Here is a 57671-nt window from a genome sequence, read left to right on the forward strand (position 1 = left end):
TTTTTATATTTTTAATTACTTACTCTAGTCCCAATACAATTCCCTCTGCTATTATCTCAGCCATTTCTAATACAAATGAAAGTCTTATATTATGAAGAGAAACACTACTGCCGTTATCTAGCTTCTCTACTATTCCTATTATTGACAAATCACCTACTGAAGGAAGGTTTTTACCTACACCTTTGCCTGGATCTATAGGACCACTTCTTATTTGAATAGTACCTATATTATCTTCTTCTCCTAAACATGCATCTATAGCAATTATAAAAGCATTAGGATGCCTTGACTTAATGCTAGCTACTCTATTCCTTAAATTAAGTGCATGTAATGGTCTTTTTAACGTGCCATATACAGGAAAGCTAAAATCTCTTCTTATTAAAGTAGTTCCCACTAAGGGTCCCAAACAATCGCCTATACACTTGTCCGTTCCAATACCTACGATTATTATGTCATCATATCTAGGGTAGGAGTCAAAATATGTACTTAGATAATTGCCAATTGCCTTCACTGCTCCGTACCTTTCGTCAATATGAGTAGTTAACATTTTTAGATTTTTCATTATCCTTCCTCCTTATGCTTTAGTAGATAATAATACTTATTTAGAAGAAGGCTAGATTATTCTTAAAAGCTTGTATTATTTTTCATGAATAAACAGCAAAAAAAGACAAATAATAACTATTAAAAGGAGTGGTGGATAATGAAAAATAGAAGACTTTTGTATATATGGCTAGTTATTATACTTACTATTTTAACTGTGGGAGTAGTTTCTAGTATGAGGATAGATAATACAAACACAGAAATTTACGACAAGTTAGATACGAATATAAGATATGGAAGAGCGAGCTTGATATTGGTCGCATAAATTTGGTTCTCGTTGCGTTTGACCTACCTACAATTTTCTGAGAAAGACATTCAGAAAATTGGGTTAGGTCATTTTCCGCAGTCTCGAAACACAAATTTGCTTACTCCTTTCAGTCGTGCAAATTTGGTTCTCGTTGCGTTTGACCTACCTACAATTTTCTGAGAAAGACATTCAGAAAATTGGGTTAGGTCATAAAAAAGCGAGATGATTTGATCATCTCGCTTAAAATATGGTCGGGGTGGAGGGACTCGAACCCCCGGCCCCATGGTCCCAAACCACGTGCGCTACCAAACTGCGCTACACCCCGTAAAATTGCTACCTTCTTATTATAAGTGATAAGAATAATAAAAGCAATTCTATTTTTATGCCGTTAAAGTTAATTTAGAGCTTATTTTCAACAATAAGGTTACATAATCTCGAAATTTCAGTGACTAGTTAATTTTCTTTATGCTTTTCCGATTATACATGTATAATTAGTTTAAAGTTTAATGATATGGGTAAAACAATTATTGACATATAAATAAGCATATGATAATATTTTTCATGAAAACAATAGAACATTACTTACCTTATTAAGAGCGGTGGAGGGAATAGGCCCAGTGAAGCCCAGCAACCAGCAGTTTTTAGCTGCAAGGTGCTAAATCCTACAGAATGTAAGTTCTGAAAGATGAGGTCTAAGAAATAATTCCTCTTCTTTTTAGAAGAGTTTTTTTTATCTGAAAAAATGCAAACAATAAATTATGAATATACATGGAGGTTATGTGATGAGAAAGTGGCTATTTACTTCAGAATCTGTTACAGAGGGACATCCGGATAAAATTTGTGACCAAATATCAGACTCAATATTAGATGCTATCCTTGAAAAAGATCCTATGGCTAGAGTTGCTTGTGAAACTTCAGTTACTACGGGGCTTGTGCTAGTAGCAGGAGAAATCACTACTGAATGCTATGTGGACATACCAAAGGTGGTTAGAAAGACTATTGAAGATATTGGTTATACAAGGGCAAAATATGGCTTTGACTGTGATACATGTGCAGTGCTTACATCTATAGATGAGCAATCGCCAGACATTGCAATGGGAGTCAATGAGGCATTGGAGCATAGAGTTCAAAAGACTGATGAGTTTGATATTACTGGTGCAGGAGACCAAGGTATTATGTTCGGTTTTGCTTGTAATGAAACTCCAGAACTTATGCCTCTTCCAATATCATTAGCTCATAAACTAGCTATAAGACTAGCTGAGGTTAGAAAAAATGGAACTTTAGACTATTTAAGACCAGATGGAAAGACTCAAGTTACAGTAGAATATCATGATAATAAACCAGTAAGGGTAGATGCAATAGTAGTATCTACGCAGCATAGCCCAGAGGTTGAACTAAAGACTATAGAGAAGGATATAAAAGAACATGTAATATCAAAAATAGTTCCGCCAAATCTAATAGACTCAGACACTAAGTACTATATAAATCCTACAGGTAGATTTGTTACAGGTGGACCACAGGGAGATGCGGGACTTACAGGTAGAAAAATAATAGTAGATACATATGGTGGATATGCGAGACATGGTGGTGGAGCATTTTCAGGAAAGGACCCAACAAAGGTTGACCGTTCTGCTGCATATGCTGCTAGATATGTTGCTAAGAATGTGGTAGCAGCTGGACTTGCAGATAAATGTGAAGTTCAACTTGCCTATGCCATAGGTGTAGCTAAGCCTATTTCAATATTAGTAGATACATTTGGAACAAATAAAATTGAAGAAAGTAAAATAGAAGAGCTTATCAGCAAACACTTTGACTTAAGACCAGCAGCTATCATTAAAAATCTTGACTTAAGAAGACCTATATATAGACAAATAGCAGCCTATGGACACTTCGGAAGAGAGGATTTAGACCTTCCATGGGAAAAGACAGATAAGGCAGAGGTGCTAAGAAAAGAAGGATTAGGAGAATAAAAATAATTTTAAATGAAGGAGAAGTACAAAAGTCATTTATGGACTTTGTGCTTCTCCTTATTGTTTTTTTGATATTTCTTAATTCTCTATCCCTGCAAACACTAGTTAAGCAGTAATTATATGACTATTTTTATAGTTTTGATTTTCAACTTTCAATTCTCAATTTTTAATTGATTTATCCTGACTTTCCTGCAAGTCCCGATTTAACTCAATTAATCAAATCAGTTATCATTAAATTACCGGTAGAACACAGAAGTACTTCTAAAAAAAGAAAGGAGGTGGAACCATGGCAGTTAATGCTGTAATTAAAGAAACAAAGCTAAAGCTTCAACTTGATGGCGGACTTAATGAAAAAGGCACTCAAATAGTAAAGGCTAAAACATTTTCAAAGGTAAAGACAGATGCAGCTAATGAGAATATATTTTCAGCAGCAGAGTCATTAGCAGGCCTACAAGAAATGCCTCTTATAGGTATAAAAAGAATAGATGAAATTGACCTTCAAGAAGAATAGGAAGTAGACTGGGGACTTTCCCAGGGGTTTGGGTATGTCCCCTGACATAAAGCATAAGAGAGGAGGTGAAATCAATGGCAAATAGACGACTTGAAATGGTGTTTAAGAACCAAAAAGACAAAACAAGTAGATTATCTATAGATAATCCAAGAGAAGATATCACTGAATCAGATATTAGAACAGCTATGGAAAACATAGTATCAACTAATATATTTGAAACAGCAGACGGAGATTTAGTCTCTGTAGTATCAGCAAGAATAGTGAGCACAGACGTAGAAGAGTTTGAACTATAGTCAGAAACTAACAAGTAAAGTCGGGGGCATATTAGCAATAGTCCTCGACTTATTCATATCAAGAAACTATTTTGATATTCTAAATGAAATAAAGGATCTTAGGCAGTAGTTGAAAGGAGGTCTTATGATGGAAGAGGTTTACACTCAAATAGCCAACCTAGGCTTTCCCATAGCCGTATCAGTATACCTACTTGTACGAATAGAAGGAAAGCTAAATAAGCTAACTGAAAGTATAACTGAGCTTTCGAAGACCATAGCTAGTATGAAATAGGGCTATATTAGATGTAGGGCGATTACAAATCGCCCTATAAGAGTAACAGCTATGAAGCAAAAGTTAGTCTTGCAAATTGGAAGTTGCTATTTTATTTACCATAAAATAGCATGCATGCATTGACACCGAACGCACGTTCGATTATAATTAAAATATGATAGGATAAGTCTCAGGTTAGATGTAGAGGTTATCTATTAAACTAGCCTTTATAGCAAGAAAGGAGTTGAGGAAAATGAAAAATATAGAAGAGCTTGTATCAAAGGAAATCGTTGCATTTTTACCATTTTACATAGAAGGTAATTCTACAAAAGTAATCACTAATAAACAAAATGAAGAATACATATACAAAAGCATAAAAACATTCATAACACTATTATCCAAGTATTTCATGGTTGACTTGAACTCGTCTAGGCAATACTATGGAAAGATTATCGGTTCTACAAACATAGTCCCGTTACCATTTAACAAGGACAATATATTTGTACCACTAAAGGTAAGAAAAGCCATATCCAAAAATGATGGTTCTTTTGGATATTTTAATATAGGTTTCATAAAAGATATTATTGAGAAAAACAAGAAGGTATATGTTTTGCTAAAAAAGGGGGACTGTATAGAAGTACTTCAAGGGATAGAGACTGCAAAAAAGAATTTAAGGAATGGATATATTGTAAAACAAGCATATTTCAAAAGGGTCGGGGTTAATATCATGGAAGAACAGGAGATTTATGGGGAACTAAATAAGCCTGCGACCAAGGGAGATATTGTAGCCCTAAGAAACGAGCTACTAGACATTAAGATTAATCTGTTGAAGTCTTCTAGTTCTAGTGTATAATAATTGTAAGGACAGTTGAACAGTAGGGGAGCAATTCCCCATTCTCAATTTTTAATTTTTATAAATGATGCTGGAGGTAGCTATGGTAACCCTTCAAGGAACAATAGAAGAAATCATTTTTCATAACGAATCTAATGGCTACACTATTGCAATACTTGAAACTGATGATGATGTAGTCACTATTGTAGGATATATACCTATTATTAGTCTAGGAGAGACTCTTAGAGTGCAGGGAGAATGGACACATCATGCTAACTATGGTCAACAGTTTAAGATAGATACCTATTCTACAGTAGTGCCTGCTACATTAAATGGTATTATCAAATATCTTTCCTCTGGCCTAATCCCAGGTATTGGACCAAAAACTGCAGAGAAAATTGTGGAGAAATTTGGAGTAGATTCTTTAGATATACTACAATATAATCCTGATAAATTAAGTGAAATTCCAGGTTTAGGAGAGAAAAAGATTGAAAAAATAGCGGAAGCATTTATTGAACAAAGAGAGCTAAGAGATATTATGATATTTCTCCAAAACTACGGTATAGGACCTAATTATGGAATACGAATATATAAAAAGTACGGGGCAGAGGCCATTATTAAGATAAAAGAAAATCCATATAGATTGTCAGAGGATATAGTAGGTATCGGCTTTAAAATGGCAGATAAAATAGCACAAAGTATGGGTGTGGATTTTAGGTCACCTTATAGAATAAATGCAGGAATTAAATTTAAACTAATGGAATTTTCAGCAGAGGGTCATACATATGCACCCCATGAGCTTCTAATCATGCAGACAGCAGAGTTATTAAATGTAGATCAGGAGCTAGTAGTAGATGGAATAAAAAGCTTAGCCATCAATCAAGAAATACAGCTTGAAAGGTTAGATGGTGATGAAATATGCGTATATTATATGCCTTTTTACTATGCTGAGACCAATGTGTGTAAAAAAATAATTGAGCTATCTAGAGCTGAGGTAAAAAGCATTGATGTAGATGTAAACAAAGCCATAGAAGATATTGAGAAAGAAGATAATATAAAATTTGCAGAAAAGCAGAAGGAAGCCATAAGACAGGCTGTAGAAAATGGTCTTTTAGTAATTACAGGTGGTCCAGGTACTGGAAAGACTACTACTATAAATAGTATTATAAAGCTTTTTGAATCTAAAGGCTTCACAGTTACACTAGCAGCACCAACAGGAAGAGCGGCAAAGAGAATGAGTGAAGCTTCAGGAAAAGAGGCTAAAACCATTCATAGACTTTTAGAATATGGATTTGTAGATGACGAGCTAGGAATGGACTTTGCTAAGGACGAAGGTACTCCAATAGAAGCCGATGTAGTCATTATAGATGAGATGTCAATGGTAGATATACTTCTCATGAATAATCTCACGAAGGCAATATTACCAGGTACTAGGCTTATATTAGTAGGAGATATAGACCAGTTGCCTTCAGTAGGGGCCGGTAATGTTCTTAGGGATATCATAAATAGTAAAATTGTAAAGGTAGTAAAGCTAGATGAGATTTTTAGACAAGCAAGTGAAAGCATGATAGTAGTTAATGCCCATAGAATAAATAAAGGTGAAGCACCATATCTAAACGTAAAAGGCAAGGACTTCTTCTTTATGACTAGATTAAGTTCTGAAAGCATAGTAGATACTATAATAGAGTTAAGTAGGGAGAGATTACCTAGGTTTAATGGATATGATCCTGTTAGGGATATTCAGATACTTACTTCTATGAAGAAAGGAGATGTAGGAGTAAATTCTCTAAATGAAAAGCTTCAGCAGGCGTTGAACCCTAAGCATCATTTAAAAGCAGAAAAGAAGTCAGGAGATATGCTTTTTAGAGTAGGGGATAAGGTAATGCAGATAAAGAATAACTATAAAACTAAGTGGACTCTTGAAGAAAAGGATGGAAGTATTACTGAGGGCGAAGGAGTTTTTAATGGAGATTTTGGTTTTGTAACCAATATTGATGAAGAAGAAAGCGAGCTTACAGTATTATTTGACGACAACAAAGAAGTGATATATAGCTTTAATCAGCTTGATGAGCTAAGACTAGCCTATGCTACGACTATTCATAAAAGCCAAGGAAGTGAATTCCCTGTAGTCATTATGCCAGTATGCTGGGGACCACCTATGCTCCTTACAAGAAATCTATTATATACAGCCATTACAAGAGCAAAAGAATTAGTCGTACTAGTAGGTATGGAAAAATACATGCATATGATGATTAATAATAATAGAATATTAAAAAGATATTCAGGCTTAGATAAAAGACTTTTAAAGGTTTTTAATATGATGATGAGGTAAAAAACGTCCAATGGGTATTTTATAATTGATGATTTAAAATTATAAAAGACAATTTTTGTCACCCTGAGGCGGACAGGATAAGCCTTACTTACGAAGGTTCTTCAACGAAGGATATAAATTCTGGAGGGTTTATTATGGCAAGAAATGAAAGCCTATTAAAAAAGCTGTGCAACTCCGCCCTAGACCTTATTTTCCCAGAAGAAGGAGTGTGCTTCTATTGTGAACGATGCCATGAAGAAGTGAGGGAAGACCATGTATGCAATGATTGTAAGAACAAGCTCTTCTTTATAAATGAAAACAAGTGTTCAGTTTGTGGGAAACCTACATACCAAGGCGATTTATCACAAAGGTGTAACTATTGTATAAAAAAAGACTTCTATTTCAAAAAGGTTATTTCTCCACTAGAGTTTACTGGACTCTTAAGGAAAGCCATCTATAGATATAAGTATGAATCAAAGCCCTATATGTACAAGTCCTTTGGAGAGTTTATGCTATATGCTTTTGAGAAAGAAAATATTACGAATATTGACCTTATTGTTCCTGTGCCTCTTCATAGGTCAAGGAAAGCAGAGAGAGGTTATAATCAAGCTGAACTTTTGGCTAAATATCTTTCATCAAAGCTAGGTATACCTTTAAATAGTAGAAATCTTATAAGAACAAAAGCTACTAAAATACAAAATAAACTATCGAGACATGAAAGAGAGCAGAATTTAAAAGATGCTTTTATAATTAGACAAAGCAATGTATTTAAGGACAAAAGAATTTTATTAGTAGATGATATATTTACTACAGGTGCTACAGTTAATGAATGTTCAAGAATTCTCATGGAATGTGGTGTCAAAGAAGTATATGTCATTACAATTGCTACAGGAAGATATAATTAGGACTTTGTTATTAATTTCGAGAAAAAAAGAAGGATTTTATCAAAAAATATCGAAAGTATTTTGTATGTAGTAATCTTTAAAAGTTTGTAATCTCTAACTTATCTTGCTTCAGGGGGTGAAATTGATGGGTATCAGGAACTGTAGAAAGTGTGATAGAATTTTTGCAGATGATAATTTTGACTTGTGTCCAATATGTAGAGATAAAGATATGGAAGAGTTTAAGAGAGTAAAAGATTATCTATATGACTATCCAGGTGCAGACATTCAGACTGTCTCACGGGAAACTAATGTAAGTACAAAGAAGATTATTAGATTTTTAAGAGAAGGAAAGTTAGAGATTAGAAGTGATAGCCCTAATCTACTACTGGATTGTGAAAGATGTGGCACATTAATTAACACAGGAAGATTTTGTAATAAATGTATTGCTGAAATGGAAAAAGAATTTAAGAGTGTATTGCCTAAAAAAGAGCCTTCTCCTAAAAAAATTACGGGAAAAGATAGCGATAGAATGTATGTTGCTAATAGACGTAAGAAATAAAATTAAAGTTATACCCTATTTCTACCGATAATAAAAATATAGACGGAAAGAAATGGGGTGTTTTTGTATGAAAATCTTTAATTCTAACAATAGCAATATAAATAAGTTAATTCAAGCCTATAGAAAGCAGGGAATTAATAAGGAAGGTACTACAACAGGTAAAGCCAGTAAAAATGATGAGCTTAGCTTATCAGACGTGGCTAGAGACTATCAATTTGCATTGAATGCAATAAAAAATGTACCAGATATAAGAAAAGAAAAGGTAGATGCCATAAAAGAACAGATTAGGACGGGGACATATGTAGTAGATGCGGGGAATATAGCTGAAAAGATGCTCGAGAGTATTAATTTTGATAGAAAAGTATAAGGTAGGGGCGATATTATGAAAATACTAGTAGAAGAACTAAAAGAAGTATTATTGGAAGAACTAAATATATACGAAGAAATGCTTGAATTGACAATCAAAAAAACAGATATCATAGCTAATGGAAAAATTAATGATTTAGATAATATTACCCAATTGGAAAACAGTGCTATATTGAGACTAGGAAAGCTTGAGGATAGAAGAGAGAAGGTAGTAAATAATATTCAAAAACAACTAGGGACGGAAGAAGCTTCGACTATAACAGATATATTAAATAAGCTTAGTGATGCTGATAGTATAAAACAAGAAATAGATAATATTACTAGAAAGCTGGCCAAGGTACTCAACACCTTAAAAGAAAAAAATGATTTAAACAGCTTACTTATTAAAGACACCCTAGAGTATATTGAATTGAATATCAATCTTTTGACTAATGTATCTGAACGAGGAATATATAATAACAGGGTACAAAAGGAAGATACTTCACAAAAAATTAGCTTATTTGATACTAAAGCATAGAAAGGTAGGAGATTATAAATGTCTTCTTTTAGAGGATTATCTATAGGAATATCAGGTCTTTATGCAAATAAAAGATCATTAGATACAATTTCACATAATATATCAAATGCAGACAACCCTTTGTATGTAAGACAGCAGGCAATACATTCAGAATCAAGATATTCTAGAATTAATGTGACTCATTCTTTAGGAACAGGAGTAGACGTTCAACAAATTAGACAGATAAGAGATGAGTTTTTAGATTCAAAGATTAGGAAAGAAGCATCAGAGTTTGGCTTTTGGCTATCAAGTTCAAATGTATTTGGACAAATAGAAGGTATAGTGGGAGAACTCTCAGAGGATGCGCTACAAGGAGTTATGGATAAGTTTTGGAATACATGGGAAGAGGTAGCCAAAGATCCAAGCAGTCTAACTGTGAGGGGGCTATTAAGAGAGAGAGCTATTGAGTTTGTGGGAACTGTAAATCATATGTATGAGCAGCTAGAAAGCCTGCAATTTAATCTTGATAAGAATATCCGAGACATGGTAGATGAAGTTAATCAGCTAGTCAAAGGAATAGGAGAGCTTAATACTAAAATAATGGCAGCAGAAGCAATGGGATCTACGGCTAATGATTATAGAGATACGAGGAATGGATATCTAGATAGATTGTCCCAGATTATAAAGGTAGACATATATACTAGTAACAACGGTGCTGCAAATGTAGTTCTTGGAGGAAGGCACATAGTCTCGGATGGGAATTTCAGGCAATTAGAGGCTAAAAATAATGGAAGTCCATTTGTAGATATACACTGGGCTGATACAGGAGAGAAGCTATCAGAGGAAAGAGATATAAGAGATGGAGAGCTATTAGGGTTAATATATGCTAGAGGATATTATGACCAAGAAAAAGACATAACTGATGTGACTGAGTACAAATATATAATACCTACTTTGAAGAAACAGCTTGATGAATATGTAAAGGGTATAGCAGAGGCTGTTAATAAGCTACATAGGCAAGGATATACTTTAACTGGGAAAAATGGCAATGACTTTTTTGTTAATAGAGATCCAAGTAAATCTACATGGGCTGGTAATATAAAAATAAGCGATGCCATAGATTCTTTAAGTGAAATAGCAGTTTCTGCAGGCTACATAGCAGATACAGAACCTAGAGAAATTGGAGATGGGAAAATTGCAGAGGCTATTGCAAAGCTAAGATATGGCGGACTATTTACAGAAGGTAAATATGAAGGATTTAATATAGAAGCAGATTTAAGCATTACTTTTCTAGGAAAAACTACAACAGATAATTTTTATAGAGATATAATAACTGACTTTGGAATAGCTGCCAACAAAGCTGTTACCATGAAGGATTCTCATGAAATGGTAATGAATCATATAGATGATAAAAGAATTTCCCTATCTGGAGTTTCTTTGGATGAAGAGATGACAGAGATGATTAAATTTCAACATGCGTACAATGCCAATGCGAGGCTAATAAATGCTATAGATGAGATGATAGAGCAAATTGTAAACAGAATGGGAGTAGTTGGGAGGTAGATGATTAAATGTCTGGTTGGATAGGATTTAACACAGCAGTTTCAGGACTATTAACTAGTCAGAGAAAACTATATGTAACAAATCACAATATTGCAAATGCAAACACTGAAGGGTATTCAAGACAGGTAGCAACTCAGAGTTCTACTGCCCCACATCGCTTACCCGGTATAGGTTTTGTAGGGACAGGTACAACTATTACTTCTGTAGATAGAGTAAGGGATTCGTACCTTGACTATAAATACAGAACGGAAAATGCTGCTTTAGGCGAATGGGAGGTAAAAAGAAATACGTTATTGGATATAGAGCATATATTGAAGGAAACACAGCATGAAGGTCTTAGCAAATATGTTGATGGATTCTTTAAATCTTTAGAGGATTTAAGCAAAAATCCAAGTGATGATTCCTATAGGGTTGCAGTTAGAGAAAAGGCTATAGCATTGACAAATCATCTCAATGAAACAGTTACTAAATTATATAATCTAGAAAAGGATGTAAACTATCAAATAAATGCTCAAATTAAAAAAGTTAATGATATAGGCTCTCAGATAAGGAATCTAAATGAGCAAATATATAAATTAGAGATAGATGGTCAAAAGGCTAATGATTTAAGAGATAAAAGAGACCTATTAGTTAGCGAACTATCTAAGATAGTAAATGTACAAGTAAGCGAACAAGATGGGAAATTCAAGGTGTCTATAGGAGGAGCTTCTCTAGTAGAGCATTCGACTCTTAGTAGACTGCAAGACCCACCAAGAACTATAGCAAGTGAGATGAGTGGAGAAAGTCTTGTACAGATTGAATGGGAGAATGGAAATAAAGTAGCACTAAAGACTGGAGAGCTAAAAGGATTATTAGATGTTAGAGATGGGTCAGGAATTAATGGTGAATATGGTGGGATACCATATTATATTGAAAGACTTAATGACTTCGCAAATATATTCGCAAAAAAAATAAATGAAGTACATAAAGAAGGATATACTGCAGAAAATGTTGCTGGTGGAGATTTTTTTGAGGCATTAGGTGGCGGGGATATTAAGGCAAGTAATATAAGAGTTCATTCTGATATTATAAAGAGCTTAAGCAATATAGCAGCTGGAAGAAATCCTGAAGATACTACAGAGCCTATAGATCCAAATGGTGTAGAGAATAACAAAAATATATTAGAACTTTTAAAATTGCGAGAAAGCAAAAAATTCTTTAGTGAAAGCGTACACGCTCAAGGTACGCCAGAGGATTATATGGTATCAATACTATCCACACTTGGTGTAGATAGTCAATATGCTATAAGAATGCAAGATAACCAAAAAATTATACTAAATGGTATTGAAACTAGAATAGATTCAGTATCTTCAGTAGACCCTGATGAGGAAATGGCAGATATGGTTAAGTTCATGAAAACATATACTGCATCAGCAAAGATGATAAGCACACTAGATGCAATGCTTGATATAACAGTAAACAGACTGGGATTAGCAGGGAGGTAGATAAGTAAATGAGAATAACAAATAGCATGTTAGTTAGAAACATGATGACTAACCTAAATAAAAACATGAAGAGAATGAGTAAACTACAAGAGCAATACCAATCAGGAAAGTTATTTCAGCTTCCTTCAGATAATCCAATAGGGGTATCGAAAAGCTTGAAACTATATACAGATAAGTCTAAAATAGAGCAATACAAAACTAACCTTAGAGATGCCATAGCGTGGATGTATACTACAGAGGATGCTTTAGACCAGATGGGAGAGGTACTGAAAAGAGCTAGTGATCTTACTATAAGGGCTTCGAATGACACTTTTAAAGAGGATGATTTACAAGCAATTAGGGCGGAAATTAGAGAATTAAGGGAACAAGTTATTCAAGCTGCAAATACTACACATGCAGGACGACATGTGTTTTCAGGATATAAGACTGATAAGCCTCTATTAGTAACAGGAGAAGACGGAGTGACTAGGTATAATATAGATCTTGAAAGCACAGAGGTTTCTACATATAATGTTGGAGTTTCAGAGAATATAGAGGTAAACACAGTAGGTATTAAGGTTTTTGGTGTGGGCGATGCAAATTATCAAGCAGCCTCTGTTACCAATACGGATGAGCCTTATGTTATAAAAGTGTTTGACAATATTATTAAGGCATTAGGATCTGGTACTGAAGAACCAGATAAAGAAGAACTAAGGAAAAATATAGATGTGATAAAAGAAGTTTTTAGAAACACCGTACAAGTAAGAGCAGAAATAGGTGCTAAGACTAATAGGCTAGAAATGACAGAAAAGAGACTAGATTCAGACGCTGTAAACTTCACTAGGCTCCTTTCAGAAAATGAAGATGCAGACTTAGCAGAAGTCATAATGAACTTCAAAATGGCAGAGAGTGTATACCTAGCATCAATGTCATCAGGGGCTAGGATAATACAACCAAGCCTAATAGACTTTTTAAGATAATAAGCGCACTGGGACATTCCTATGCTTCTAGGTGTGTCCCCATGTTTTTATAGAGGTGATATGTATGCCACTAAGTATAACAACCATCAAAGGGCAAATAGGCATCGAAACAACAAATGCATATCTAGACTTAAGACAGCCTAAGGGTGAGCAATCTATAAGGCAAATTAAGCCTCAAATGATAATAGATAGAGAACTACCTAAGGTTCTTATAGATCAATCTCAGCCCTTTGCAGAAGCGGGGAGAAAGCCTTGGTCACAGGTAGCAGAAGAATATGCACAGATGGGTAGGCAACAAGCACTAGAAGGTATAGCCAGAATAGTAGATGATGGAAATAGAATGGCTATGATACAGAGAAAGATGCCTGACGCAATTCCGGAAATAGCTTTAAAGAATTCAACACCTAAGCAACATGAGTTTAACTTTGCCATGATACCTACTAGTAGACCAAAGATAGAAGTAATAGGTCATCTGAACATTGACTGGCAGTTAGGGGGAGTAGAATACAGCTACACACCTAGAAAGCCAGAGGGAGACTATCACCCAGGTAAAGTAGATATATATATGAAACAATACCCAAAAACAGAAATTAGATATATAGATAATAGAGTGTAGGGAATGGATATTAACCATTCCCTAATTTTAAATGCAAGGAGGTACACAATGAAAATCATTACAAAACACTTCGGTGAAATAGAAATAGACCATGAAAAAATCATCAACTTTATTGATGGTATTCCAGGCTTCGATGATCAAAAAAGATTCATCATTATCGATAATCCTGATGAAACAGTACCCTTCAAATGGTTACAATCAATAGATGAGCCTGAACTAGCATTTGTCATAATAAATCCATTTGTTTTTAAAGAAGACTATGAGTTTGACTTGCCAAAACATGTTATAGATAAGCTTAAAATTAAAGAAGAAAAAGATGTATTAGTCTATTCAATAGTAGTCATACCAGAAGATATCACACAAATGACGGCTAACTTGCTAGGACCATTGATTATAAATACAAATGAAATGCTAGGAAAGCAAATAGTATTAGATGACAATAGGTACACAACTAAGCATTATATTTTAGAAAATGCTAAAGCTAAAGGTAAGGAGGAGTAGTAAATGTTAATACTTACCAGAAAGATAAATGAAAGTATTGTCATTAATAATAATATAGAAATAATTGTAGCGGGAATAGATGATGGGAAGGTAAAATTGGGTATAAAAGCACCTAAGGATATAGAGATACATAGAAAAGAGATATATGAAAATATAAAGGCTGAAAACAAAGATGCAGCTAAGTCCGCGTCAATAGATTTCTATGAATTGGGTGAGTTATTTAAAAAGTCTGGGCTTTAGTTTGATGTGAGAATAAAGCTTAGATTTTATATAATAAAAAATACAGGGGATAGAGGTGAAAGAATGGATACTGATACTGTAGATTTAGTTTTTGCTAAAGAAGATTCAATTCCATTGAATAAGAGAGAACAAGAAGCTTGGAAGGTAATTATTGCTGATGATGAGGAGGGGGTACACCAGATTACCAAAATGGTTCTTAGTGATTTTGAGGTGTTTGGAAGGAAAATTGAGTTTATTAGCACCTTTTCAGGAGAGGAGACAAGGAAAGCAATAAGTGATAACCCAGATACTGCACTTATACTGCTGGATGTAGTTATGGAGACAGATGATGCAGGTCTTAAAGTAGCTAAATACATAAGAGAAGATTTAAAAAACAACCTAGTTAGAATAGTACTTAGAACAGGTTATCCTGGACATGCACCTGAAAGAAGGGTGATAATAGACTATGATATAAATGATTATAAGGAAAAAACAGAGTTGACTTCTCAAAAGCTTTTTACAACTGTTGTTACAGCCCTTAGATCATATAAGGACATTTTAGTCATAGAAGAAAACAGAAGGGCATTAGAGAGGCTTATTGAATCTTCCCCTAAAATTTTTGAGCTTCAATCCTTAGGCAAATTCGTATCTGCAGTATTATCTCAGATGATTTCCATAATGAACCTAAGCAAAAATACTTTATTTTATAGTACAGCAGGATTTGCAGCTACAAAGGATTTAACTACAGGGGATTTTAAAATTTTAGCAGCTTCAGGAAACTACTTAAATGAGGTCCAAAAAAGTATTAGAGAAGCTTTAAAGCCTAGCATTTTATCTTTTGTAGAAAAGGCGTTAACTAAAAAAGAAAATATTTTTGAAGATGGTAGATATGTAGCATACTTTAGAAGTAAGAATGGAGCAGAGAATATTATTTATACAGAAATAAATAAAGAGCTTAATGCCTTAGATAAGAACCTAATAAATCTGTTTTGCAACAATGTTTCCATAGCCTTTGATAATCTGTATTTAAATAAAGAAATAGAGGATACTCAGAAAGAAATAATCTACGCCTTAGGAGAGGTTACTGAAGGTAGATCCACAGAGATAGGGAATCATATTAAAAAGGTATCGGAGTATTGTGAACTATTAGCTTCTAAATATGGCCTACCTGAAGAAGAAGTAGAGATAATTAAAATAGCTTCTCCAATACATGATATTGGAAAGATAGTTGTACCAGATGCTATACTAAATAAGCCTGGAAAGTTAACACCAGAGGAATTTGAAATAATTAAACAGCATCCAATGAAAGGCTATGAGCTTCTAAGTCGTTTTAATAGGAAGATTCTAAAGATTGCAGCAATTATATCTAGGGACCATCATGAAAAATATGATGGGACAGGCTATCCACAGGGGCTAAAAGGAGAAGGAATACATTTATATGGTAGAATAGCATGTGTAGCTGATGTTTTTGATGCTCTTACTTCTAAAAGAGTATATAAGGATGCTTGGGCAATAGATGATGTACTAGGTTACTTTAAAAAGGAAAGAGGAGGACATTTTGATCCTAAGCTAGTAGATATTCTAATAGATAACATAGATGAATTCCTAGATATCAAGGAAAAAGCTGAAAGAGCCTAGGGGTGATAAAGTTGATAAAAAAAACATCCCTATTTATAAGTCTTTGCTTAATAACTCTATCCATATTTAATTATTCCTACGGAATAGCTGAAAACTATGACTTAAAGAAAGATGTACTAGTTATTAATTCTTACAATAAGGGCTTAAAGTGGACAGATGATATAGTCCGTGGAATAGAATCTATACTACAAGACAAGGCAAACATATATGTAGAGTATATGGATGCAAAGAGAATAGACAATGAAGAATATCATGTAATGCTAAGAGATATATTTAGCCATAAGTTCAAAAACTATTCTTTTGATACCATAATCACTTCTGATGTAAATGCTCTTGCCTTTATGGCTAAATATGGTGTGGAAATATTTCCAAATACCCCATTGGTTTTTTGTGGGGTTGATGCTGTAGAGATACCTGAAGCTCTTCCACCACATACAACTGGGGTCATGGAAACCATAGATATTAAGGAAAATTTAGAGCTAGCCCTATCTCTTCACCAGAAAGCAAAAAGCATACTTGTAATTAGCGACAGCAATGAAACAGGAAAAAACAATAGAGCTGAAGTAGAAGCTTTAAGCCTTCTATATAAGGACTTGTCTTTTCAATATGTTACAGAACTTTCAATGGATGAAATAATCGAAAAAGTAAGCAAATTGGGACAAGAAACTATAATATTAGCACTTTCTTATGTAAAAGATAGTCAAGACAACATATTTAGCTTTCAAGACGTAGCTAAAATCATATCCTCAAATACTAAAGCACCATTTTATAGTACATGGGACTTTTATATAGGAAGTGGAAGTATAGGAGGATATGTAGCTAGCGGTTTTTATCAAGGAGAAAAAGCAGGAGAATTGACATTAAAAATACTAGAAGGAGAAAGTGCAGAAGACATACCTATTGTAGAAAAAAGCCCTAACAAATATATTTTTGACTATGAAAAGTTAAGAGAGTTTGATATAAGAGAACAAGACCTGCCAAAAGACTCTATTATTGTAAACAAGTCCCCATCCTTTTATGAAGAATACAAGCTTATTGTAAATATTACAGTTAGCTTCTTGGTATTTTTAATTATTGTAATCATATTCTTGCTATTAAATATTTCAAAGAGAAAAGCAATAGAAAAGGATTTGCTCATAAAGACAAAAGAAATCAGAGATTTAAATACAAACCTAGAAAATAGAATAGAGGAAAGGACATTAGAGCTTAGTCAGTCAAATGATAAACTAAAGGAAACCTTAGACCTACTTAAGGAAACTCAAAGCTATCTCATAGAAAGAGAAAAAATAAGTGCTTTAGGAGACCTAGTTGGTGGTGTGGCTCATGAAATAAATACACCTATAGGAATTGCCCTAACAGGTGCTACTTACTTAGTTGAAAATACTAGAGAAATTGTAGAAAAGCTAAGCAATAATACTTTAAAAAGAGCAGAGCTTGAGCAGTTTCTGTCTACCGCCACAGATACCAGCCATATCATTCAATCACATATGAACCGTGCATCAAAGGTAATTAGAAGCTTTAAACAGATAGCTGTTGACCAATATACTGGTGATCTACAAACATTTAATTTAAAAAAATATGTAGAGGATGTAATCCTAAGTCTTCATCCAGAGCTTAAGAAGACAAAGATATCCATGGATATAATGGGAGCTGATGATATAGACATAACCACATATCCCGGTGACATTGCCCATATACTGACTAACCTAATAATGAATACCTTATCCCATGGCTATGAGGAATACGAGGAAGGTAAGATAATTATTGAGCTAGACAAGTCACCTAAGGAAGTGACTATACGCTACAAAGACTTCGGTAAAGGAATCAACAATAAAAACCTAAAGAAAATTTTTGAGCCTTTTTACACTACAGCCAGAGGAAAGGGTGGAACAGGCTTTGGATTAAGTATTGTCTATAATCTAGTGACTCAAAGGCTAAAAGGAACTATCATATGTGAAAGTGAGGAAGGAAAGTATACAGAATTTATATTGACTATTCCAGCGGATTTAAACGCAATCCAATCAGAGAAAACAAATTTATAAAAAGTACTAAAGTTTTTTTACTACATGTCCGATAAAATATATGATAGCAAATATAAAAGCTTATAACTCTGGCCAGAGTTAAAAAAATCTTGGCAAGGATGCCAAATCAAAAACAAAATTCAAGGAGGAAGAAAAATGAGAATAGCTAATAACTTAATGGCAGTTAACACTCACAGACAATTAAATATCACTACTGGATACCAAACAAAATCAATGGAAAAATTATCATCAGGTTTAAAAATCAACAGAGCAGGAGATGACGCAGCTGGTCTATCAATCTCTGAAAAAATGAGAAACCAAATCAGAGGACTTCAACAAGCATCATCAAATGCACAAGATGCTATATCTTTAATCCAAACAGCTGAAGGTGCTTTAACAGAAACTCATAACATTCTTAAGAGAATGAGAGAGTTAGTAGTTAAGTCAGGTAACAAAGGAACTATGACAGAAGACGAATTTTCTGCAATACAAGATGAAATCAATCAACTTAACACTGAACTTAGTGGTATAGCACAACGTACAGAGTTTAATGGTAAGAAACTACTTAATGGAGACTATACAGATCAAGTTTTCCAAATAGGAGCAAACTCTGGACAAACTGCAACATTATCAATAGGCAATCTAGGTGCGACAGAATTAGGCGTTCACGATATAGATGTTGAAGATGCTAGTGCAACAATTTCTGGTATGCTAGGCAAAGTTAATGCTGCTATAAGTACTGTATCAGAAGAAAGATCAAAATTAGGTGCTATGCAAAACAGACTTGAATACACTATCAAGAACTTAGATAATGCTGCAGAAAACCTACAAGCTGCAGAATCAAGAATTAGAGATACAGACATGGCTAAGGAAATGGTAGAATTCACTAAACAAAACATTCTACAACAAGCTGCTCAAGCTATGTTAGCTCAAGCTAACCAAGCTCCTCAAGGAGTACTTCAATTACTTAGATAATTGAACATGACTTTGAATAAAAGAGTTAGGGAAAAATTCCCTAACTCTTTTTGCATATATGAATTTAAGCTTTTCCTAGTTCTTGTCGATAATAATAAGAAGGATTGTCGAAAAGACAACAATTTTGGAGGTATAAGATGAAAGTTTATATATTAGACAAAGTAATAGAATATAACAACGATAAGAGTTCTATTGAAAGCATGTTTCAAGAAATAGACAATATACTAGACAAATCTAATCGTTTTTTTAGCCACCTGTTAGTTGATGGTTTAGAAGTATATGGAGATTATTATGATTACTTTATTGATAATATTAGAAATATAAAAGAAGTAAAAGTAGTTGCAAGTACATTAACAGAACTAGTCCAAAACATAATGATATCAACAGTTGATTATATAAATAGGGCTATACCAGAAGTGGATATACTTTCAAACGAGTTTTATAAAACACCAAGTGAACAATCATGGGCTAAGTTTTCAGACCTTTTAGAAGGAATTGCTTGGATTATGGATTCCTTTAATGCTATAGATACGAATGGAAGACTAAAGGAACTAGTTTCTAGCTATGAGGAATGGAATAACTACGCTAAGGACATATATTCATTACATGAATTACTTAGAGACCTTGAGGAAGTCATGAAGAATCAAGATACAGTTTCAATGGGTGACATATTGTCATATGAGATAAATCCTTTATTAAAAAATATTAAAGAAAAACTTGAAGGACTTGTATCTAAGGGGGCAAGTTAGGATGCTTTTAGCTGACAATATTACTATACTTAAAAAGGTGTTCCCTTTAACTTGGGCAAGTATAAAAAAAGTAGAAAACAATCTAGATAAAAACCTAGTAAAATTAGAGTCTACAAAAAATGGACAAAAAACCCTATTGATTAATAAAGAAGATAAATCTATATACATGCACAGTAAATATAACCCTATTAGAGAAGTAGATACTATTGTGGAAGAATATAAAAATATTGAACCAAATAGTAGTGTTATTTTTTATGGAGCAGGCTTAGGCTATCATATAGATACTTTTTTAGAGAAATATCCTGATGTAAACTATTATATCTATGAACCTATTCCAGAGATATTGTATGAATATTTATCTAATAAAGAGATAAAAGATCTGCCTTCAAAAAGATTAAAAAATATAGTCACTACTACAGGTAAACAGATTATATCCATATTCTTAAATGAAGTTATTAATAAATCAACAGGCAAGATAGAACTAGTTACTTTACCTATACACAAACAGCTTTTTCCTGAAGAATACAAGGAGTTTCTTCAATTATATAAAGAAATAGTAAAAGGGAAAATGACTAATATAGCAGCAGAGAACATATTCCAAAAACGATGGATTTTAAACAGTATGAAAAATTTCAAAGAAGTGCTGTCTACACCTAATATAATGGTAGAGAAAAAAGGACAATTTAAAGGGAAAACTGCTTTACTAGTAGCAGCAGGTCCTTCACTAAATGAGGAATTAGAGAATATTCGATATATAAAAGAAAATGGGTTAGCCTACATATTTAGTGTAGGAACTACTGTGAATACTTTAATTAATAACAATATATATCCAGACGCAACTACTACCTATGATCCAAAGCAGATAAATCAAATTGCAGTAAAGAAGATTAAGGAAAATGGAATAACGGAAATACCGCTAATTTTTGGTTCTAGCGTTGGCTATGAAACTATAGAAAACTATCCAGGCAAAAAGTATCATATGCTCACAAACCAAGATACGGTTTCAAGTTTTTATGCAAGGACTATGAATAATAAGCCTATAGCAAGAGTTTATGATGCACCTACTATTTCGGTTATTACTTTACAATTACTTTATAATTTAGGATTTAGCACAGTCATATTAGTAGGACAAAACTTAGCATATCTAGGAAGTAAAAGATATTCTTCAGGTTCTGTAAATAGAACTGAATTGAATGAAAAAGAGAAGGAAAAAGCAATAACTATTAAAGATGTCTATGGTAATGAAACACTTACTAACTCTAGTTATATCTCTATGAAAGAACAGTTAGAATTTTATATAAGAATATTTGAAGATATGAGAGTAATAAATTCAACTAAAGGTGGAGCACATATAAATGGAACTACTTTTATAGAGTTAAGTGATGTGATTGGTACACATTTAACTAATAAAATAGTAGAAAAGGATTGGCTTGAGTGTAAACTAACAGAGTATGACATTGATTACTTAAGTTCCCAATCAAAAAAAATGGACAAGGAATATGAACATGCCTTAAAATTGATTAAAGAGTATTATAAGGTTATAGAAAGCATAAAAACATTTATTAATAATAAAAACTATAGCCAAGCAGAAAAAATGTATAGTAAGCTAGATAAAGTTTTTTCAAAAATAGAGAATAATAGTTTCTTTACCACTTTTATTATTCCTAGAAATAGAGTAATCTATAAAGCGTTAGTAGATAGTATTGATAGCTTAAATGAAGAAAAGGATAAAGCTCTTAAGGGGAATAGAATAATTAATAGTTTTAAAAATTTTATGGATTTATGTAAAGATGATATAGATGATTTGCTACCAGCATATGAAGAATTAAAAAATAATATACAAGAATATATTAATTCTACTTGTTAGGGGGAAAAGAGTATGTTAAATGACAAATCAATACTCATAACAGGAGGAACAGGTTCATTTGGACAAAAGTTTATAGAGATGATATTAGAAAGATATAATCCCTCAAGAATTGTAGTGTATTCAAGAGATGAATTTAAGCAAGATGTAGTGAGAAAGAAATTTTTCTCTAAGCTATCAAAAGAGCAGTTTTCTAAATTAAGGTTTTTTATAGGTGACGTCAGAGATAAAGACAGATTATATAGAGCTTTTAAAGGGGTAGATTATGTAATACACGCAGCAGCTATGAAGCAAGTACCTGCATGTGAATATAATCCTTTTGAAGCTATAAAGACTAATATTCATGGGGCTCAGAATGTTGTAGATGCGGCTTTAGACTGTGATGTAAAGAAGGTAGTAGCGCTTTCTACTGATAAAGCAGTTAATCCTATAAATCTTTATGGCGGTACAAAGCTTGTATCAGATAAGCTTTTTATATCAGCCAATGCATATTCAGGTGGGAAGGGTACCATATTTTCAGTAGTTAGGTATGGAAATGTGGCAGGTAGCAGAGGCTCAGTGATACCTTTTTTTAAGGAATTAATAGAAAGTGGAGCAAAAGAACTGCCAATTACAGATTTTAGAATGACTAGGTTTTGGATTACATTGGAGGAAGGTGTAGAGTTAGTATTTAAGGCTTTAGAAGAGTCAAAAGGTGGAGAAACCTATATATCTAAAATTCCTTCATTTAAGATTACAGATTTAGCAAAAGCCATGCTACCTAATGTTATACTTAATGAAGTGGGCATAAGAGAAGGAGAGAAGTTAGATGAGGTTATGATAACTAAAGATGATTCGAGATATACTTATGAGTATGAAAAGCATTATATAATTTATCCTCATTTTGACTGGTGGAACTCTAAAAAATTTTTTACTAATGGAGGGCGACCGCTACAAGAAGGATTTGAATATAATTCTGGAACAAATATTGACTGGTTAAGTATAGAAGAATTGAGGAAACTTCTATATAAAATTAATATGATGCCATTCTCAAGTGATTATTTAAAGGAAATAGCAGTAACTGAAGAAAAATGAAAATATATGTGTAAGGATTGAAGTGAATGGAAAAACAAGAGTTAATAGAAATGGAGAGATTATTTGATAAGTTATATCCAATCTGTAGAAGCATTACTGGGGATGGATTAAGAAACTCTTTAAATATATTGAGCACTTATATGCCACTAGAAATTTTAAGCTTTAAAACAGGTGAAAAAGTCTTAAACTGGGAAATACCTCAGGAATGGCTGATACGTGATGCATGGATAAAAGATGAATATGGAAAGAAAATATTAGATTTTAAGGAAAGTAGTTTGCATGTCATAAACTATTCAGAACCAATAAATAAAGAATTTACACTAGAGGAATTAGCATCTTATATTCATACAAAACCTAACTTACCAAATGCAATCCCCTATGTAACATCATATTATAAAAAAAGATGGGGGTTTTGCATGGAACATTCGAAACTTACTGAATTAAAACCAGGTAAATATTATGCTTTTATTAATAGTGAATTTAGAGATGGAGAGCTAAATCTTGGGCATGCATTTATAGATGGAAATAGCAGCAAAGAAATATTAATTTCTTCGTATATATGCCATCCGTCAATGGCAAACAATGAGCTCAGTGGTCCAATGGTATTAGCTTTTTTATACAATAGAATACTAAAATGGGAAAAAAGAAATTTTAAATATAGATTTGTCATCAATCCAGAAACCATAGGAAGTATAGCTTATTTATCGAGATATGGTAGTGATTTAATGCAAAACATGTATTCGGGAATTGTTCTCACATGTTTGGGTGGAGATGTATGCTTAAACTACAAGGAGTCTAGACGAGGAGATTCACCAATAGATAAAATCACGAATCATTTGTTTAATCATGATACCCCAAAGGGATTTATTAGGGAATTTACCCCAGTTCATGGGTCAGATGAAAGACAATACTGTTCTCCAGGTTTTAATTTACCTGTAGGGCAGTTTGCACGATTGGTATATGGAAGTTATAAAGAATACCATACATCCTTAGATAATAAAGAACTAATGGGGATAGAAAATCTTATAAAAAGCTTAGATGAAATCGAGTTGATTTTAAAGGCTAATGAATATAATGGATACTATATAAACTTGTACCCATATGGTGAAATTAAATTAGACCAATACGGGTTATATCCTGATATGAATGGACCATTAGCAAGTAAATATTCTAATAATGTAAATATTAGTGGAAGACAAGAGCTTAACTATATACTTATGATTTTAAATTACTCAGATGGTGAACATACATTATTAGATATAGCAGATAAGTGCAAGTGTTGTATACTTGATTTAATAGATATTGTAGATAAGCTGAAAAGAAAAGGTGTGTTAGAAGGACCATATTTTGAAAAAAGGAGCTTGAAGATATGAGAGTTCTATTTTTAACAGGTAGCCATCCAAGACATTTGTATATCGCAAAAAAGCTAGAAGGTGTAGGACTTCTTAGTGGATTAATTATTGAAAAAAGAGAAAGCTTTGTACCAAAACCGCCAGATGGACTATTAGATATAGATAGAGAGAATTTCATAAGGCACTTTAAGGAAAGACAAGAGGCAGAAGAAAAGCACTTTGGCAGATTTACATATGAAGATTTTGGTGAAAATATTGATAAAGCAATCATTAATGTAGATGAGTTAAATAGTGAAAAACTAAAACAATGGATTATAGATTTTAAGCCTGATATAGTTTTCTCTTATGGTATACATAAATTATCTAATGATATATTACAGATATTGCCTCAAAGCTCTTTCAATATTCATGGGGGACTATCACCTTGGTATAGAGGAAATATAACATTATTTTGGCCATTTTATTTTTTAAAGCCTAATTGGGCAGGGATGACCATTCACTACCTAAATGATAAAATTGATGGTGGAGATATCATACATCATTCAATACCTGAATTAAATAAAGGAGATGGCATACACGATGTAGCTTGTAAGGCTGTATTAAAAGTGGCAGAAGATTTAATTAATATAATAAATATTATAAAAGAAGGAAAAAGAATAGATGGTGTAAAACAAGGTTCATTTGGCAAGGTATTTAATAGTTCAGATTGGAAACCTCAACATTTAAGACTAATTTATAACGCATTTAATAATGATATTGTAGATAGATTTTTAGATGGGGAGCTAGGTTATGATGAACCTAAGCTAATAAAGGCATTTTAGTACTGGAGGAAGACAAATGAAACCAGCTATGTTAGGAGGCACTCCTATAAGAAAAGAACCACTACCCTACGCAAGACAGTATATAGATGACGATGATTGTTTAGCAGTGAATATAGTATTAAAATCAGACTATTTAACTACAGGACCAAAGGTTAAGGAATTTGAAGAAATAATAGCAGATTTTGTAGGTGCTAAATATGCAGTTTCATTTTCCAATGGCACTGCTGCACTACACGGAGCATGTTATGCTGCTGGAATTGACAAGGGAGATGAGGTGATTACTACTCCTATAACCTTTGCAGCTTCAGCAAATTGCGTACTATATTCAGGGGGAGATCCTGTATTCGCAGACATTGATGAATATACGTTTAATATAGATGTAAATGAAATAGCTAAAAAGATTACTAACAAAACCAAAGCAATAATTCCAGTGGACTATACTGGACAAGCAGTAGATATTGACAGGATAAAAGAACTAGTAAGAGGCACAGAGATTGTAATTATAGAAGATGGAGCACATTCATTAGGGACTAAATATAAGGGCACTAGAGTAGGCGGATTAGCAGATATGACCATGTTTAGCTTTCACCCAGTAAAGACTGTAACTACTGGAGAAGGTGGCATAATCACTACGAATAATGAGGAGTATTACACAAGACTAATAAACTTTAGATCTCACTGTATCACAAGAGATATTAACCAGCATGCTGATAAAGAGGTAGGTGGCTGGTACTATGAACAGCTTGACCTAGGATATAACTATAGAATGACTGACATTCAAGCAGCTCTTGGAATTAGTCAGATGAATAAAATAGATTGGTTCATAAATAGACGAAGAGAGATTGTAAAGAAATACAATGAAGCATTTAAGGACTTGGATGGAGTAATTCTACAGAAAAATGCTGATTTTTCGGATACAGTGAATCATTTATATGTGATAAAACTAGACTTGAATAAGCTCAAAGCTAATAGAAAAGAAATATATAATGCGTTGATTGCTGAGAATATTGGAGTAAATGTACACTATATACCAGTATATTGGCATCCATATTATCAAAAGCTAGGGTACAAAAAAGGTCTATGTCCTAAGGCAGAAGAGTTATATAATTCAATATTTACAATTCCGTTATTTCCAGCTATGACGGATAATGATGTAGAAGATGTAATTAATGGGGTTTATAAAATAATAAATTATTATAGAAGATAAAGAGGGATAGCATGAGAATACTTCTTACAGCAATAGGAAAGAGAGTACAATTAATTAAGCATTTAAAGAAAATAAACTATGTAGTGGGAGTAGACTCAGGAGACTTAGCACCTGCCAAATTTTTCGTAGATTCTTTTTTTAAGGTTCCACCATGTAATGATAAGGAATATGTTAATGTAATTCTGAGTATATGTAAGAATGAAAAAATAGACATGCTAATACCCCTATACGAAAAAGAATTTTTAATTCTTGATAGTAACAGACATAAATTTAAGGAAGTAGGTACTTTTCTTTTATTAAGTGATAGTTCTGTTTTAGAGATATGTAATGATAAATGGAATACCTTTAATTTTTTTAAAGAGAATAATATAAATACACCTAAGACATATTTGCTAGAAGAAATAAAAGAAAATCAAAATATAACTATTAGTTATCCTGTAATAATTAAGCCTAGAGATGGAATGGGAAGCAGAGGAATATTTTATGCCAATAATAGAGATGAATTACTCCATACTATTTCAAGCTTAAGTGGCTACATAATTCAAGAAAAGGTAGAGGGAACTGAATATACCCTTGATATTTTTTGTGATTTTGATGGACAGGTTATATCTATAGTTCCAAGACAACGACTTGAGGTAAGGGCAGGAGAGGTATCAAAGAGTAAGGCAGTAAAAGACATTAGACTGATAGATGTTGCTTTAAATTTGGTAAATAAATTGAATTCAAGTAAAGGATACAAAGCCATTGGGCCAATGAACATACAATGTATCGTTGACAAAAATGGTGAAATAAAGTTTATAGAGATTAATCCAAGATTTGGCGGAGGAGTTCCACTATCTTTTGAAGCAGGAGTGGATTATGGACAAATTCTATGTGATTTGATTTCGGGTAAAAAGATTGAACCTTTTATTGGTGGATTTGAAGAATTGACTATGCTGAGATTTGATGATGCAGTATATATTAAGTAAAGGTGAAGACATGATAAAGGTAATACTACTTGACTTAGATGACACTTTATATAATGAAAGAGATTTTGTATTTAGTGGCTTCAATGAAGTAGCTAAATATTTAAATGAAAAATATAGTTTAGAGAAAAATAATCTTTATAAGGATATTTTAGATATTTTCCAAGAAAAAGGAAGGGGTAAGATATTTAATATATTATGTGAAAAGTATAGTCTAGAAGAAGATATTGAAAGCCTAGTAGATATATATAGAAATACTGTACCTAATATTAAATTATATGACGATGCACTTTATATGCTAGAGAATTTGAAGGATAAATATAAGCTAGGACTAGTAACGGATGGTAAGAATACAGTTCAATGGAATAAGATAAAGGCATTAGATATTGAAAAATATATGGATAAGATAATTGTAACCGATGATTTAGGAAGGGATTGTTGGAAGCCTAGCACTAAGCCATTTATACTCATGATAGAACATTTTGGAGGTGCTCCAGAGGAATATATCTATATAGGAGACAATCCTAACAAGGATTTCATAGGGTGTAAAAAACTAGGAATGAGTACTATTAGAATAATTAGAGAAGCTGGAGATCATATGAATACTTTTTTAGGCGAGGAATATGAAGCAGAATTTAATATAAAATCATTATTAGAACTAGAAAACATACTTAAACTTTTAGAATAAAGGGTGAAGGCATTATGAAAGTTCTTTGCATAGTACAGGCTAGAATGGGATCAGAAAGGTTACCAGGTAAGGTGATAAAGCCTATTTTGGGAAAGCCTATGATTTTGTACACATTAAATAGATTAAAAAGAAGTAAATACGTAGATGAAATAGTATTAGCCACTTCAACTAATGAAATAGAAGAACCATTAGTTCAGATTGTTAGGCAAGAGGGTTACAATATCTTTAGAGGAGACGAAAACAATGTCCTTAAAAGATATGTAGATGCATATAAGGAATTTGGTGGAGATGTAATAGTTCGTGTCACTGGAGATTGTCCGTTGATAGATCCTCAAATAGTAGACAATGTGATTTCTCATTATTTAATATATGATTATGACTATGTAAGATTAGATGTACCAGATACATTTATTAGGGGATTTGATGTAGAAGTATTTTCTGCTGAGGCCTTAGAAAGGACTTATGATGAGGTAAATAAGAGCAGTGAAGAGCAATATAAGGAACATGTTACTTTATATATGTATAAAAATAAAGATAAATTTAAAGTTGGATATGTTAAAGGGGATGAGTTGTATAATAAGAATTATAGGCTTTGTGTAGATACAGTAGGGGATTTTGAGGTAGTGTGTAAAACTTATGAATATTTTAAAGATGAGTATATAGGGGCTAAGGATGTAGTTGAGTTTTTAGATAAGAATATTGAGTTGGTTAAAATAAACATGAATATAATGCAGAAAAAGTAAATTATATATGAAGAGCCCAATTTGAAAATAGAATTGTGGAAATTGCATATTTAACTTTTTAATAAGAAGACCTCTATATATTGTATATTCAAAGTAAACAATACACCATATACAGCTGTTTTGATTTAGGATTTTGAATTATGTAATTTCTTCATTTAATAGTTGTGGATAGAGAATTTTAAGATAGATTATAGCGTTGGAACGGAATTTTAAGGATAAAGTGAGATTAGAACAAAGAAAGAATTGCTAAAAATACGGAACTGGCTAGCTTTCCTGATAATAGTAACTATCTGGTTAAAAAAACTGAGGGAGAAGGAGTCATACCTTTTGTTGCCAATAATGCTGATAATAAAGTAGGAAAATTGTATTAATATCAATAGACTTAGGATATTATCCAATTTAGGAAATATTAAAAAAGGTAAAGATACGAATATATACATTTCTTCACAGTACTATATGGCGATATATATAAGTTAAAAAGACTGGACTTTAAAAATGTTTTTATGTTTAGAAAATTTAGGTATATATAGTAGTAGTTTTCATAATAATTGGATGAAAGAGAGCTAAGCTTTAATTGGAGAATAAAGCCAATATACTTTATAAGGAGACATCTAAAATTGTTATTAAAATAAATAGTAAAATTAGGGATGGATATATTTTTAATATGATAAAGACTGAGAATATAAAATCAGTGTTTCTAATTAAACATTAAGAACTGTTAAATACAAAGATAATATTGTATGCTCAAACTTTTAGAGATGATAAAAAAATATAATTATATCTTAAGGATATTTTATTAAAGTGATAACAAAATTAAAAAAAGTAGGTGAAATCATTTGAATATAGCAGTGATATTAGCTGGTGGAACAGGTAGCAGAATGGGCATAGTGGACAAACCCAAACAATTTATTGATATATATGGGAAGCCAATTATAGCTTACACCCTGGAAGTATTTGACAATCATCCTGAGATAGATTGTATTGCAGTTGTCTGCCTTAAAGAATGGATGGATGATTTAAGAATATTATTGAGGAAGCATGAAATTAATAAAGTTAAATGGATTGTAGATGGGGGACAAACTAGACAGGAATCAGTATATAATGCTATCAATACTCTTTCAAATGAATACAAAGATAACGATATTTTAATTATACATGATTCAGTTCGCCCATTAGTTAGTCATAAAATAATCAGCAGTAATATAAGCGGGGCAAAAGAATTTGGAGCTGTAAATACAGTGATACCAAGTGCAGATACTATAGTTAAAAGCATAGATGGAGATACAATAAAAGAAGTTCCAGCTAGAAGTGAATTGTTTGTTGGACAAACTCCTCAAAGCTTTAAGTTTTCTTTAATTAGAGAGGCACATGATAATGCAATTAAGCAAAATAACCTTAACTCTACTGATGACTGTCAATTAGTTTTGGGTCTTGGACAGAAAGTACATCTAGTTATGGGTGAAAAATTAAATTTTAAGATTACTTCTTTTGATGATTTACTTTTGTTAAAAGCAATCATCAAACTTGGAAATACGGAGATGATATAATGCTTGGGAAAAGCTTTAAAATAGTTGAACCTAGAAGATTTGACTTATATATTGAGAATGTTATATGTTCCCAAGATGAAGCAATAGTTAAGATAGATTATGCAGCTATATGTAAAGCTGATTTAAGATATTATTTAGGTTCCAGAGATAAGAAGGTATTAGGATTTAGATATCCAATGAATCTTTTACATGAAGGCGTAGGAACTATCTTGTTGGATAAGTCAAATAGATTTAAACCTGGTGATAAAGTTGTTCTAGTTCCTAATATTGTACCTAAAAAAAACCAATGTGAACATTGTGTTTGTGAAATACAAGAATTGGGCGAAAACTATTGCCCTAAAGCGAAATTTGCTTCTAGCAATTATAATGGATTTGCAAGAGAATACGTAAATTATCCAACTACTAATCTAATAAAAATTTCTGATAGCATAGACATAGAAATTGCTGTTTTTTTAGAATTAGTTTCTGTAGCATTAGCAGCATATAGAAGAACAGAATTGAATGATAATGGAACTATTGGAATTTGGGGAGATGGAATTTTAGGATATATTTTAAGTGCAACATTAAAGCAAATTCACAACAAAGGAAGAATAGTTGCTATTGGAAAGCATGAACAGAAGCTTAAACAATTTCCGGTTGAAAAATATTACTTAATAGGAGATAAAGAAATAGCAGATGAAAATATATCAGCTGCATTTGAATGTGTTGGAGGAAGTTCTTCAGGATTTGCTATTAATGAGATAATAGATAACTTAAGAGTTGGCGGGAAGTTAGTTTTGACTGGTGTAGCTGAAAGCCTAGTAGAAATTAATACTAGGAAGGTTTTGGAAAAAGGTTTATCTATGTATGGCGTTACAAGGAGTCAGGTAGTGGATTTTAAAAATGCAATTAATCTTTTTAAGAATATTGACTTTAGAATAGATATATCAAAGTTGATAATAGATATAATTGAAATAAACACTATTACAGATTTTTATAATGCTTTTGAATCGGAATTAAATAGCAAAAAATTTGGGAAAAACATCCTGCATTTTAATTTCTAATCTAGGGGAGCTAAATAAGCAACTATTATTGGAGGTTATAATTGAGTATGGAAAAAATGTTTAACAAAAAATTGGAATTATTTATTGATAAATACGAATATATGAAGAAATTTTTTTACTTCTCTAAAAATGGGATAAATGAGTATTTGCTAAGTAAAATAGATTTAAATGACAAAGTGGCTATATGGGGAGCCGGTGAACATACAGAAAAGTTGTTACAACTTATTAATATTGAAAATATAAACATTTTATGTTGCGTTGATAAATCTAAAGAAAAACGAGGTTTGTATATTGAAGGGATAAGAATAGTACAACCATGTGAAATAAAAGATTACAAAATAGACACCATAATCATATCCTCCTATTCCTTTAGAAAAGAGATAAGAGAAGAAATTAATAAGCTAAGTTCAATGTATAAAATAGTAGATTTTTATGACAAATACGACTTGGGATTTCCATTTTTTTATAAATATCTAAATGCGAATACAATGTTAATTGCAATTACTGTTATATCTATTTTTAATGATATAAAAGCTATGGGATATAAAGTAGATAAAGAAAATGAGAAAAAGGTAATTGAAATTATTGCACAAAATAATTTTGACATAGAAGATATTAAACGAAAAAATGGTGTACTTAATAGAAACTTACTTCACAAACATGAAGACAATTATGATGAAGGAAGTAAGATTAAAGTAGATTTCTTTTTTCAATATCCTCAAGGATGGACTTCTTTAGAAACAGTTTGGAAGTCATTTAATGAGGATAATAGATTTATAGCTAGATTAATACAAGTTCCATTTCTTCAAGAATTTAAAGATATATTTAGCGATGATAGTAGAAAATTTCTTTTAGATTCTAATATTCCATTTATACCATGGTATTTATATGATATTGATGAAGAAAAGCCAGATATTGTGTTTTATCAAAGTCCTTATGATGAATTAAGACCTAAAGAATTTTCTTCTAGGGAAATTTATAGAAAAACTCGAATAGCTTATATCCCTTATGCCCTTGAAATTGGAGGAGGTGATTTAAACTATAGATTACAGTTTAATTTATTTCTTCATAACAACGCATGGATGATTTTCGCTCGTTCCAAGAGACATAAAGAAATGTATAGAAAATATTCATCAAACAAAGGAAAAAACGTGGTAGTTACTGGGCATCCTAAAATAGACGCGATTTATAAACTAAAGGATTTTAATGTAGATAGAGAAATGGCTAAAATGGTTAAAGGTAGAAAGGTTTTTATCTGGAATCCGCATTTTAGCATTGGCTCTGATCCTTTATCAAATTGGTCAACTTTTAATATCTGGAAAGATATAATTTTGGATATATTTGAAAAAAGGCAAAATTGCTTTCTTATAATTAGGCCTCATCCTTTATTGTTGGAGAGACTAGATAAAGAATGTGAAGAATCAATACCTAAAGTAAAGGAGTTTAAAGATAGAATTAGCAAAATGGGGAATGTATATATAGATAGGAACTTCGACTATAGACATTCTTTTGCAATATCTGATGCATTACTTAGCGATGCTTCTTCATTTTTATTAGAATATTTAGCTACATATAAACCTATAATGTATTTACCTAATAAAAATGGACCTTCTTTAAACGAGGATGGTGATATTGTTGAATATTATTATAAAGCATATGAACGAAAGGATATTGAAGAATATGTTGACATGGTGGCTAATGGATTTGATACTATGAAAGATATTAGAACATCTAAAATTGAAGAATATCTTGGTATTGTTGATGGAAAAGTTGGCGAAAGAATAAAAAATTGTGTACTAGAAAAATATGATTTTGAGAATGTAAGTATTTAAATCAAGAGTTTAACTTAGGAGGACAAGAATAGTATGGACAAACCGCTTGTTTCAGTTATTATTCCAGCATATAATCATGGAAAGTATATAGAAAATTGTTTAGATAGTATTATTAATCAAACGTATAATGATATAGAATTAATCATATTAAATGATGGCTCTACAGATGATACAAATGAAAAAATTATCGGTTATGAAAACATACTTAGAAAGCGTTTTAAAAGATATGAGTATATTAATAAAGAAAATGAAGGAGTATGCAAGACTCTAAACCGAGGGATAAATATTTCTAAAGGAGAATATTTAATTATTTTTGCTTCTGATGATATTATGTATCCTGAAAGAATAAGCAGACAAGTCGAATTTTTAGAGCAAAATAAAGAATACGGAATGGTATTTGTAGACGGATATCATATAGAAAGTGATGAATATTTTGATATTAATAATGTAAATACAGATGGGCTATTGTTTTCTAAGAGAATGCAAAATGAATATTTTCATGTTAATGACAGGTATGACAGTGATTTACTATTCACAAGAGACATGGAAAATATGATAGATGATTTATTCGATTTCATGTTACATAATGTATATCTTATGCCTGCGCCAGGAGTGTGCTTTAGGAAAAGTTGTTTTGAAAAAGTAGGCTTGTATGATGAAAATATAGAAAGTGAAGATTTAGATATGTTTATAAGGATGGCTAAATACTATAAATATAGTTTTATTAAAGAGCCTTTAGTATTGCATAGATACCATAAAAATAATTCTGGAAGAAGTCATATAATAGTAGATACATTAAAAAGTTTAATTAATAAATATAGTGAAAGTGATTTGCTAAATGAAGAACAACGAATGATTGTTGTATCGTTGTTCGAAAGGAAATTAGGCATTTTTAAACTTGAAAACATTAACAACAAAATAAAAAACAGAAAAATAATTGTTTGGGGGACAGGCAGTTCATATGAAAATTTCAAAAATACGTACAATATAGAAATAGACTTTTTTATAGATTCTAATCCAAATAAACAAGGTATAATACTAGATAATAAAGAGGTTAGTGCTCCATCAAGGCTGTTGAAAATAAATAAGGATGAATACTATATTCTTGTTCTGAGCCAATTCTATAAGGAAATATATAATGAACTTAAAAAATATGGTTTTCTATATATGAAACATTATTATTAATGTCTAGAAAGATGGTGAATAGTTTGGAGTTAGTAAGCTTTATAATTCCTATATATAACAATGAAAAATTTTTAAAGGAAGCAATAGAGAGTATTATCAGCATTAATTATAGAAACATTGAGATAATAGCTATTGATGATGGAGGTATTGATAATTCTGCTAATATCATAAAGCAGTTCCAAATTAGAGATAATAGAATAAAATTTTTTAAAAACGAAAAAAATATTGGGACTGCAAGGACTTTAAAAAAAGGAATCGAACTTTCAAGAGGAAAATACGTTTTTTTGGCTGCTGCTGATGATGTTTCTTTACCAGATAGGGTAGAGAAATGTCTAAATATTTTCAAGCATAATAGCAAAATAGGGATAATTGCATCAAACGCTATAATAATAGATGAAAATGGTAGAGAAACTGGAGAAGTATTTGCTATAAATAATGATATTCATAATGGAAATGTATGTATAGAACAATTTAAACGTAACTATTGTTTAGGAGCTACAATGGCTATAGTGAATGATAAAAGTATTCTTTTGAAAGAAGAGATGCTTGAATATATAGATGATTATGAAATATCTATTGAATATATACTAAATGGCTATAATATTTTTTTGTGCAGAGATTATTTAGTGAAATATAGAATGCATAATACTAATCAATCAAATAATAGTAGAGTTATATCAGATAAAGCAAAATCTGTTTTAAAAAAATATCAAGATAAAGTTATTACTGATAATCTCAAGTCAAGAGGATATAAAGATAGAGAAATTTTTGTTGCTTTAGGTGTTTCGAATCTTTTTAAAGACAACATTAAGTCAGGGCATAAATATCTTTTAATGGCTTATGAAACAGACTATGAAACTTGCAGTAAAAAGATATTATTTGAAATTAATTTTTATCTTGGAGTTTCATATTACAAGCTTGGCAAACTAAACGAGAGTTTGGAAAGGTTTCGATTGGCATTTAAAATTGACAAATATGATCCATCGCTATTAAATAATTTAGGAGTATTGGAGATTTTGCTATATAGCAATATAGAAGCTAGTAAAGAAATCATAGCGTCTGCATTAACAATATATCCAGGTTATGTAGATGCAAGAAATAATTTGAATAATATTCTTCAAGGGAAGATAGATATTTTAAAAATAACAGAGAGAATTTTAGATGTCCAATTATATAAGAGAGAAAAATATATTGTTTAGTTTTAGAGTTTCTTCATAGTGAAGTTGATTTTTAAGTATCTAGACTATTATTAAACAATGAAAATATAGTTAAAGGTGATTTTAATGAATAACTTAATTAGTTTAAAAAAAATAGGAAATATAGAAAGCGGCTATTTATCATTTTTTGAAGGGAATAGAGATATTCCATTTGACATTAAAAGATTATATTTTATATTTAATGTTCCTCAAGGTAAAAAAAGAGGTATGCATGCACACAAAGAATTAAAACAACTATTATGGTGTTCATATGGAGAAGTAATTATTAAGCTTGACAATGGGAAAATAAAAAAAACTTACTTATTAGATTCACCAGAAAAAGCTTTACTAGTAGGAAGCGGTATATGGAGAGAAATGATATGGAAAAAAGAAGATTCGATTTTATGTGTAGCTGCTTCTGAATATTATAATGAAGATGACTATATAAGAGATTATAATGAGTTTTTAAAGTATGCAAAGGAAGGATATTGGAAAGATGAAAATAAACTTTAATCAACTAGATAGAGGTTATTTAAAACATAAAAATGAATATGATGAAGCTGTTATTACTACTCTTGAATCTGGGTGGTATATTTTAGGTGAACAAGGGCAGAAGTTTGAAAAGAAGTTTGCTGAATTCATTGGAGCCAAATATTGCGTTGGACTCAATTCAGGACTGGATGCATTAACTCTTGCCTTTAGAGCATTGAATATTGGTACTGGAGATGAAGTAATAGTTCCAGCCAATACATATATAGCATCAGTAATAGGTATAACTGAAAATGGAGCAACTCCTGTTTTTGTTGAACCAGATGAATACTATAATGTTGATGTGGACAAAATTGAAGAAAAAATTACTTCTAAGACCAAAGCTATTCTTGCAGTTCATTTATATGGACAAGCTGCGAATTTAAAGAGAATTAAAGAATTAACAGAAAAATATAACTTATATATGATTGAGGACTGTGCACAAAGTCACGGAGCTAAATTTGAAGATAGAACTACAGGAACATGGGGAGATATTGGTTGCTTTAGTTTCTATCCTACGAAAAATTTAGGGGCATTTGGTGATAGTGGTGCTATAGTAACCGATAATGAGGGAATCTATGAAAAAATAAAGATGCTAAGAAATTATGGAAGCAAAGTTAAATATCATAATGAAATTTTAGGAGTAAATTCAAGATTAGATGAAATTCAAGCAGCTTTATTACTAGTTAAGTTGTCACATTATTGTGAAATTAGAAAAGAGAGGGCCTCAATAGCAGAAAGATATATAACTAGAATAAAAAATAAGAATATTGTTTTGCCTCAAATCAGAAATAGAGCAGAACATGTATGGCATTTATTTATTGTACAGACAGAAAATCGAGATAGACTTCAGAAATACTTACTAGATAACGGTATAGTCACTCAAATACATTATCCTATACCACCTCATTTATCTCAAGCATATAAATATTTAGGATATAAAGAAGGAGACTTTCCTATTACAGAGCATCTAGCTAATACAATCATTAGCTTACCTTTATATGAGGGAATGACAGAGGAAGAAATAGATTATATTATTGAAACGATAAATAAATACTGATTTCTGTAGCAATTATTTTAGTACTTTGCTAACTAGTTTTAGCAAATATTATAGGAGTGGATAATAAATATGGATATGAGAGGGATTGAAAGTGTTTTAAATGAATGCGAAAGGTTAAGGGAACTTGTGTATCCAGAAAGTTATATATTGAAGAGATTAAAAGATTCAAGCAATGTTGCTATATGGGGGACAGGAGAACATACTGAACATCTCCTAAAAGTTTTAGACATAGATAAAATTAATTTAAAATGTTTTATAGATTCCAATCAAAGTAAGTGGGGAAAAGAGTTTCATAATTTTAAAATATATCCACCAAAAGCAATTACAGAGCTTCAAATAGATTCAGTAATTATTTCTTCATGCACATATAGTTCTGAAATCAGTGCTCAGATTTTAAGAAATTTTCCTAACTGTAAGTATGTAGATTTATATAGTGAATTAGAGTACAATAGACCGTTTTATTATGTTGTAGATGACCTAAAACCGCTATATGAATTTTACACAGAAACATGTTTGTTGATAAAGATCGATTTGGAAAGTTTAAAAGTATCTATAGATAATGATATGTTAAGGAAATTAGATGAATTTATTGAGGATATAGATGTAGATAGAAAGGGCTTTGAAAAAAATATCAAACTAACTAGCTTAGAATATGTAAATACATATTTAAGAAATTCTGATGAGGATTGTAATTGTGAAACTAAAAAGAAAATTAAAGTTGCATTTTTTATACAAAACCCTAACACATGGAGTTCTACAGAGTCTGTATATGAAGCGATGATAGAAGATGATAGAGCTGATGTAAAGGTTATACAATTACCTTTTATTCATAGATACAGCACTGAGTATAATGGATCGAGAAATCTTTTGCTAAAAAAACAGATAGCATTTATTCCATGGTATTTATATAACATTGAAGAAGATAGGCCTGATATTGTAATATACCATAGTCCATATGACGCGACTAGACCAAGTATGTATAGTGTTGAAAGCATAAAAAAACTAGGGATAAAAATCATTTATATACCTTATTGTCAGGAGTTATTTGGTGGAGACATAGCAAAATGGTTTTTTAACAATGATATTCATAGAGATGCATGGAAAATATATGTAAGATCTGAAAAATATAAGAAGATGTTCAAAAAAAATAGTCTATACAATGGTGAAAATTTAGTGGTGACTGGACATCCTAAATTTGACAGCATGGCAAAATTAAAAGATTTTGAAGTCAATGAGTATAAAAGGAATTTAGTCAAAAATAAGACCGTCTTTTTATGGAATCCTCATTTTTATGCAAATGATGGCGTTTCAAACTCTACCTTTAATACATGGAAAAGTTTTATTTTATCACTTTTCGAAAAAAGAGATGATTTGTTTTTAATAATAAGACCTCATCCTCTTTTACTTGGAGGATTAATAAAACTAAATAATGGAGATACAACTGAAGTTGATAATTTTAGGAAGGCTATTAAAAATATGAAAAATGTTATTTTGGACGAAAGTGATGATTACAGGGAATCCTTTGTATTATCGGATGCTTTAATTTCTGATACATCATCATTTTTATTGACATATATGCCTACTTGTAAACCAATACTGCATTTAATTGGAGAAAATACTATTAAATTAAATGAGGATGGACAGGATATCGCAAGCGTTTGCTATAAAGGCAGTACAAAAGAAGATATTTTAAATTATATAGATATGGTTGTGGATAATAAAGATCCGCTATACCATCTGAGAATATCAAAGCTTAGGGAGCATCTAACATACTTTGATTGCAATTGTGGATATAGAATAAAGGAAGATATGTTAAACTCCTTTTCTGAATCTTTATCTGAGCTTTAAAAAACATTGCTTAATTTAAGGAGTGAAATAATGAAAGTGCTCATTTTAGCTGCTGGGGAAGGTAGTCGCTTAAGACCTTATACACTAGATAAGCCAAAGTGTATGGTTTTGTTTAGAGAGAAACCTATAATCAAATATACACTAAGCGTTCTAGAGAAAAGCAATATTACAGATATTAGCATAGTTACTGGTTATAAAAATGATGTACTTAGTAATTATCTTAAAGAAAATTATAATCACATAGATATAAAATTGATCCATAATCCTTTGTTTAGTATTACAAATATGGTATATACAATGTTTTGTGCACAGAGCTTTTTTGATTCTAGCAGCGATTTGATTATATCTTATTCAGATATTATATATAACGAAAAAGTATTAAATAAACTGATAAATTCTAGTGAAGGCATCTCTGTAGTTATAGATAAAGACTGGGAAAAGCTCTGGAGAAAAAGAATGGACAACCCATTAGATGATGCTGAAACTATGAAACTAGATGATGAAGGTTATATAAAAGAATTAGGTAAAAAACCTAACAGTTATGCTGATATAGAAGGACAATATATTGGACTAATAAAAATTTCAAAAACTATGATTAAAGAAATTATCAATTTCTATAATAGCTTGGATAGGGATAAAATTTATGATGGAAAAAACTTTGATAATATGTATATGACCACCTTTCTACAATTATTAATTGATGAAGGATTTAAGGTAAAGCCTGTTGTGATTAATGGGGGCTGGATAGAAGTTGATAGCGTTGATGATTTAAAAAACTTACAAGATTATGAAATATAATTCGGAGGAGTTCAAATGGTTATATGGATTATTGGAATGTCTGGAAGTGGGAAAACAACTTTAGGTAATGAAATGTACAAGATTTTAAAAAGCATGAATAAGGATTGGGTAATTTTGGATGGAGATATGGTTAGAGCATCACTAGGAGAAGACTTAGGGCATTCTATTGAAGACAGGAGAAAAAACGCATATAGGATTAGTAACTTATGTAAGTTACTAGATGCACAAGGTATAAACGTAATAGCTTGTGTTTTATCAATTTTCCATGATAATCAAAAGTACAATCGTGAAATATTTAGCTGCTATAAAGAAATCTTTTTAGATGTCAAATTTGAAAAACTAATTGAAAGAGACAATAAGGGATTATATCAAAATGCTCTTAATGGCAATATTAAGAATTTTGTAGGAGTAGATATAGAATTTATTAAGCCCTATGCACCTGATATAGTAATAGATAATAATGAAGATAATTTAGACTTCAGTGATTTAGCTTTTAAAATCATAAATGAGTTAGGAATAGAAAATGATTATCTATATGAATATGCATCTAAAGACAGATTAAAGTATCCTGAAAAATATCAATACACAAAATTCATAGGGACTCCTTTTTTAGAAAGCTATATGACTTCAAGAGATAAGAGTATAAAAATATTGGAAAAAGCAGTAGTCAGGATAGTCAATAACGATTTAGATATAAAAACTAAAGAGAATGATATTAGTGATTTTTTATTGAGTGATATTAGAAATGTTATTCCTCATATAGAAAAAGAAATAGAGTTTTCACCTGAGAAAATATATCGAAATGGGGGAGAAATAACAACTAAGCATTATTTGCTTAATATATTGAAGACAATGAGTAATGGGAATCTGACAGAAGACATGGTTTACAACATACAAAAATTATTGAATAGATTTGAAGTAACTAAGAGAATTTACGCAGAATACAACAAGAATTTTAAGAGAAGTAGTTTGATTTATGATGAAATGATAAATTATTTATTATTCTTAAATATATTGCTTTTACTTTTAAGCAGAGAAAGTTCCAAGTCAAGAAAATATATATTATTTAACACAATATTGAAACTAAATGATTTAGTTACATCCTCTTTGTCAAGAGTTTTTTCAAAAAGTGAAATTATATTAGCTTATTGTGGATTAGTAAAGGAGAAAGAAATATTTGAATCTTTATGGGAGGAGCAACTATGTTAGATTTTTCTATATTATTAGTAAATACAAACAGATCGAAGGCTTATTTACAAAACTTGATAAAAAGAGGTTTTTTACCTAAGAGTGCGATTGTTTTACAGGATAATAATTATGTGTTGCCAGAGCAAAAAGGCATTGATAGCATATATAAAGATACAAAGCAAACTTTAGAAAGGAAAGTAAAATCGATAGATATTAGTTTCGATGAAAAGGAACATGTAATTACGACTTTAAAAAACAACAATATAGAGTATTGTATTGCAAATACACTAGATGTTAATTCCGAAGAAGTTATTAATTATGTCAGAGAATGTCCTTCTAACTATATTATTTATTCTGGACCAGGTGGAGCAATTCTAAAAAAAGAGATTCTAGAGCAGGATAAAAAGTTCATTCATGTTCATCCTGGTTGGCTGCCAGATTTTAAAGGTAGCACTACAATATACTATAGCATGTTAATTGAAAATAGTATTGCTTGTTCAGTTATTTTACTAGATGAAAATATAGATTCAGGACCTATTTTATATAGAAAAAGATTTGAAGTGCCTAAAGACATTCAAATAGATTTTGATGTGGTTTTAGATCCTATAGTAAGGGCTTCAACTTTGATAGATTTTATGCAGAATCAAACAGATGAAATGATGCTGAGAGAAGAAAGTTTTAATAATGAAGGGAATGTTTTTTATATAGTTCATCCTGTTTTAAAACATATGGCAATTCTAAGTCAAAGAGCTAAAGAAAAAAAGGGGAATATAAAGTATGGAAAAGGAAAAGAGTTATAACTTTAAAACGAAGGCTCACACACTAAAATTTTTATATAATGAAATTAAAAGTGCTAGAGTCTTACCCTTACTAATTATTCAATATGAGGAATTTTATAAAGATAAAAATGCTGTAATCAGGAAAATAGATGATTATGTTGATGAAAGATTCCTTGTAATACGGTCTTCATGTAAAGAAGAAGACACATTAGAAACATCTAATGCTGGGAAATACGAAAGTATTTTAAATGTTGATAAAAATAATGGTACTGAACTCATAAATGCTATAGAAAAAGTTTTTCATTCTTATAATAAGGCAGAAGGAGAAGTTTTAGTACAGCCAATGTTGAAGAATATTGCTAAAGCAGGAGTAGTATTTACTTGCGATATTGATACTTTAGCACCGTATTATATCATTAACTTTGATGAATCAGGGAAAAGTGATACTATTACAGGAGGAAAGGGAAACTCATATAAAACCTATATTTTCATGAAAGAAAGTCAATTGAAAGCTGATGAAGAGTTTCTAGACAAAATCATCAAATGTTGTAGAGAAATAGAGAATATATTTGGCAATCCTCACTTAGATATAGAATTTGGATTAGATAAAAATGGTGATCTATATATTTTTCAAGTGCGACCTATTGTAACAAACAATAAAAATAACTTATCACATTTAGATATAAAAGATTCTTTAAGGAAAATTCACAAAAAAATTGACAAGCTAATGTCACCTCATCCAAACTTGTTAGGAGATAAAACAGTTTTTGGGGTGATGCCTGATTGGAATCCAGCAGAGATTATTGGATTAAGACCAAAGAAACTATCCATATCACTATATAAAGAATTGATTACAGATTGTATTTGGGCATATCAACGAGATAATTATGGATATAGAAACTTGAGAAATCATCCATTAATGGTTTCGTTCTTAGGTATTCCATATATAGATGTGAGAGTTACTTTTAATTCTTTTATCCCTAAAGGACTTCACGAAGATATTGCCAAAAAGCTTGTTAATTTTTACATAGACAAGTTAATAAATACACCTACTTACCATGATAAGGTAGAGTTTCAAATTGTTTATTCATGCTATTATTTAAATTTACCAGAAAAATTGAAGGAATTAAGGCATTATGGATTTACAGAAAATGAAATAAAACGTATAGAATTTTCACTATTGGATATGACTAACAAAATTATTGACCCTGTAAATGGTTTATATAAATTAGACATTGAAAAGAATAGAATATTGCAGCAGAAATACGATGAAATATTAAATAGTAATCTTTCAATTGTAGATAAAATTTACTGGTTGTTGGAAGACTGCAAAACATACGGAACCCTTACATTTGCTGGGATAGCGAGAGCTGCATTTATAGCTATGCAATTTTTGAATTCTTTTGTAGAACTCAATATTATGACAAAAAAGGAATATGAATCTTTTATGAGTTCATTAAGTACTATAAACAAGCAGCTAAATACAGATTTTAAGAATGTATTAGATGGTATGTTAAATAATGAAGACTTTGTGAATAAATATGGTCATATTAGACCTGGTACTTATGATATTTTATCACCTAGATATGATGAGAATTTTGCGTATTATTTTTCAGACAAATGTAATCAGGAAGAGAGTGAAAACGAATTTTGCTTTACAGAGGATAAACTAAAAGCAATAGATAAAGTGCTAAGAGAGCATGGAATAACTATCAACTCGGAAAAATTAGTTGTTTTTATTAAAGAGGCTATTGAAGGTAGGGAATATGCGAAGTATGTTTTCACTAAATCACTAAGTAAAGTGCTGCAACTAATAGAGGAATTCGGTGCTAGATATGGTATCAAAAGAAGTGATTTAGCATACCTAGATATCCAGAGGGTGAGAGAACTATACTCAACATTAGACCATAGAAATGTTAGAGATATTTTCTTAGAAGATATAGAAAAAAATAAAGAGTTTTATCAATATACACAAGCAATTAAACTTCCGAGCCTTATAACTAAAGCAGAAGATGTATATAAGTATTATCTTTTGGAAGAAGAACCTAACTTTATAACATTAAAGAATATATGCGCTGAGATTATAAGAGAGGAAGATATACATTCTGCTGAATTAGAAGGGAAAATTATTTTTATTCAAGCTGCTGATCCAGGATTTGATTTTCTTTTTAGCAAGAATATTGGGGGCTTGATTACTCAGTTTGGCGGTGCTAATTCACATATGGCTATAAGATGTGCTGAGCTAGGAATTCCGGCTGTTATAGGTGTAGGAGAAAAGTATTTCACTCAATGGATAAAAAGCAAAATTTTAGAAATAGATTGCTTAAGTAAGCAGGTAAGGTGTATTGAATGAAAAAAATAGCAATAACACAGAGAATTGTTGAAAATAGCAATTACTTTGAGATTAGAGATTGTTTAGATGTACAATGGGCTTCACTTTTAAGAAAAGCAGGTGTTTTACCAATTATTCTGCCGAGCCAGTATGATTTTAATATTTATTTTAATGAGTTAGAAATTGATGGGATAATATTTAGCGGCGGAAATGATTTAAGCATTTATTCGGGAAGCAAGATTGATAAAGAAAGAGATAAGTTAGAAGAGAGGATAATTAAATATGCAATTGAAAAAAGCATGCCGGTTTTGGGTATATGTAGAGGCATGCAGTTTATGGGGCATTATTTTGGAATGAGACTGAAAAAAGTAAATAATCATGTAGGACAAAGACATGAAATAATAATAAATAAAAGATCAAAATACTATTATGATTTAAAAGGAATAAATCAAGTAAACTCTTATCATAATTACGGATTTGAAGAAATAACAGATGAATTTATTGCTTCAGCAGTAAGCAAGGATGGAATAATTGAAGCTATGGAACATAAATATTATAAAATATTTTTACAAATGTGGCATCCAGAGAGACAGAGACCTTTTTGTGATAATTATATAGGATTTATTAAGAAGTATTTTGGTATTGTGTAGTAAATAGATTATAAATACTGGTTTGAAAAGATATCTAAACTAATTTTAGGAGGTTCAAAATGAAAGGCATAATTTTAGCTGGTGGTTCTGGTTCAAGACTATACCCTATAACAAAAGGTATTAGTAAGCAATTATTGCCTATATACGATAAACCCATGATATACTATCCATTATCAGTGTTAATGTTATCAAAAATTAGAGAGGTGCTTATAATCTCAAACCCTGAGTATATAGATTTATATAAAAATCTGTTAGGAGATGGTTCTAGGCTAGGCATGAGGTATGAATATAAGATTCAAGAAAAGCCTAGAGGTCTTGCTGATGCATTTATAGTTGGAGAGGAATTCGTAGGTAAAGATAGTGTATGTCTGATACTAGGAGATAACATTTTTTATGGACAAGGGTTTGTACCTAGGCTGGAAAATGCATCTAAAGTAAAGGATGGTGCAGTAATATTTGGTTATTATGTTCCCGACCCTAGGGAGTTTGGAGTAGTTGAATTTGACGAGAATTATAATGTTTCGTCTATAGAAGAAAAACCAGAAAACCCCAAATCTCATTATGCAGTTCCTGGACTTTATTATTATGATAATAGTGTAATTGAAAGAGCTAAAAATCTTAAGCCTTCAGCTCGTGGAGAACTTGAGATTACAGACCTAAACAGAGAATATCTAAATGAAGGAAAACTAAAGGTAGAACTGCTAGGTAGAGGATTTGCTTGGTTAGATACTGGTACTTATGAGGGACTTGCCAATGCTTCAAATTTTGTAAGGACAATGCAGGAAAGAACTGGTCTTTATATTAGTTGTTTAGAAGAGATAGCATATAGAAATAAGTGGATAACTAAAGAAGAGTTGATAATTCTTGGCAGAGGGTATGAGAAAACTGATTATGGAAAATACATATTGAGCATTACAGGAGAGATATAGATTTACTAGTAGGTGGATGCAAAATGTAACTTTAAGCTATCCACAGAAAATAGGAAATTTAATGCCTTGTGAGAAATCTAAGCCTTAGATTATTCACAAAAAAAGGAATACTAAAACAAAGGTTCAATAAACTTTTACTTATTGTGAACAGTTGTAAAGTTCTGGAACGAGCTAATTGAAAAAACATTTAAGGAGGGATTATATTGAGTAGACTAAGAGAATTAAAGCTATGTGATTTAGAATATATGTATGAGATAATTAATGAACCAGAGGTTGCGAGTAATTTTCTTTTTACAAGATACCCATTTTCAAAAGAGAGTTTAGAAGCCTTCATTAAGAATAGTTGGAGGAATACTAAAGATGTTCATTATGCAATAGTTAATGGTAATGATGAGTATATAGGGACAGTTAGTTTAAAAAACATTAATTATATAGATAAAAATGCTGAGTATGCAATAGTAGTTAGAAAAAAATATTGGGGACAAAAGTATGCATATGAAGCAACTAAGGCTATTATTAACTATGGGTTTGATAAATTAAATTTGAATAAAATATACCTAAATGTTTTGTCATCAAATACTAGGGCAAATTTGTTTTATGAAAAGTTTGGTTTTATAAAAGAAGCTATTTTTAAAGAACATGTGTATATAAATGGAAAGTATGAGGATTTGGTTTGGTTCAGTATATTTAAAAAATCATATTGATAATAAAATACCTATAAATCTATGAGAATCAGTATGATAAGAGTTAATTGAAAGAACTAAAAACCTTAAGCCTTCAGCTCGTGGGAGCTTGAGATTACAGACCTAAATAAAGAATATCTAAATGAAGGAAAACTTAAAGTTGAGCTATTAGGTAGAGGATTTGCGTGGCTGGACACTGGTACTTATGAAGGGCTTGCCAATGCTTCAAATTTTGTAAGGACAATGCAGGAAAGGACAGGTCTTTATATTAGTTGTTTAGAAGAGATAGCATATAGAAACAAGTGGATAACTAAAGAAGAACTGAAAATCCTAGGAAAGGAATATGAGAAAACTGATTACGGGAAATATATACTAAGCATAGCAAAAGAGATATAGACTTATTGACTTATGGGGGAATATTCTATGAATATTTTAGTGACAGGTGGAGCTGGATTTATAGGCTCAAACTTTATTAGACACATGCTAGAAAAATATGATTATAAGATAGTTAATTTAGATTTGTTGACATATGCAGGAAACCTAAAAAATTTGGAGGATATTGCTGATGACAGCAGATATCATTTTGTCAAAGGTGACATTTGTGATAGACAGTTACTTGAAAAAATTTTTTATAAATTTGATATAAACGTAGTAATCAACTTTGCAGCAGAATCACATGTAGATAGAAGTATCGAAGAGCCAGAAATATTCTTAAAGACTAATGTTTTAGGGACGCAGGCATTGCTAGATACTGCTAAGCATTATTGGAAAATAGATCCTAATAATAAATATAGTAGAGCATACCGAGAAGGAGTAAAATTTATACAAGTATCTACTGATGAAGTATATGGTACACTGGGAACAGAAGGGTATTTTACTGAAGAGACAAATATAGCACCTAATAGTCCGTACTCAGCCTCGAAGGCTTCGGCTGATATGATAGTAAGGGCTTACCATGAAACCTATGGACTTCCTATAAATATTACTCGTTGTTCCAATAATTATGGACCATATCAGTTTCCTGAAAAACTAATTCCACTTATGATCAATAATGCATTAAACAACAAACCTCTTCCTATATATGGTGATGGGAAGCAAATAAGAGATTGGCTTCATGTAAAAGATCATTGTGAGGCTATAAATACAGTACTTCATAAAGGATTAGATGGCGAAGTTTACAATATTGGTGGAAACAATGAAAAAGAAAATATAGAAATAGTAAGACTAATACTAAGTTACCTTGATAAGGGAGAGGATTTAATAACTTATGTGGCTGATCGACCAGGTCATGATAGAAGATATGCTATAGACAACTCAAAAATAACAAGAGAGTTGGGATGGAGTCCGTCTCTAACTTTTGAACAAGGCATCACTAAAACAATCCAATGGTATCTAGAAAATCAAGGATGGATGATGGAAATAGTTTCAGGAGACTACATGAAATATTATGAGAGAATGTATTCTAGTAGAATTATAAATTCGAGAAGAGAAGTTATTGCTGACATATTTGATGAAGTTGCTGTTTCTAAATATGAGTAAATAAGTAGCAATATAGTATAGCCATAATGAGGTGATATTAAATGCAAAAAGAATTGGCAGTAGCAAATAGAATAATTAGCGAAAACTCTCCAACCTTTATAATAGCAGAAATCTCAGCAAACCATCTTCAAAGCTTTGATAACGCAGTTAAAATAATAAAGGAAGCAAAGAAGGCAGGAGTAGATGCTGTTAAATTACAAACTTACACACCAGATACTATAACTATTGACTGTGACAACAAGTATTTTCAGATAACACAAGGCACCATCTGGGATGGAACTACCCTACACAAACTATACCAAGAAGCATATACTCCTTGGGAGTGGCAGCCTAAGTTAAAGAAAATTGCCGAAGAGGAGGGCCTTATCTGTTTCTCATCTCCTTTTGATATCACAGCAGTAGATTTTTTAGAGGATATGAATGTACCAGCATATAAAATAGCTTCCTTTGAGATTAATGACATACCTTTTATCGAATATATAGCATCTAAAGGGAAGCCAATAATCATGTCTACTGGAATAGCTACATTAGCAGACATAGAAGAAGCACTATCAGCTTGTAAAAGGATGGGTAATGAGCAAGTTGCTTTATTAAAATGTACATCAGCATATCCATCTCCAATGGAAGATATTAATTTAAGAGTTATTCCAAATATGAGAGATACTTTTGGTACTATAGTTGGATTATCAGATCATACATTAGGACATACTGTAGCATTAGGCGCAGTAGCATTAGGAGCTAAAATAGTTGAAAAGCACATAACACTAAGTAGGTCTGATGGAGGACCTGATGCTAAATTTTCTATGGAGCCAGATGAGTTTAAAGAAATGGTAACTAGAATTAGAGAATTAGAAAAAGCTCTTGGACAAGTTACATATGAATTGACAGACAAGCAGAAAAAGAGTAGAGAACATTCCAGATCATTATTTGTAGTGAAAGATATTAAAAAGGGAGATATATTTACAGAAGAAAATATTAGAAGCATAAGACCAGGCTTTGGACTACCAACTAAATATACTAACGAAATTATAGGTAAGAAAGCTAGACATGATATACAAAAAGGAACTCCAGTTGATTGGAGCTTAATAGAATGAAGAAAATTATTATTAGAACATTAGGTGGTAAGGGAATTGGCTATGGACATTTTTATAGATGCTTGTCACTAGCCAAAGCTATAAAGATGTTAGGCACACAAATACACATTAATTTTATAATCAATGATGAATTAGTGGATTTAATATATAGTAGTGGGTTTGACTATATAGTTGCCAATGATTTAACTGAGGATATAGCAACTCTAAACAATATTAACCCAAGTTTATTTATTTTTGATTCATATTTGGGAACAAACGAATACTTGAGAAATATCAAAGAAAAGACTAAATTAATGCTTATTGATGACAATAACGATATCTATGACTCTGTGATACCAGACATTATTTATAATGGGAATATATTTGCCGAAAAGCTAGTGTATAGTGAAACTGAAGAACAATTAAGACTACTAGGACCAGAGTATTTAATAATGAAGGAAGAGTATTGGGATAATAAAGATAATTCTATACCTAAAGAAGGTATTTTAATCACAACTGGTGGTACTGATGAACATGAAATAGCGATTAAATTATTAGAAGCAATTAAGGGCTTAGATATTAAAGTAAAAGTAATTATTGGACCAGGATATAGGGATGAATATATTAAGCAAATTGAGGAGCTAAAAATCGAAAATGTTGAGTTAATTTATAAACCAAGTAGCCTAAAAAGCTACATATCTTCTTCAAAAATTGTAGTTACTGCTGGAGGTAGTACTATTTATGAGGTATTATCACAAAGGAGTATTCCTGTTGTATTTAGTATAGCAGATAATCAGGACTTAGCATGCAAAACTTTAAGCCATTTGGGGGTTGAATATATGGGAAAGTATCCTAATATTGACTATTCTAGATTAGCCAAAACAATTGAAACGATTGAAGTAATAAATGCAGAAGACAAATATAGTAGCATATTTAAATTAGTTAACAATAATGGTGCTAAGCTAGTTGCTAAGACTGTACTTAAAAATATATAATGAATAACTAGTAAGTGTAGATAAAAAATGTACATGAAAGGAGCTGATACTATGGATATAGCTGCAATGTCAACCATGCTGAGTCAATCGAGCATACAACAACAAGCTAGCTTATCAGTTTTAAAGCTATCAATGGATTCTGCAAAGGTACAAGCACAAAATATGGCAGAGATGCTTCAACAGTCAACAAAAGCTATGGAGATGTCAGTAAATCCACACTTAGGTGGAAAGATTGATATTAGACTATAAGAAGTTAATCTGGAACAATACATGATAAGATGCCAGGATTATTTATAGCACCTAGGCATCTTATCTTATGTTATTATTTAAATCTAGAAATTGTACTCCTTAAACCTGAAGTCATAGTTACTAAATCGTAAGCGGCTATTATAGGTTTAAGTTTAATTGCTTAGGACTATTATTCCGTTCTTTACATCATATATAGTCAATTTTCTTAGAGTCTAGTTTTAAGAATATTTAAGTATATTTCTAGGTTAGAAACAAATACTTTAAAGCTGACCTCCTTTCCGAAAATTAGATAGTTATAAACGAGATCTTTTCCAATGTCATCTAGTGCATTTATTAACTCTTGTTCAGAAATGTTATTTAGTAGATCACTATCCTCTTTGAACATAGTTTTTAGGTTTTCTATAAATTTGTCAAGCATGATGAATTTGTTATTTAAATTTTCTGTATTCATATATTTACATTGTAACATATTTTTCTTCTTTTTGAGTCATAATAATTTATAAATTTGTTTTTGTGTTAGGATATTTAAGAGGTGGTAATATGAACTTTTCTGAACGACTCAAAGCCCTTAGAGAAGAAAACAACTTAACTCAAAGCGAATTAGCAGAAAGGTTGAGTATTAGTAGACAATCAGTTAGTAATTATGAGAAGGGAACCAGATTTCCAAATGATCCTAAGATTATTCTTCAAATTTCTAAGCTATTTGATGTTTCAGTAGACTATCTTCTTGGTGCAACTTCCATTAGGAATTTTTTCAAAGGCTGTTATAGAGAAACGGATACCAAAGTAAAAGAAGAACATTCTCTATATTTTTCAAGTAAAACTAAAGCCCTTGAGAAGTTGTTTGTTGAGGTGGATGATCTTTCAGTGGATAATATAAATAAAATAACAAACTGCTTAAAAATATTTAAAGAAGAGTAGTTATAAGGTGTTGTCATACACTTACTGCCTACATAATTTTCCTAATAAAACTAACAGTCTTCCTAAATATATTTGCAGTAGCTATGTCTTTAAATATAGTATGAGTGAAGGATAACCTTTTTGAACTAAAAATGAAAAACAAAACAAGTAAAAGGCAGCTTTCTAGATTTCCATCAAGAAAACTGCCTTTTAGTTACATTAATTAAGGCTAAAAAGCCCAATTTCCATTTTCAAAGATTTGTATTTCTTCCCCATCCTGTGTTTTCCCAACGATTGATAAATCTGATGAGCCAATCATAAAATCTACATGGGTTAGAGAATTATTTACCCCGTGGGCTTCTAGCTCTGCTTCAGTCAAATTTTCTCCACCTTTGAGGTTTGTTGGATAAGCTTTTCCAAAAGCAAAATGACAGGAAGCATTTTCGTCAAACAATGTATTTAAAAATACTGTATTAGTATTAGATATAGGAGAATCAAATGGAACCAAGGCTACTTCGCCAAGGTATTTTGCACCCTCATCTATATCCAATAGATCAGCTAAAACTTCTTGACCTACTTTAGCTTCAAAATCTACAACTCTTCCTTCTTTAAATGTAAGCTTAATATCTTTTATTAATTTACCACCATAGTTTAAGGGCTTTGTACTATATACAACACCATCTACACCAGTTTTTAGAGGCAAAGTAAATACTTCCTCAGTAGGCATGTTGGCAACAAAATATGTACCCTTTGAATTTTTCCCGCCACCAGCGATCCAAATATGTCCTTCAGGTAGCTTTACAGTTAGATTAGTTCCATTAGCTGAAGTATAGTGTAGTTCTTTAAAATTCTTTTCGTTTAAAAACTCCATTTTTTGTTTTAATGTAGCCAAATGTTCTTGCCATGCAGCAACCGGATCATCTAAGTCCATTCGAGTTGCACTGAATATTTTATCCCAGAGAAGTTCTACAGCTTCATCCTCTGAAACATCTGGGAATACTCTCTTTGCCCAGCCCTTTGTTGGGATAGATACAACACACCAGGAATTAATGTCATTCATGGTATATTTTCTCCACTCTTTTAATGCAATGGCAGATGATTTGTTATTGGCTGCAATTTTCTTTGGATCTGCATCTTTTAAAAGCTCAGGGTCTTGAGCAGATATGGAAAGAAATCCTGCACCTTTTTTAGCATAATCTTCAAGACCATCTGCGTACCACTTCGGAAAGTTTTCAAAGACTTCCATAGGAGCGTTTTCATATTTTAGTTTAGTTAATATTCCGTCATTCCAATTGACATGTACCTCGCTAGCACCTGCCTCATAGGCATGTTTAGCTACTAGTCTTACAAACTCTACTCCTTCAACAGGAGCATTAATTACCAGTGGTTCTCCAGGTTGAATGTTAATTCCAACCTTAACACAAAGTTTTGCATAGTCGTCTAATTTTTTGTTAAATGTATCCATATTTCACCTCGAATTAAATTGATACTTATAGTTTATATTAGTGACTAAAAATGTCAAGAGTGCAATGGAATAATAAAGGGTGGCATGAAGGAGATACTAAGATAAGGAGACAGACACTTCGTCCTTTTCTGTGGTTGCATTTAACTTGTCAATTGACCTATTACAACATTTTTCGAAATATTCAGACAAATATCTTTACAGATCGTAATTTATAGTGTAAAATATAATTAATAGGATGCGGTAGCTCTATATTAACCATCTCTAAATGTAGTATAAGTAAGTATAAATAAGCTAGTAAGAGATGCAAATTAAGATTTACTGTAGTTAGTAACATATTTAGTTTAGGTTAGATTGGTTTTGAGTTAGTTGTAGAATTAGATTATTAGCAAATTAAGTAGGTTTAAGTATATTAAGAAAAAATATATTTTGGACATATGTAGGAAGTGTGATAGATGTTATTAAATGACAGTCCACCAAAATCAACTAGATGGTTGATGTATCTACTGTAGGTCCTATTAAAAATATGCAGACAGCTTTTAAATAAAAAGCTGTCTGTTTTAGTATGTCCAAGTTAGGACAAGTGAAAATTATATTTACAAGTGTCTTTATTTATCGGACTTTTCCCAGTTGTCCAACTTTTCCATGATTAGATCATAAGTTTGTCTAGAAATCTCAGGCAATCCACCGAGTATTTTTTCAGCTTGTTTGAAACCTTCATCAATAGCAGCCTTTAAGCTATCAAGCTTTGACTTATCTCCACCTGAGATAGCTATTGCAAAGTCTACAATTCTTTGACTAACAGCTTCTACTCCTAATGGGCCATCTTCAGCTATCATTTGTTGGGCTTCTAATCTAGCTTGTTCGTCAACTTCAACTACTTCTGTAGGGTCTAGTAGTTTCAATGATTTACCTTGTCTATTAAGTAAGTCTTCAATAAGTCTTATTAAGCTCTCATAAGTTCTTTTACTCTCTGCCTTTAATCTATCTATAGTAGCTTTATCATATATATGGGATGTTTTCTCATAAGTAGCTTTGCTAGACCTATTACTTTTTTCGAAAACAGCAGCAGGTTTTTCATTTGTAATCTGTTTATCTTTATTGGTCAAATTTTCTTGCTTAGTTGTTACACTAGATATTGAATTAATTTTATCTATTCTCAAAATATTCCACCTCCTATAATATATATCGACAACCCATTAAAAATTCTGAGATATATAATCAAAAAGTGGAAAACTTTGCTATACAACTTTCTTAACAAATCTAACAGTCTTCTCCAATATATTCACAGTAGCCATATCCTTAAGCCTAGTATCAAAGGAATGTCCGCCTTTCTTGTGAACTAAAAAGTCATGCTTAATATTAAGCTGTTTTAACTTTGAAACAAACTTTATAGAGGATGTGAATGGTACAGTAGTATCTAATTTTCCATGAACTATTAAGGATGGAACCATATCCTCACTAACCCAGCTAATAGGAGAATAATAATTATATATATCATCCTTTGGAGCTTCTATGCCTTTTAATGTCTGGTTTGTTGCAAATCTAGCAAATATGGACTTGCTTTCAGAGATGAAGATGTCATTCAAATCAGTAGGGGCATAATAAGCTACTACTCCTTTAACCCCAGACATTGCTTCTTTGTTCTTATTAAAAGTATGATAAGTAGAATATAATAAAGAAAGGTGGCCACCTGCAGATAGACCCATTAAGACTATATTATTCTTATTTACACCTAGTCTTTTGCTATTATTTCTTACATAATTCAATGCATCTGTATAATCTAACAGTATATCCTTCATAGTGTTTCTATAGCCGTATCTATAGTCAATGCTAGCTACAGCAAAGCCTTTAGATGCTAAGTACTTACACCAGGAAACATTATTAGGCTGATTTCTAAATCCAGAAATCCACCCTCCTCCATGACAAAAAAATACTAAGGGAGTTAATCCCTTATTTTTTGAAGGGAGCCATATGTCTAATTTTAGATCCTTATCCTTAGTCTTTTTATATACATAAGTTTTTGGCTCGAGTTTCTTGTTTACGTTTATAGGCACTCTTGAATTCAATGTTTTCCAAGCATATATAAAAACAGATATGAGGAAATAATAGAATCCTAGAGTCAAGTCTTCTATTGTCAGAATGAGAAATATTAATAATAGATATAGCTTATTTACAATAAAGAAAGAGGTTCTAAGCTTTTGAATTAGTTTATTCATAATAACCTGCCTAATTTATTTTTCCAATGGATTCTTTATTATCTCCTTAGCTAATAAAGCCTTCTTTGCTTCCTTAGAATTGAAGTTAAGCTTATGGAGCATGTATTTGGCTAGAAAATAGCCAAATGGTAACCAATTCACATGACTTATTGGGAGCACTTTTGTATTGGCATTAGCCATTTCATCATGTAGTATTTTACGTGACAGTACAGGTAAAGTATGATCAAAATATGCATCAATAAATGTTACCTTTTTCATATCAAGTAGATGAGCATATGAAATAGGGTCAATTTTAAATAAAGGATGAATATCCTCATTAGTTATTATATCACTATAGGACATTTTTTTTATTTCTGGAAATTGCTCATCATATATGCTATAAAGTGACTTTTTATCATTTAGGCTATATTTTGCATTATAACCCTTCTCAAACATTTTTCTAGCAAATACAGTAGCAGGTGATTGATGCAATATGCGAGGCATATGTCCGCCAGTTGTCATAAAAAGTAGATGATTAATTCTATTATCAATAGTACCAACTATTGTAGATATCATACCACCTAAGCAGTAGCCAGCAATAATATTGTTTTCTTTCCAAGAGCCAGATTGCTCTAGCATGTCAATGGTACTCAATGTGTCTACAACTCCGTGCTCCCAAAATTGATACATTATATTCATATCAGGATAAAGGTAGCTACGACCACTGACAGACTTGTTTTCTACTCTAGTATAATTGCCAGGCAATATTAATACACTTGTACTTACACCAGCGTTGGCTAAGTGAGGACCTAGCCATAATATATATTTAACATTCTTACTGCCTAATCCATGGAGTATGAGAGCAGAAGCTCTAACTTCTTTTTTAGGCTCGAATAAATATAATTCAACATTCTCAGTTCCAGGAGCACAATTCCTATATAAAGATTGGAATCTGACATAATTACATCTATAATTCCTTCCCTTAAATATGTATCCAGAAACAGTATCAATTTTTCTTTTAGTATATGAAAAGTCAATAATCATATAAAAGCATCCCTCTTCCATACTCCAAACTCTGAGCTACTTTCTTGCCACTAATACAGTAGCGAAAGAATTCTCAAAATATTCCTCTTTACCAAACCCACCATAAACTTCAATCTTATTAAATCCAGCGTTTTTTACTATATTAACTAATGCATCCTTTCTTAGTGGAAATAGTGCTACAGAATTCTCATATTTATGTGTTTTGTCTTCATTAGTTATATGTATTTCAGTATTAAACAGTATTTTTCCTGATACTTTATCATGAACATAATTTCTTACAAACTCTACTCCAGCTTCTTTTCGACTAATTGTAGGTAAGTGATCAATATTAAAATCAAGAATTCTATCATAGTTAATTATTTGGATGACCAATGTACCATTATCATTTGTTATATCTGATATATCATTAATCAGCTGTCCAATCTCATCTTCACTGTCTAAATGAACTAATGAATTACCTATACAATATATTAAGTCATATTTTTGATCAGAGAATAAAGCTTTAATATCCTTCATATTTCCTTGGGTAAAATTAATATTTAAGTTCTCGGCTTTTGCTTTCTTTTTTCCAGCTTTAATCATTTCACTATCAAGATCTACTCCATCTACTATATACCCCTTTTTAGCTAGCTCAATTGCATAGTTTCCTGTTCCACAAGCAATATCAAGGATATATTTTCTATCATTTGCTGATTTTTCTATGAACTCAACTGTAGATGGTGCAGCTGGAAATATAATATCATAATACCTACTAAGCTCTTCATAAAAACCCATTAAAATCACTCCCACAAATTGTTATATCATAATAGTATTATACCCATAATAAGTTAGTCAAATTATTTTGTAAAGTTAATGGACAGATTGAAACAGTACAAAGAACTTTTAAAGTATTGGAACAAGTTCCTTAATTACATGATATAATTTAATATGGCAGGATAATAATATTGATATGACAGTTATTAGGGATAGTTTAATATAATGAGAAATATGGAGTGATTTTATGGGTAAAATATCAGCATTTTACACCTTGCCTCATCCACCTATTGCAATTCATGAGGTAGGTAAGGGAGAAGAGGAGAAAATACAAAGGACTATTGATGCCTTTAATATAGTGGCAAGGGAAATTGCGCAAATATCACCAGACACTATAATAATAGTCACACCACATGGCCCCTTGTTCAATGATGCTATTGCATTATCCTACGAGGAAAGTATTAAAGGAGACCTAGGGAGATTTGCAGCTCCACAGGTTAAATTTGATATAAAGTTAGACTTGTCCTTAACTAAAAAAATAATCCAATATGCGGGAAAAGAGGATATTATATCAGTGCTTATGACTGAGGATATAGCAAAAACCTATGATATGGAGCTTGAACTAGACCATGGTACTATAGTGCCTTTGTATTTCATAAATAAAAAATATAAGGATTATAATTTAGTCCACATCACTTATGGTATGTTGTCAAAAATACAGCTATATAAGTTTGGAATGTGTGTCAAAAAAGCAGTAGAAGATAGTGATGTAAATGCAGTATTTGTTGCAAGTGGAGATTTATCACACATGCTTAAAGAAGATGGTCCCTATGGTTACAGTCCCTATGGTGAGAAATTTGACAGCGAAATAATATCCTTGCTAAAAGAAGGGGATGTTTCAGGTATATTTAACATGGATAAAACTACTATAGAAAAAGCTGGAGAGTGTGGCCTTCGTTCATATTATATTATGCTAGGAGCCATGAATGGATGTGAGTTTAAAGGAAATCTCCTATCCTATGAAAATACTTTTGGAGTAGGATATTCTATTATGAACTTTTTTACTAAGGAGACTAATGTAAACACTTACGAAATCTTGATTGAC

The 57671-nt window shown here is 31.5% G+C and carries 58 protein-coding genes, 1 tRNA gene, 1 pseudogene and 1 riboswitch (1 of these 61 running past the window's edge); of the genes and pseudogenes, 52 read left to right on the top strand and 8 right to left on the bottom strand.

Going from position 1 to position 57671, the window contains the following annotated elements:
- Positions 1-19: 19 nt before the first annotated feature.
- Positions 20-559: a spore protease YyaC gene (gene yyaC / locus DW1_RS01355; RefSeq protein ID WP_242942415.1), complete on the bottom strand. Its 540-nt coding sequence runs from the start codon at positions 557-559 to the stop codon at positions 20-22.
- Positions 560-697: 138 nt separating this feature from the next.
- Here yyaC and DW1_RS15395 point away from each other — a divergent pair, with 138 nt between their 5' ends.
- Positions 698-862, top strand: a complete 165-nt coding sequence (locus tag DW1_RS15395) for a hypothetical protein (protein WP_159433531.1) — start codon at positions 698-700, stop codon at positions 860-862.
- A 230-nt stretch (positions 863-1092) separates the two neighbouring features.
- Here the strand turns inward: DW1_RS15395 and DW1_RS01360 are convergent.
- Positions 1093-1169, bottom strand: a tRNA-Pro gene (locus DW1_RS01360).
- Between the two features lie 259 nt (positions 1170-1428).
- A riboswitch (SAM riboswitch) is annotated at positions 1429-1536 on the top strand.
- A 90-nt stretch (positions 1537-1626) separates the two neighbouring features.
- On the opposite strand from DW1_RS01360, the gene metK reads away from it, so the two are divergent.
- From metK to DW1_RS01595, 49 genes and pseudogenes are all read left to right on the top strand, one after another.
- Positions 1627-2814 (top strand): methionine adenosyltransferase, encoded by a 1188-nt coding sequence (metK, locus tag DW1_RS01365; RefSeq protein WP_074348842.1) that lies wholly within the window; start codon positions 1627-1629, stop codon positions 2812-2814.
- 286 nt (positions 2815-3100) lie between these two features.
- Positions 3101-3325, top strand: coding sequence for a DUF1659 domain-containing protein (locus DW1_RS01370; protein WP_074348844.1), 225 nt, complete (start codon positions 3101-3103; stop codon positions 3323-3325).
- Between the two features lie 74 nt (positions 3326-3399).
- Positions 3400-3618 (top strand): DUF2922 domain-containing protein, encoded by a 219-nt coding sequence (locus tag DW1_RS01375; RefSeq protein ID WP_074348845.1) that lies wholly within the window; start codon positions 3400-3402, stop codon positions 3616-3618.
- 127 nt (positions 3619-3745) lie between these two features.
- Complete coding sequence (locus DW1_RS01380; RefSeq protein ID WP_074348846.1) at positions 3746-3889, top strand: YvrJ family protein; 144 nt, start codon at positions 3746-3748, stop codon at positions 3887-3889.
- Between the two features lie 232 nt (positions 3890-4121).
- Complete coding sequence (locus tag DW1_RS01385; protein ID WP_074348848.1) at positions 4122-4721, top strand: hypothetical protein; 600 nt, start codon at positions 4122-4124, stop codon at positions 4719-4721.
- A gap of 64 nt (positions 4722-4785) precedes the next feature.
- Positions 4786-7032 carry an SF1B family DNA helicase RecD2 gene (locus tag DW1_RS01390; RefSeq protein WP_347499695.1) on the top strand — a complete coding sequence of 749 codons (2247 nt, stop codon included), beginning with the start codon at positions 4786-4788 and terminating at the stop codon, positions 7030-7032.
- Between the two features lie 134 nt (positions 7033-7166).
- On the top strand, positions 7167-7916 hold the full coding sequence (locus tag DW1_RS01395) for a ComF family protein (protein ID WP_074348851.1): 750 nt from the start codon (positions 7167-7169) through the stop codon (positions 7914-7916).
- Positions 7917-8040: 124 nt separating this feature from the next.
- Entirely contained in the window at positions 8041-8454 is a 414-nt protein-coding gene (locus tag DW1_RS01400; protein ID WP_074348852.1) for a MerR family transcriptional regulator, read from the top strand.
- Between the two features lie 67 nt (positions 8455-8521).
- The gene (gene flgM, locus DW1_RS01405) at positions 8522-8821 is read left to right on the top strand and encodes a flagellar biosynthesis anti-sigma factor FlgM (RefSeq protein WP_074348853.1); all 300 of its coding nucleotides are present in this window, start codon (positions 8522-8524) and stop codon (positions 8819-8821) included.
- A gap of 15 nt (positions 8822-8836) precedes the next feature.
- Positions 8837-9337 (top strand): flagellar protein FlgN, encoded by a 501-nt coding sequence (locus DW1_RS01410; protein ID WP_074348854.1) that lies wholly within the window; start codon positions 8837-8839, stop codon positions 9335-9337.
- 18 nt (positions 9338-9355) lie between these two features.
- Positions 9356-10879 (top strand): flagellar hook-associated protein FlgK, encoded by a 1524-nt coding sequence (gene flgK, locus DW1_RS01415; RefSeq protein ID WP_074348855.1) that lies wholly within the window; start codon positions 9356-9358, stop codon positions 10877-10879.
- Between the two features lie 8 nt (positions 10880-10887).
- Positions 10888-12363: a flagellar hook-associated protein FlgK gene (gene flgK, locus DW1_RS01420; protein WP_074348856.1), complete on the top strand. Its 1476-nt coding sequence runs from the start codon at positions 10888-10890 to the stop codon at positions 12361-12363.
- 8 nt (positions 12364-12371) lie between these two features.
- Positions 12372-13322 (top strand): flagellar hook-associated protein FlgL, encoded by a 951-nt coding sequence (gene flgL, locus DW1_RS01425; protein ID WP_074348857.1) that lies wholly within the window; start codon positions 12372-12374, stop codon positions 13320-13322.
- A gap of 64 nt (positions 13323-13386) precedes the next feature.
- Complete coding sequence (locus DW1_RS01430) at positions 13387-13938, top strand: DUF6470 family protein (RefSeq protein WP_074348858.1); 552 nt, start codon at positions 13387-13389, stop codon at positions 13936-13938.
- A 48-nt stretch (positions 13939-13986) separates the two neighbouring features.
- Positions 13987-14439, top strand: coding sequence for a flagellar assembly protein FliW (gene fliW, locus DW1_RS01435; protein ID WP_074348859.1), 453 nt, complete (start codon positions 13987-13989; stop codon positions 14437-14439).
- Between the two features lie 3 nt (positions 14440-14442).
- Positions 14443-14679 carry a carbon storage regulator CsrA gene (csrA, locus tag DW1_RS01440; protein ID WP_074348860.1) on the top strand — a complete coding sequence of 79 codons (237 nt, stop codon included), beginning with the start codon at positions 14443-14445 and terminating at the stop codon, positions 14677-14679.
- 63 nt (positions 14680-14742) lie between these two features.
- Entirely contained in the window at positions 14743-16296 is a 1554-nt protein-coding gene (locus DW1_RS01445; RefSeq protein WP_074349106.1) for a DUF3369 domain-containing protein, read from the top strand.
- Positions 16297-16307: 11 nt separating this feature from the next.
- A complete protein-coding gene (locus tag DW1_RS01450; protein ID WP_074348861.1) occupies positions 16308-18338 on the top strand; it encodes a sensor histidine kinase in 2031 nt (676 codons plus the stop codon).
- Positions 18339-18473: 135 nt separating this feature from the next.
- Complete coding sequence (locus DW1_RS01455) at positions 18474-19292, top strand: flagellin N-terminal helical domain-containing protein (RefSeq protein WP_074348862.1); 819 nt, start codon at positions 18474-18476, stop codon at positions 19290-19292.
- A gap of 137 nt (positions 19293-19429) precedes the next feature.
- Positions 19430-20041 carry a hypothetical protein gene (locus tag DW1_RS01460; protein ID WP_074348863.1) on the top strand — a complete coding sequence of 204 codons (612 nt, stop codon included), beginning with the start codon at positions 19430-19432 and terminating at the stop codon, positions 20039-20041.
- Position 20042: 1 nt separating this feature from the next.
- A complete protein-coding gene (locus tag DW1_RS01465; RefSeq protein ID WP_074348864.1) occupies positions 20043-21908 on the top strand; it encodes a motility associated factor glycosyltransferase family protein in 1866 nt (621 codons plus the stop codon).
- A 12-nt stretch (positions 21909-21920) separates the two neighbouring features.
- Positions 21921-22979 (top strand): UDP-N-acetylglucosamine 4,6-dehydratase (inverting), encoded by a 1059-nt coding sequence (pseB, locus tag DW1_RS01470; RefSeq protein ID WP_074348865.1) that lies wholly within the window; start codon positions 21921-21923, stop codon positions 22977-22979.
- Positions 22980-23005: 26 nt separating this feature from the next.
- Positions 23006-24352 (top strand): DUF4910 domain-containing protein, encoded by a 1347-nt coding sequence (locus tag DW1_RS01475; protein WP_074348866.1) that lies wholly within the window; start codon positions 23006-23008, stop codon positions 24350-24352.
- Positions 24349-25152 (top strand): formyltransferase family protein, encoded by an 804-nt coding sequence (locus tag DW1_RS01480; RefSeq protein ID WP_074348867.1) that lies wholly within the window; start codon positions 24349-24351, stop codon positions 25150-25152. Before DW1_RS01475 ends, DW1_RS01480 begins: the two co-directional genes overlap by 4 nt.
- Positions 25153-25168: 16 nt before the next feature.
- The gene (pseC, locus tag DW1_RS01485) at positions 25169-26359 is read left to right on the top strand and encodes a UDP-4-amino-4,6-dideoxy-N-acetyl-beta-L-altrosamine transaminase (protein WP_143474332.1); all 1191 of its coding nucleotides are present in this window, start codon (positions 25169-25171) and stop codon (positions 26357-26359) included.
- An 11-nt stretch (positions 26360-26370) separates the two neighbouring features.
- Positions 26371-27327: an ATP-grasp domain-containing protein gene (locus tag DW1_RS01490; RefSeq protein ID WP_074348868.1), complete on the top strand. Its 957-nt coding sequence runs from the start codon at positions 26371-26373 to the stop codon at positions 27325-27327.
- Positions 27328-27337: 10 nt separating this feature from the next.
- The gene (locus DW1_RS01495) at positions 27338-28012 is read left to right on the top strand and encodes an HAD family hydrolase (protein WP_074349108.1); all 675 of its coding nucleotides are present in this window, start codon (positions 27338-27340) and stop codon (positions 28010-28012) included.
- Positions 28013-28026: 14 nt separating this feature from the next.
- Complete coding sequence (locus tag DW1_RS01500; RefSeq protein WP_074348869.1) at positions 28027-28755, top strand: cytidylyltransferase domain-containing protein; 729 nt, start codon at positions 28027-28029, stop codon at positions 28753-28755.
- Positions 28756-29591: 836 nt separating this feature from the next.
- The gene (gene ispD / locus DW1_RS01505; RefSeq protein ID WP_074348870.1) at positions 29592-30302 is read left to right on the top strand and encodes a 2-C-methyl-D-erythritol 4-phosphate cytidylyltransferase; all 711 of its coding nucleotides are present in this window, start codon (positions 29592-29594) and stop codon (positions 30300-30302) included.
- Complete coding sequence (locus DW1_RS01510) at positions 30302-31345, top strand: alcohol dehydrogenase catalytic domain-containing protein (RefSeq protein ID WP_074348871.1); 1044 nt, start codon at positions 30302-30304, stop codon at positions 31343-31345. The genes ispD and DW1_RS01510 overlap by 1 nt, the downstream gene beginning before the upstream one ends.
- 47 nt (positions 31346-31392) lie before the next feature.
- Positions 31393-33177, top strand: coding sequence for a CDP-glycerol glycerophosphotransferase family protein (locus tag DW1_RS01515; RefSeq protein ID WP_242942422.1), 1785 nt, complete (start codon positions 31393-31395; stop codon positions 33175-33177).
- A gap of 33 nt (positions 33178-33210) precedes the next feature.
- On the top strand, positions 33211-34362 hold the full coding sequence (locus DW1_RS01520; protein WP_074348873.1) for a glycosyltransferase family 2 protein: 1152 nt from the start codon (positions 33211-33213) through the stop codon (positions 34360-34362).
- Positions 34362-35561, top strand: coding sequence for a glycosyltransferase (locus tag DW1_RS01525; RefSeq protein ID WP_083605462.1), 1200 nt, complete (start codon positions 34362-34364; stop codon positions 35559-35561). The genes DW1_RS01520 and DW1_RS01525 overlap by 1 nt, the downstream gene beginning before the upstream one ends.
- An 84-nt stretch (positions 35562-35645) precedes the next feature.
- Positions 35646-36071, top strand: coding sequence for a sugar 3,4-ketoisomerase (locus DW1_RS01530; protein WP_074348875.1), 426 nt, complete (start codon positions 35646-35648; stop codon positions 36069-36071).
- Positions 36031-37146, top strand: coding sequence for a DegT/DnrJ/EryC1/StrS family aminotransferase (locus DW1_RS01535; RefSeq protein ID WP_347499696.1), 1116 nt, complete (start codon positions 36031-36033; stop codon positions 37144-37146). The genes DW1_RS01530 and DW1_RS01535 overlap by 41 nt, the downstream gene beginning before the upstream one ends.
- A 69-nt stretch (positions 37147-37215) precedes the next feature.
- A complete protein-coding gene (locus DW1_RS01540; protein ID WP_074348877.1) occupies positions 37216-38994 on the top strand; it encodes a CDP-glycerol glycerophosphotransferase family protein in 1779 nt (592 codons plus the stop codon).
- Positions 38995-39024: 30 nt separating this feature from the next.
- Complete coding sequence (locus DW1_RS01545; RefSeq protein WP_074348878.1) at positions 39025-39792, top strand: phosphocholine cytidylyltransferase family protein; 768 nt, start codon at positions 39025-39027, stop codon at positions 39790-39792.
- A gap of 15 nt (positions 39793-39807) precedes the next feature.
- A complete protein-coding gene (locus DW1_RS01550; protein ID WP_074348879.1) occupies positions 39808-41001 on the top strand; it encodes an adenylyl-sulfate kinase in 1194 nt (397 codons plus the stop codon).
- Complete coding sequence (locus tag DW1_RS01555; RefSeq protein ID WP_074348880.1) at positions 40995-41780, top strand: formyltransferase family protein; 786 nt, start codon at positions 40995-40997, stop codon at positions 41778-41780. The genes DW1_RS01550 and DW1_RS01555 overlap by 7 nt, the downstream gene beginning before the upstream one ends.
- Positions 41758-44112, top strand: coding sequence for a PEP/pyruvate-binding domain-containing protein (locus DW1_RS01560; RefSeq protein WP_074348881.1), 2355 nt, complete (start codon positions 41758-41760; stop codon positions 44110-44112). The genes DW1_RS01555 and DW1_RS01560 overlap by 23 nt, the downstream gene beginning before the upstream one ends.
- Positions 44109-44741, top strand: coding sequence for a gamma-glutamyl-gamma-aminobutyrate hydrolase family protein (locus tag DW1_RS01565; protein WP_074348882.1), 633 nt, complete (start codon positions 44109-44111; stop codon positions 44739-44741). The genes DW1_RS01560 and DW1_RS01565 overlap by 4 nt, the downstream gene beginning before the upstream one ends.
- Positions 44742-44800: 59 nt before the next feature.
- Positions 44801-45670, top strand: a complete 870-nt coding sequence (gene rfbA / locus DW1_RS01570) for a glucose-1-phosphate thymidylyltransferase RfbA (RefSeq protein ID WP_074348883.1) — start codon at positions 44801-44803, stop codon at positions 45668-45670.
- Between the two features lie 203 nt (positions 45671-45873).
- Positions 45874-46374 carry a GNAT family N-acetyltransferase gene (locus DW1_RS01575; RefSeq protein ID WP_083605464.1) on the top strand — a complete coding sequence of 167 codons (501 nt, stop codon included), beginning with the start codon at positions 45874-45876 and terminating at the stop codon, positions 46372-46374.
- Positions 46375-46467: 93 nt separating this feature from the next.
- Positions 46468-46533: pseudogene (locus tag DW1_RS15730) on the top strand (hypothetical protein); the annotation flags it as partial.
- Between the two features lie 63 nt (positions 46534-46596).
- Positions 46597-46749 carry a hypothetical protein gene (locus DW1_RS15735; RefSeq protein ID WP_242942416.1) on the top strand — a complete coding sequence of 51 codons (153 nt, stop codon included), beginning with the start codon at positions 46597-46599 and terminating at the stop codon, positions 46747-46749.
- A 27-nt stretch (positions 46750-46776) separates the two neighbouring features.
- Positions 46777-47892 (top strand): dTDP-glucose 4,6-dehydratase, encoded by a 1116-nt coding sequence (gene rfbB, locus DW1_RS01580; RefSeq protein WP_074348884.1) that lies wholly within the window; start codon positions 46777-46779, stop codon positions 47890-47892.
- 41 nt (positions 47893-47933) lie between these two features.
- Positions 47934-48986 carry a pseudaminic acid synthase gene (gene pseI / locus DW1_RS01585; RefSeq protein WP_074348885.1) on the top strand — a complete coding sequence of 351 codons (1053 nt, stop codon included), beginning with the start codon at positions 47934-47936 and terminating at the stop codon, positions 48984-48986.
- Complete coding sequence (locus DW1_RS01590; RefSeq protein WP_074348886.1) at positions 48983-49960, top strand: glycosyltransferase; 978 nt, start codon at positions 48983-48985, stop codon at positions 49958-49960. Before pseI ends, DW1_RS01590 begins: the two co-directional genes overlap by 4 nt.
- 27 nt (positions 49961-49987) lie before the next feature.
- Complete coding sequence (locus DW1_RS01595; RefSeq protein ID WP_242942417.1) at positions 49988-50209, top strand: YjfB family protein; 222 nt, start codon at positions 49988-49990, stop codon at positions 50207-50209.
- A gap of 205 nt (positions 50210-50414) precedes the next feature.
- Here the strand turns inward: DW1_RS01595 and DW1_RS01600 are convergent, their stop codons facing one another.
- The gene (locus tag DW1_RS01600; RefSeq protein WP_143474333.1) at positions 50415-50660 is read right to left on the bottom strand and encodes a hypothetical protein; all 246 of its coding nucleotides are present in this window, start codon (positions 50658-50660) and stop codon (positions 50415-50417) included.
- An 89-nt stretch (positions 50661-50749) separates the two neighbouring features.
- Here DW1_RS01600 and DW1_RS01605 point away from each other — a divergent pair, with 89 nt between their 5' ends.
- Positions 50750-51130 carry a helix-turn-helix domain-containing protein gene (locus tag DW1_RS01605; RefSeq protein ID WP_074348889.1) on the top strand — a complete coding sequence of 127 codons (381 nt, stop codon included), beginning with the start codon at positions 50750-50752 and terminating at the stop codon, positions 51128-51130.
- Positions 51131-51338: 208 nt separating this feature from the next.
- On the opposite strand, the gene DW1_RS01610 is transcribed toward DW1_RS01605, so the two are convergent.
- From DW1_RS01610 to DW1_RS01630, 5 genes are all read right to left on the bottom strand, one after another.
- Positions 51339-52574, bottom strand: a complete 1236-nt coding sequence (locus DW1_RS01610) for an aminopeptidase (RefSeq protein WP_074348890.1) — start codon at positions 52572-52574, stop codon at positions 51339-51341.
- 605 nt (positions 52575-53179) lie between these two features.
- A complete protein-coding gene (locus DW1_RS01615) occupies positions 53180-53734 on the bottom strand; it encodes a hypothetical protein (protein ID WP_074348891.1) in 555 nt (184 codons plus the stop codon).
- 78 nt (positions 53735-53812) lie between these two features.
- On the bottom strand, positions 53813-54790 hold the full coding sequence (locus tag DW1_RS01620; protein WP_074348892.1) for an alpha/beta hydrolase: 978 nt from the start codon (positions 54788-54790) through the stop codon (positions 53813-53815).
- Positions 54791-54805: 15 nt separating this feature from the next.
- On the bottom strand, positions 54806-55834 hold the full coding sequence (locus tag DW1_RS01625; protein WP_242942418.1) for a dienelactone hydrolase family protein: 1029 nt from the start codon (positions 55832-55834) through the stop codon (positions 54806-54808).
- 15 nt (positions 55835-55849) lie between these two features.
- The gene (locus DW1_RS01630) at positions 55850-56587 is read right to left on the bottom strand and encodes a class I SAM-dependent methyltransferase (protein ID WP_074348894.1); all 738 of its coding nucleotides are present in this window, start codon (positions 56585-56587) and stop codon (positions 55850-55852) included.
- A gap of 226 nt (positions 56588-56813) precedes the next feature.
- Between DW1_RS01630 and amrA the strand changes: the two genes are divergently transcribed.
- Positions 56814-57671, top strand: partial view of an AmmeMemoRadiSam system protein A gene (gene amrA, locus DW1_RS01635; RefSeq protein WP_074348895.1) — the 5' portion only. Its footprint extends 549 nt past the window's final position; the window shows 858 of its 1407 coding nt (coding positions 1-858); it begins with the start codon at positions 56814-56816; its stop codon lies off the right edge, out of view.

This window comes from Proteiniborus sp. DW1 (assembly GCF_900095305.1).
GTDB lineage: Bacteria > Bacillota > Clostridia > Tissierellales > Proteiniboraceae > Proteiniborus.

Coding starts and splice junctions, on each gene's coding strand:
- yyaC (WP_242942415.1), bottom strand. CDS start 559: ATGAAAAATCTAAAAATGTTAACTACTCATATTGACGAAAGGTACGGA.
- DW1_RS15395 (WP_159433531.1), top strand. CDS start 698: ATGAAAAATAGAAGACTTTTGTATATATGGCTAGTTATTATACTTACT.
- metK (WP_074348842.1), top strand. CDS start 1,627: ATGAGAAAGTGGCTATTTACTTCAGAATCTGTTACAGAGGGACATCCG.
- DW1_RS01370 (WP_074348844.1), top strand. CDS start 3,101: ATGGCAGTTAATGCTGTAATTAAAGAAACAAAGCTAAAGCTTCAACTT.
- DW1_RS01375 (WP_074348845.1), top strand. CDS start 3,400: ATGGCAAATAGACGACTTGAAATGGTGTTTAAGAACCAAAAAGACAAA.
- DW1_RS01380 (WP_074348846.1), top strand. CDS start 3,746: ATGGAAGAGGTTTACACTCAAATAGCCAACCTAGGCTTTCCCATAGCC.
- DW1_RS01385 (WP_074348848.1), top strand. CDS start 4,122: ATGAAAAATATAGAAGAGCTTGTATCAAAGGAAATCGTTGCATTTTTA.
- DW1_RS01390 (WP_347499695.1), top strand. CDS start 4,786: ATGATGCTGGAGGTAGCTATGGTAACCCTTCAAGGAACAATAGAAGAA.
- DW1_RS01395 (WP_074348851.1), top strand. CDS start 7,167: ATGGCAAGAAATGAAAGCCTATTAAAAAAGCTGTGCAACTCCGCCCTA.
- DW1_RS01400 (WP_074348852.1), top strand. CDS start 8,041: ATGGGTATCAGGAACTGTAGAAAGTGTGATAGAATTTTTGCAGATGAT.
- flgM (WP_074348853.1), top strand. CDS start 8,522: ATGAAAATCTTTAATTCTAACAATAGCAATATAAATAAGTTAATTCAA.
- DW1_RS01410 (WP_074348854.1), top strand. CDS start 8,837: ATGAAAATACTAGTAGAAGAACTAAAAGAAGTATTATTGGAAGAACTA.
- flgK (WP_074348855.1), top strand. CDS start 9,356: ATGTCTTCTTTTAGAGGATTATCTATAGGAATATCAGGTCTTTATGCA.
- flgK (WP_074348856.1), top strand. CDS start 10,888: ATGTCTGGTTGGATAGGATTTAACACAGCAGTTTCAGGACTATTAACT.
- flgL (WP_074348857.1), top strand. CDS start 12,372: ATGAGAATAACAAATAGCATGTTAGTTAGAAACATGATGACTAACCTA.
- DW1_RS01430 (WP_074348858.1), top strand. CDS start 13,387: ATGCCACTAAGTATAACAACCATCAAAGGGCAAATAGGCATCGAAACA.
- fliW (WP_074348859.1), top strand. CDS start 13,987: ATGAAAATCATTACAAAACACTTCGGTGAAATAGAAATAGACCATGAA.
- csrA (WP_074348860.1), top strand. CDS start 14,443: ATGTTAATACTTACCAGAAAGATAAATGAAAGTATTGTCATTAATAAT.
- DW1_RS01445 (WP_074349106.1), top strand. CDS start 14,743: ATGGATACTGATACTGTAGATTTAGTTTTTGCTAAAGAAGATTCAATT.
- DW1_RS01455 (WP_074348862.1), top strand. CDS start 18,474: ATGAGAATAGCTAATAACTTAATGGCAGTTAACACTCACAGACAATTA.
- DW1_RS01460 (WP_074348863.1), top strand. CDS start 19,430: ATGAAAGTTTATATATTAGACAAAGTAATAGAATATAACAACGATAAG.
- DW1_RS01465 (WP_074348864.1), top strand. CDS start 20,043: ATGCTTTTAGCTGACAATATTACTATACTTAAAAAGGTGTTCCCTTTA.
- pseB (WP_074348865.1), top strand. CDS start 21,921: ATGTTAAATGACAAATCAATACTCATAACAGGAGGAACAGGTTCATTT.
- DW1_RS01475 (WP_074348866.1), top strand. CDS start 23,006: ATGGAAAAACAAGAGTTAATAGAAATGGAGAGATTATTTGATAAGTTA.
- DW1_RS01480 (WP_074348867.1), top strand. CDS start 24,349: ATGAGAGTTCTATTTTTAACAGGTAGCCATCCAAGACATTTGTATATC.
- pseC (WP_143474332.1), top strand. CDS start 25,169: ATGAAACCAGCTATGTTAGGAGGCACTCCTATAAGAAAAGAACCACTA.
- DW1_RS01490 (WP_074348868.1), top strand. CDS start 26,371: ATGAGAATACTTCTTACAGCAATAGGAAAGAGAGTACAATTAATTAAG.
- DW1_RS01495 (WP_074349108.1), top strand. CDS start 27,338: ATGATAAAGGTAATACTACTTGACTTAGATGACACTTTATATAATGAA.
- DW1_RS01500 (WP_074348869.1), top strand. CDS start 28,027: ATGAAAGTTCTTTGCATAGTACAGGCTAGAATGGGATCAGAAAGGTTA.
- DW1_RS01510 (WP_074348871.1), top strand. CDS start 30,302: ATGCTTGGGAAAAGCTTTAAAATAGTTGAACCTAGAAGATTTGACTTA.
- DW1_RS01515 (WP_242942422.1), top strand. CDS start 31,393: ATGGAAAAAATGTTTAACAAAAAATTGGAATTATTTATTGATAAATAC.
- DW1_RS01520 (WP_074348873.1), top strand. CDS start 33,211: ATGGACAAACCGCTTGTTTCAGTTATTATTCCAGCATATAATCATGGA.
- DW1_RS01525 (WP_083605462.1), top strand. CDS start 34,362: ATGTCTAGAAAGATGGTGAATAGTTTGGAGTTAGTAAGCTTTATAATT.
- DW1_RS01530 (WP_074348875.1), top strand. CDS start 35,646: ATGAATAACTTAATTAGTTTAAAAAAAATAGGAAATATAGAAAGCGGC.
- DW1_RS01535 (WP_347499696.1), top strand. CDS start 36,031: ATGCAAAGGAAGGATATTGGAAAGATGAAAATAAACTTTAATCAACTA.
- DW1_RS01540 (WP_074348877.1), top strand. CDS start 37,216: ATGGATATGAGAGGGATTGAAAGTGTTTTAAATGAATGCGAAAGGTTA.
- DW1_RS01545 (WP_074348878.1), top strand. CDS start 39,025: ATGAAAGTGCTCATTTTAGCTGCTGGGGAAGGTAGTCGCTTAAGACCT.
- DW1_RS01550 (WP_074348879.1), top strand. CDS start 39,808: ATGGTTATATGGATTATTGGAATGTCTGGAAGTGGGAAAACAACTTTA.
- DW1_RS01555 (WP_074348880.1), top strand. CDS start 40,995: ATGTTAGATTTTTCTATATTATTAGTAAATACAAACAGATCGAAGGCT.
- DW1_RS01560 (WP_074348881.1), top strand. CDS start 41,758: ATGGAAAAGGAAAAGAGTTATAACTTTAAAACGAAGGCTCACACACTA.
- DW1_RS01565 (WP_074348882.1), top strand. CDS start 44,109: ATGAAAAAAATAGCAATAACACAGAGAATTGTTGAAAATAGCAATTAC.
- rfbA (WP_074348883.1), top strand. CDS start 44,801: ATGAAAGGCATAATTTTAGCTGGTGGTTCTGGTTCAAGACTATACCCT.
- DW1_RS15735 (WP_242942416.1), top strand. CDS start 46,597: ATGCAGGAAAGGACAGGTCTTTATATTAGTTGTTTAGAAGAGATAGCA.
- rfbB (WP_074348884.1), top strand. CDS start 46,777: ATGAATATTTTAGTGACAGGTGGAGCTGGATTTATAGGCTCAAACTTT.
- pseI (WP_074348885.1), top strand. CDS start 47,934: ATGCAAAAAGAATTGGCAGTAGCAAATAGAATAATTAGCGAAAACTCT.
- DW1_RS01590 (WP_074348886.1), top strand. CDS start 48,983: ATGAAGAAAATTATTATTAGAACATTAGGTGGTAAGGGAATTGGCTAT.
- DW1_RS01595 (WP_242942417.1), top strand. CDS start 49,988: ATGTACATGAAAGGAGCTGATACTATGGATATAGCTGCAATGTCAACC.
- DW1_RS01600 (WP_143474333.1), bottom strand. CDS start 50,660: ATGAATACAGAAAATTTAAATAACAAATTCATCATGCTTGACAAATTT.
- DW1_RS01605 (WP_074348889.1), top strand. CDS start 50,750: ATGAACTTTTCTGAACGACTCAAAGCCCTTAGAGAAGAAAACAACTTA.
- DW1_RS01610 (WP_074348890.1), bottom strand. CDS start 52,574: ATGGATACATTTAACAAAAAATTAGACGACTATGCAAAACTTTGTGTT.
- DW1_RS01620 (WP_074348892.1), bottom strand. CDS start 54,790: ATGAATAAACTAATTCAAAAGCTTAGAACCTCTTTCTTTATTGTAAAT.
- DW1_RS01625 (WP_242942418.1), bottom strand. CDS start 55,834: ATGGAAGAGGGATGCTTTTATATGATTATTGACTTTTCATATACTAAA.
- DW1_RS01630 (WP_074348894.1), bottom strand. CDS start 56,587: ATGGGTTTTTATGAAGAGCTTAGTAGGTATTATGATATTATATTTCCA.